Consider the following 55,690-nt stretch of genomic DNA (forward strand, 5'->3'; position numbering starts at 1 on the left):
TCCTGCCGAGCCATTCGTTCTGGAGCGTGCTGCGCCAGACCGAGGTCGACCGCATCCTGTCGCAGACGGGCGACCGCTGGCATGCGGTGACCGGCGCTTTTACGGCGAGCCGGACGGTGGCTGCGATCCTCGACGATGGCCACGATCCCCTCGATGACCTCGCCGATCTGCGCCTTCGCATCGACGGCTTCGACGCGGACGCGGTGGCGACGGGGCTCTACCAGCACTTTGCGGTGCAGGCGGGACCCTTCCAGCCCATGCCGGAGGAAGGGAAGGAGAGCAGCGATGGCAATGGCGAGAATGCTGGTCCACGCTCTGCGGGCCGCATCCCGATCGATGATCCGTTGTACCAGCAGGCAACGGGTATCGCGAAGCGCCTGGCCACGATCGGGCTGTCGGCCCTGACACCGGACCTTCTGGATCTCGCATGCACCAAGGCGGGCCGCATCGAGGTCGCCGAGGCCATTCTCGCTCGCAGCCTGTGGTCGGCGTCGCGGCGTGGAACGCCGGCGGGAGGGAATGGGGGCACTGTTCAAAACCTCGCGCTGGACGAGCTGCCGGGATACGAGGCGGTACGGGTTTGGGCGCAGGCGCTCGCCAACGACATCCGTTCCTTTGCCGCGGGCACCTTGGCCTGGCAGGACGTCGACCCCGGTGCACTTCTCACCGGGCCGCCGGGGACGGGTAAAACGCTCCTGGCGGCGGCGATCGCCAAGAGCGCCGGTGCACGCTTCATCGCGACATCGTTCGCCGACTGGCAGGCCACTGGCGACGGGCATCTCGGCTCGACGCTTCAGGGCATCCGGCGCGCGTTCGAGGACGCGCGCAGCCAGGCGCCGACGGTTCTGTTCATCGACGAGATCGACTCCGTTCCAGCGCGCGACAGCAGCCGGCGTCACGACAGCTATTGGCGGGCGATCGTCAACGCCTTGTTGGAGGAGTTGGACGGGACCGGCCACCGTGAGGGTTTGATTGTCCTGGCCGCCTGTAACGATGCCGGTCACCTCGATCCGGCTCTGGTCCGATCCGGCCGCCTCGATCGCGTTGTCCTCATCGATCTCCCGACGGCTCAGGACCTTTGCGAGATCGTGCGCCATTACCTGCCGATGGTTGGCGAAGCGGAAGCCATGCAGATCGGACACGCGCTGGCGGGACGGACGACCGGCGCGGACATCGCTCGCATGGCGCGCGAGGCGCGGCAGCTGGCGAGGCGCGACAGGCGCCCGGTCACGTCCCATGACGTCCTGCAGGTCGCCATGCCGCCGGACACCCGCTCTCCAGCCCTGCGGCGGCGCATTGCCGTGCACGAGGCGGGTCACGCCGTGGCGCTGTTGTCGATGGGGCTCTGTCCGTCCATTGTGTCGATCCTGCCAGGGCCCGAAGGATCCGGGGGGCAGGTCAGGATCGGCTCGATCGGCTCAGGGGAGGGGCTTCTTCGAGACGTCGAGGCCGCCGTCATCGTCGCGCTGGCTGGCCGGGCTGCGGAAGAGCTTATCCTCGGCGAAGCTTCGGCAGGCGCTGGTGGGGGGGGCCTGTCCGATCTTGCGCAGGCAACGCAGCGTCTGGCCCATCTGGAAGGCCAGATGGGGTTGGGTCGCTCCCTTGTTCATCAACAGCAGGTCGATGTGCGGGACATCGATCGGCGTCTCCAGCGCCTCTACGGCGAAGCACAGATGATTGTGCTGCAATACCAAAAAGCCGTTCGCAGGATCGCCGACGAGCTTGTTGCAAAGCGGATCCTAAACGATGCATCTTTGAAAGCTATTTTGCACGCGCAAGAAGTGGGTTCAAAAGGTTGCCCGCATAAAAAAATGAGGTATGAATGATAATTCGTCGCAATAATGAAGCGATTAAAAGGAATTATCGAATGTACCTTTGCTGCAATCGCTGAGTCGAGAGAAATAAATACTATATATTAATTGAATCGTCATCCGGAGAATACCAAAATCGAAGATTTTATTCCAATCAATGGTGATTAACCAGGTGTAGCGTTGCCGAAAAATCGCCAAGGCATTCGCGAATGGATGGACACCCACCTTGGCGTCACGTTTGGCGCCTAACCTCTCAACGCTGAACACCTTCTGGCTCGCCGCTGTCGCGCTTGGGGTTCACGGATCTGATCGAGGTGACAGCACGGGGACGGAGGCGCGTCAAAAATCCTGCGCTGAGTGCAACGACGAACATTTGTGCGCCGGTGACATCTCTTGTTCGTCTCAATGGGTGAGCCGCAGGCGCCGATGCGATCCTCGCATTCGACTGTAAAAAACCCTAAGTGTTGGCGCGCGATGCGTTAGGCCGCATGGGGTACCGCGCGCATCTATGCTAGGGCATCGCGAAAGCGCCGCCGTTCAAAGAGGTCGTTGACTTGCAGTCGCACTCCATTCCGCCACAGCTCGAAACCTATTTCGAGCGGGCCAGCGTGGCCATTGCGCTGGCGGCCTGCGGCGACGACAATCCGCTTCTTCGCGTGAACGCCGCCTTCGAGGAACTGACAGGCTACACGTCGGCCGATGTCGTGGGGCGCAACTGCCGTATGCTCCAGCGGGACGCCGACAATGGCGAGGCGCGCGAGCGGATCCACGCGTTCCTCGCCTCCGACACGCAGGACAGCGTCCGCACGCCGATCGTGAACTTCCACAAGGACGGCCATCCCTTCGTCAATCTTCTCTTCATGTCGAAGCTGCGCAATCAGTCCGGCCGCTGCGAATTCATCTTCGCCTCGCAGTTCGACGTCAGCCGCTCGCAGCCGGAGCTCCTGGCCGCCTACGACCGCGAACTCGCACGCACGCTTCTCGATCTGAAGCCGAAGCTTGCCGACACGGGAATCGTCATCGAAGGCACCCTGATGACGATTGCCAACACGGCCTCCACGGTCGCCCAGGCCAAGCTGAGGCTCGCCGAACTCGATGGTTGAGCTGCCGCAGGATATGGATCGCGGGCCGTCCGAAAGCGTGACCGAGATCGAGGGGCAGGAGGGCATTCCCTTTCTGCCGATCATCGGGGTCGGGGCGTCCGCCGGCGGTCTTGAGGCGCTGCGCGAGATGCTGGGCGCGGCGAAGGTGCCGACCGGCATGGCCTTCGTCGTGGTGCAGCACCTCGACCCCTATCACGAGAGTATGCTGGCGCAGCTTCTCGACCGGCACACGCCGCTGACCGTCGTGCAGAGCGAGGGCGGCGAGCGCCTGCAGGCCGAAACCGTCTACATCATTCCGCCGGGCCATGGTCTTATCGTCAGCGACGGGGTGCTGGAGCTGACCGAGTTCGCCCAGCCGCGGGGCCTGCGGCGTCCGATCGACGATTTCTTCGTCTCGCTAGCCGGCGACCAGCAGACCCGCGCGGCCTGCGTGATCCTGTCGGGCACAGGGGGGGACGGCACGACGGGCCTGCGCGCCGTCAAGGAGCACGGCGGCCTCTGCGTCGTGCAGGATCCCTCGACCGCGAAATACGACGGCATGCCGGTCTCGGCGGTCGGCACGGGCCTTGTCGACTTCATCAAGGCGCCAGGCGAGATCCTCGCGTGCCTCTCCTCGTTCTTCCGCCGGCGCGAGAGCGAGGCGACGGAGACGGAGGCCGGCTTCAGCGCCGATCTCGTGGACGATCTGACGCGCGTCCTGCGCACCACGGTGGGCCACGACTTTTCCGGCTACAAGCGCTCGACCCTTGTGCGACGGGTGGAGCGGCGCATGCACGTTCTCGGCCTCGACACGGGCCGCAGCTACGTCGCGCGCCTTCGCGCCGACGGCGCCGAATGCGAGGCGCTGTTTCGTGACCTCCTGATCAACGTCACGCGCTTCTTCCGCGACGCCGAGCATTTCAAGGTCCTGCGCGAGAAGGCGATCGAGCCCCTGATGCGCGAGCATGCGGGCGAGGAGGACCTGCGCGTCTGGGTGCCGGGCTGCTCGAGCGGCGAGGAGGCCTATTCGATCGCGATGATCTTTGCGGAAGTCGCGCGCGAGACCGGCCAGCCGCTCGGTGTCCAGATCTTCGCCACCGACATCGACGAGCGCATGCTGCGCATCGCCCGCGACGGGGTCTATCCCGCCTCGGCGCTGGCCGACATTCCGAACGACTGGCGCGAGCGCTACGTCGTGCCCCACGCGGAAAGCTTCTCGATCGCCCCGGCGATCCGCGACCTGATCCGCTTCTCGCCGCACAGCCTCGTCAAGGATCCGCCGTTCTCGCGCATCGACCTCCTGTCGTGCCGGAACCTCCTGATCTACTTCGACGACCGCCTGCAGCAGTCGGTGATCCCGCTGATGCACTATGCCGTACGGCCAGGCGGCTACTTGTTTCTCGGGCCCTCGGAGAGCGTCAGCCGCTTCGAATACCTGTTTCCGACGATCGACCATCAGGCGCGCCTCTTCGAGCGCTCGCCGGGCGCCCCGCAATATCCGATTGACCTGCCGGGCAGCGGCGTGCGCCGTCCGGTGCGTCACGCGGATGGGGGCGGGCGGCGGCTCGGAAGCTCGGAAAGCGACGAGATGGCGCTCCTGCGCCGCATCGTCGACCGCTACGCCCCGGCGACCCTCGTCCTCGACCAGGACGGCAACATCGACGCCGCGCACGGGCCGCTCAGCCGCTTCTTCGACTTCCCCGTCTCGCGCGCGGGCGGCTCCAGCGCGACCTCGCTCGCCAAGCCGGGTCTGCGCAGCGTCGTCGGCCCGCTGCTGCGCCAGGTCCGCGACAACGGCAAGCGCCTCGTCGTGAACTCGGTCGAGGTGAAGTCGGAATACGGGGCGCAGGAGGTGCAGGTCGTCTGCGATCCGCTGCCCGACGGCACGTTCCTCTTCGTGTTCCGCGAGACCGCGCCCTTCCGCCCGATCTCGGACCCCGATCTCGTGGCGATGAGCGACGGCGACGATCACCTGGAAACGCTGGAGCACGAGCTGCGCGTGACGCGCCACCGGCTCCGTTCGACCGTGGAGGAACTGGAGACGGCGAACGAGGAGCTGAAGAGCTCCAACGAAGAAATGATGTCGATGAACGAGGAGCTCCAGTCCACCAACGAGGAGCTCTCCACCGTCAACGACGAGCTGAAGGGCAAGGTCGACCAGATCACGGTCGCCAATTCGGACCTTCGCAACTTCTTCGAATCGACCGACCTCGCCGTCGTCGTCCTCGACCGCAACCTGTGCCTTCGCTCGTTCACGGCCGCGGCCCTGAAGCTCTTTCCGTTCCAGCCGTCCGATCGCGGCCGCCCGCTCGGCGACATGACGAGCCGGCTCGACGACGACGCCTATCTCGGCGACGCCGAAGCCGTGCTGCAGGGCCACGCGCCGATGCAGAGGCGCGTCACGCTGCGCAAGGCCGACCGGACGCTCTCCTTGCGCATCATGCCCTATCGCACGCAGACCGACAGCGTCGACGGCGTGACGCTGGTCTTCACCGACATCACCGACGCCCTGTCGCTGGAGCGCGAGCTGACTGCCGAGCGCGAGCGCCTGGACCTTGCGGTGAAGGCGGGCGGCATCGGCATCTGGGAGTATTTTCCCGACAGCGGCGAGGTCGTCCTCGATCCTACAGAGCGCGATCTCTTCGGCGTGGACGACACCGAGACGCACGAGATCGAAGGTCTGATGGCGACGATCGAGCCGGACGACCGCCAGCGCATCGAGGAGGAGCTTCGCCGCGCAGTCTCGGGCGAGGCCGACTTCGAGGCAAGCTTCCGCGTGATCGCGCAGGACGGTGCGACGCGTTACCTCAAGGGCTTCGGGCGTCTCGTCGCCGATTCCGCTCCCCGACGTCTCGTCGGCGTCTCGATCGACGTGACCACCGAACGGGAGGCCACCAACACGCGCGAGATCATGCTGCGCGAGATGAACCACCGGGTGAAGAACCTCTTCGCCATCATCGGCGGCATGATCACGGCGGGCTCGCGCACGCATTCGGACGTGAAGGCCTTCTCGCGCGGGATGCGCGAGCGAATCGCCGCCCTCGGGCAGGCGCATTCGCTGGCGGCCCCTTCGGGCGAGCAGTACGCGATCGATCTTCGGGAGCTTCTGGAGACGACGCTGGCCGCCTATCGCGGCCAGGCCGACATCGAACTCGAGGGCCCGAGCGCCACGATCGACGGGCGCTACCTGTCGCCGCTCGCCCTTCTTCTGCACGAATGGGCGACCAACTCCTACAAATACGGCGCGCTGGGAGCAGATAACGGACGGTTGCGCGTGTCGTGGGCGATGCGTGCGGACGGGTTGGACTTCTCCTGGCTGGAGCGCTCGGACCGGACCAAGGCCGACGATGGCGAACCTGGGTTCGGAACGCTTCTGGTGGAGACGTCTTCCCGTCAGCTGGACACGCAGATCCACCGTTCGACCGGGGAGGGGCGTTTCCAGATCGAGATGCGTTTGCCCGTGGAGGTCCTGGCTGGTGTCTAGCGTCGTGATGGTGGTGGAAGACGAGTTCTTCGTGGCGCTGGATATCGAGGATGTGCTCACCGGCCTCGGCTACGAGATGGACGGCCCCTATCCGACGGTCCGCGAGGCCGGCGACGGGTTATCGGCCAAGACCCCCGACTGCGCCATCCTCGACGTCCGCCTGAAGGACGGCGACGTGTTTCCGGTGGCCGATGCGCTGCACGCCGCCGCGGTTCCGATCATCTTCCATTCCGGCCATGCCGACGACCAGCAGCTTCGCAAGCGCTACCCCTCGGCCCGCATTTGCTCCAAACCCTCCTCGCCGTCCTCGCTGCAGGCGGCGATCGAGGATGCGATGGCGGCAAGCCGCGCGGCGCGAGCGTCCGCCGGCTAAGACAGGTGGAGGCGAACGCTCGCCGCGCAATTCCGCCCGCAGCTCTATCGTTAATCACGCACGGCGCCGGACCGTGTCGCCGCGATGGCGGACCATCTTGTGCGGACGACCGATGCTCGGAACCTGTGCCGATCGACCGCCCCATCGATCCCACCGCATGACCCGACGCCCGGGTCGTCGCACCTCGCTGTCGCCGGTCGGATCGTCGCAGGACCGCAGTCGGTCGCCACGATCGGTCCGTCGCCCTTGCTCTGCCCGCCGGGCCGCCTCATCTTGAGCCAGATGAACCGACGACAGATCTTTCAGCTCCTGGGGCTCGGCGCCGCGGCGACCGCCACGGTCGCAGGCACGAGGACCGCAATGGCCGGCAACCACTATTACGACGGCCCACCGAGCGACCATTTCGACGGGACGCGCTTCTTCAATCCGGGCGGCATCGAGCCGCGCCCGTTCACCGACGTCCTGCGCTGGCGCTTCGGCGGGGGCGGCGAGCGCGCCGTCTGGCCGGAGCGGGTCGCAAGCCCGTTCCCGGCGGCCGTGCCCGACGCGCGGATCGAGGACCTCAGGCTGACCATGGTCGGGCATGCGACGCTTCTCGTGCAGGTCGCCGGTCTCAACATCCTGACGGACCCGGTCTGGTCGGAGCGCGTCTCGCCGGTCTCCTTCCTCGGGCCACGGCGCGTCGTTGAGCCGGGGATCGCCTTCGAGCGCCTGCCCAAGATCGACCTCGTCCTTCTCAGTCACAATCACTATGACCATCTCGACGTCGAGACGCTGGCGCGGCTGAAGGCCAAGCACGATCCGCTGGTGGTCATGCCGCTCGGCAACGACTGCATCGTGCTCGACGCGGTGCCGGGCATGCGGCTTCAGGTCGGCGACTGGGGCGACCGGATCGAGACGCCGGATGCGGTGATCCATGTCGAGCCCGCGCACCACTGGTCGGCGCGGGGCCTTCGCGACCGGCGCATGGCGCTGTGGGCGGCGTTCGTCGTGGAGACGGCAGCCGGCCGCATCTACCATATCGGCGACACCGGCTTTCACGAGGGCATCAACTACCGCGCGGCCGCCGCCAAGCACGGCGATTTCCGCCTCGCGATCCTGCCGATCGGCGCCTACGAGCCCCGATGGTTCATGGCCGGCCAGCACCAGGGGCCGGAAGACGCCGTGGCGGGCATGGTGCTGGCGAAGGCGCAATATGCGGCCGGCCACCACTGGTCGACCTTCCAGCTGACCGACGAGCCGATCGACGAGCCCGGCCGGCTCCTCGCCGAGACGCTGCGTCAACGCGGCATCGCGCGCGAGCGCTTTCGCCCGATGCTGCCGGGCGAGGTCTGGGACGTGCCAAAGGCCTGACGGTCAGCCGCGGTCCGGACCCCGCGCCCCGTCCTCGGCTCTCCCGTTGCGCCGGTCGCTTCGGGGGAGGAAGCGTTCGGACATGCGAACGACGGTGAGGATCACGGTCCCGAACGCCAGCCCGATGGCGACGAGCCGGAACTGACCGGCGCCCGATGCGATGCCGAGCGCGGCGGCGAGCCAGATGTTGGCGGCCGAGGTGAGGTTGTGGACGCTGCCGCGCGAGACGAAGATCGCGCCGGCCGCGACGAAGCCGACAGCCTGCGCCAGTCCCTAGATCACCCGCAAGGGGTCGAGCCCACTTCCGCCCGCTGCCGAAAGGCTGGCCTGGCGCTCGAGCGCCGAAACGGTGATGAGGGCGGAACTGAGGGCGACGAGGGCATGGGTGCGCACGCCGGCCGAGATGCCGCGCAGCTCGCGATCAAGACCAAGCGCCAGTCCCGAAAGAGACGCCAGTCCAAGCCGCCAGACGATGTCCCAGTCCGTCATGGGTCGCCCCCGTCCTCCCGTTGCATCCAGGATGCCAACGGGAGGCGGGGGCGGCTGTTCCCCGGCCGCTAGACGGCTAGCCGACGAGGTCGGCGAGGCCGATCGGGAAGCGGCGGATACGGCGACCGGTGGCATGGCGCACCGCGTTGGCAATGGCGCCGCCGGTGCCGGTGATGCCGATCTCGCCGACGCCCTTGATGCCGAGCGCGTTCACGTGCGGGTCGTCCTCGTGGACGAGGATCGCTTCCATCGGCGGCACGTCGGCGTTCACCGGGATGCGGTATTCGGCAAGGTCCGCGTTCATGACGCGGCCCGTCCGGCGATCCATCACCGCGTGTTCGTGCAGGGCGAAGGACAGGCCCCAGATCATGCCCCCGTAGAGCTGGCTCTGCACCATGCGCGGATTGATCACGCGGCCGGCGGCGAAGGCGCCGACGAGGCGCGTCACCCGGATCTGGCCGAGGTCGGGATCGACGCTGACCTCGGCGAACACCGCGCCGTGGGCGTGCATGGCGTAGGTCTCCTGGGCGGTGGGGTCCGCGGCCGCCTGGCCGTCGGCTTCGATCGTTTCCAGACCGGCACGGCTGAGGATCGCACCGAACGCCTCGCCCCGGCTTTCGTCGTCCCGGCGCACGAGGCGACCGTCGCGCGCGAGCGTGCCGATGTTGCCTGCCCCGAACAGCGGCGAGGCCTCGTCGGCGGTGGCGATCTCGGCAAGCTTGGCGATCACCGCCTGGCCGGCCGAATGGAGCGCCATGCCGGCGGTCGCCGTGTGGCCCGACCCGCCCGCGATGCCGGCGTCCGGCAGGTCCGACGTGCCGGCGCGGAACTCGACGCGCTCGATCGGCAGCCCGACGGCGTCGGCCGCGATCTGGGCCAGCGCCGTCCAGGCACCCTGGCCCATGTCGTGGGCGCCGGTTTCCAGAAGCCCCGAGCCGTCGGCGCGCAGGGTGGCGCGGGCCTTGGCCTGGAACATCAGCGCCGGAAAGGTCGCCGTGCCCATGCCCCAGCCGAGAAGCCGCCCCGACGTGTCGCGCATCGAACGAGGCTCCGACGGCCGCCCTGCCCAGCCGAAGCGGCGAGCGCCTTCCTCGTAGCAGGTGCGCAGCGCCTTCGAGGAGAAGGGCTTGCCGGAGATAGGCTCGCGCTCGGCGTAGTTCTTCAGTCGGAAGGCCAGCGGATCCATCCCCGCCGCCTCGGCCGCCTCGTCGATGGCGCATTCGAGCGCGATCGAGCCCGACGCTTCGCCCGGCGCGCGCATGAAGAGCGGCGTGCCGGTGTCGAGGCGCACGCCCTCGTGCGCGGTGCGGATCGCCGGTGCGGCGTAGAGCGTATGGGCGACGTCGGCAGCCGGCTCGAAGAAGTCGTCGAAGGTCGAGGATGCCGTTCGGGTGCGGTTCTCGATCGCCGTCAGTGCGCCGTCGGACTGGAGGCCGACGCGAATATGCTGGCGGGTCGGCCCGCGGTGGCCGACGGGGCCGTACATCTGGTCGCGGCGGAGCACCAGCTTGACCGGACGCCCGGTCATGCGCGCCGCCATGATGCCGAGCACCTGGGGACCGGCCGGAAAGCCCTTGGAGCCGAAACCGCCGCCGAGATACGGGCTGCGGATGTAGATGTCGGTCGGCGCGATGCCGAAGAGGCCGGCAAGGCGCTGCTGGGCCATGGCGAGCGCCTGCGTCGGCATGTCGAGGATGAGCTTGTCGCCCTCCCAGCGCGCCACGACCCCATGCGGCTCCATCGCATTGTGGTACTGGGCGGGCGTCTCGTAGGTCGTGTCCACCACGAGCGCGGCCTCGCCGATCCCCGCCTCGACGTCGCCGATCGCCGCCTCGGCCGGGTTTCCGGCGCCGACGACTTCGGGCACGAAGCTCTCGGCATCGTCGAGGGTCACGCGCGCCGCCTCGGCCTCGAAGCGCGGCTTCAGGAGCCGCGCCCCTTCCGTCGCGGCTTCCAGCGTCTCGGCAATCACCACCGCGATCGGCTGGCCGGCATAGCGCACATGCTCGTTCTGCAGGAGGTCGAGCCGGAACATGAACGGGTTGGTCTTGGCGTCCGGGTCCATCGCCAGCTTCGGCCGGTTGGCGGTGGTCATCACGTCGACGACGCCGGGATGGGCGCGCGCCGCCGCCTCGTCCATGGAGACGAGCCGCCCGCGCGCCACCGTGGCGGTGGCCGGCACGGCGTAGAGCATGCCGGGCGGATGGTTATCGGCGGCAAACGTCGCGGCGCCCGTCACCTTCAGGACGCCCTCGCGGCGCGTCATCGGCTGGCCGATGTTGGAGCCGTGGCGCATGCGCGCCGGATCGTTGGTGAGGCCGATCTCAGACATGGAGCATTCCTTCCGGAACCGGGGCGAAGGGGGAGCCGGGCAGGGCGGGCACGCGCTCGGGCGTGCCGGCCGCCGCCAGCTGCAGGGCCCGCGCGACGAGGCGGCGGGCGAGTTCGATCTTGTGCGCGTTGTCGCCGGACGGGCGGGCGCCCGCGAGCGCCGCTTCGGCGGCTTGCTCGAAGGCCGCCGTGCCGGGCTCGGCACCGTGGAGAAGCGTTTCCGCCTCGACTGCGCGCCAGGGCTTCAGGGCGACACCGCCGAGCGCGATCCGCGCCTCCGCGATCCGCCCGTTCTCGATCCGCAGCATGGCGGCGGTGGACACCACGGCAAAGGCGTAGGAGGTGCGCTCGCGCAGCTTGAGATAGCGGGCGTGCGCGGCAAAGCCGGCGGCGTCCGCCGGCAGGCGCAGCGCCGTGACGATCTCGCCCGCGCGCCGCTCGGTCTCGATCTCGGGCGTGTCGCCGGGCAGGCGGTGGAAGTCGACGAGCGGCACCTCGCGCCGGCCCTCCGGCCCTTCGAGTTCGACCACGGCACCGAGCGCTGCCAGCGGCACGCAGAAGTCCGACGGGTGGGTGGCGATGCAGCTGTCGCTCCATCCGAGGATGGCGTGCGAGCGGTTCTCGCCGCCGCGTGCATCGCAGCCGGAGCCCGGCTCGCGCTTGTTGCAGGCGCTTGCGGTGTCGGCGAAATAGGGGCAGCGCGTGCGTTGCAGGATGTTGCCGCCGGCGGTCGCCGCGTTGCGCAACTGTCCCGAGGCGCCCGACAGCAGCGCCTCGGCGATGGCCGGGAAGCGCGTGGCGAAGGCGCGGTCGTGCGCGAGATCTGCGTTGCGCACGAGGGCGCCGATCCGGACGCTGCCGTCGGTTTGGGTCTCGACCGTCGACAGGCCCGGCAGGCGGGTGAGGTCGACGATCCGTTCGGGAAGCGTGACGCCGCCCTTCATCAGGTCAAGGAGGTTGGTGCCGCCGGCAAGGCACGCCGAGCCCGGCCGCGCGGCAGCCGCCACCGCTTCGGCGACGGTCTCGGGGCGAATGTAGTCGAAGCGGTTCATGCCGCCTTCTCCTGGCGCGTGCCCGCGATCGTGGCCTCGGCCTCGATCACCGCCTCGGTGATGCCGGCATAGGCGCCACAACGGCAGAGGTTTCCGCTCATCCCTTCGCGGATGCGCTCGGGGTCGCCGTCGGTCTGCGCTTCCCCGATGAGGCCCACCGCGCTCATGATCTGGCCGGGCGTGCAGTAGCCGCACTGGAAGCCGTCATGGGCGATGAAGGCGGCCTGGACGGGATGCAGTTCGCCGTCCTTCGCCAGGCCCTCGATGGTGACGATGTCGGCGCCGTCGTGGGAGAGGGCGAGCGACAGGCACGACACGACGCGCCGCCCGTCGACGAGGATGGTGCAGGCGCCGCACTGGCCGCGATCGCAGCCCTTCTTGGTGCCGGTGAGGCCCTCGCGCTCGCGCAGGAGGTCGAGGAGGGTGACCCGGGGATCGTCGAAGATCACCTCGCGCCGTTCCCCGTTGATGGTCAGTTGAATCGAGTGGTTCATGCCGTCACCCTTTCGGTGATATGTCGAACCGGATGTGTCGGAACCGGGAGCCAAGGGGCTCGGCGCCGATCGGGCGGAGGCGGGCCGGCCTTTCTTCGAAGGCCAATGTACCGCAGGCCAATTATACGGAGGCGCCCTCCGTTTACAAGACTGGAGGCATTCCAATTCCGGAAATGGAAACTGACGCTCCGAAGGCAACGCGCAAGATCCGGGCAGACGCGGCGAAAAACCGCGATCGTCTGCTGACGGCGGCGGCGGAGGTCTTCCGCGTCGCCGACGGGAGCGCGAGCCTCGAGGCCGTGGCGCGCCGTGCGGGCGTCGGCATCGGGACGCTCTATCGCCATTTCCCGACGCGCGAAGCCCTGTTCGAGGCGGTCTACCGTCGCGAGGTCGAACAACTCGCGCAACTCGCCGAGACGCTGGCTCTGAGCGAGCCGCCGCTGCCCGCGCTCCGCCTGTGGCTGCGCGAGGAGGTTCGCCTCGTCGCCACCAAGCGCGGCATGCTGACGACGCTGGCGCTCGCCATCGACAGCGGTTCGGAGATCTACGCCTTTTCCTTCCGTCACCTGACGCGCGCCGTCGGCATGCTGCTCGAGCGCTGCGTCGAGGCGGGCGAGATCCGGGGCGACGTCGGAGCGGAAGACCTTCTTCAGACCCTGATCGGCCTCTGCCTGATGGCCAAGCAGGCGGACTGGGAGGACAACGTGATCCGCCTGATGGACGTCTTCGTCGACGGGATGCGGGCCGGCGGGCGGAAGGGGGAGGGGATTCATGACCAAGGGTGACGGCGCAATGCTGCGCGAGGTCTTCGAGGCGGCGCTGCGCCACGCGATGCCGGCCGGACGCTTCGAGGGGCGCCTGCCGGAGCGCCCGCGCGGGCGCACGCTGGTGCTGGGCGCCGGCAAGGCCGCGGCGTCGATGGCCGCCGCCTTTGAGGATGCCTGGGACAGCCCTTGCGAGGGGCTCGTCGTCACCCGCTACCATCATGCGGTTCCGACCCGTCGAATCGAGGTCGTGGAGGCCTCCCATCCCGTGCCGGACGCGGCCGGCGAGGCGGCCGCACGGCGCATCCTCGACCTTGCCGAAGGCGCGGGTCGCGACGATCTCGTGGTGGTCCTGATCTCGGGCGGCGCGTCGTCGCTTCTCGCCCTGCCGGCGCCCGGCGTGACGCTCGCCGACAAGCAGGCGATCAACCGCGCGCTGCTTCTCAGCGGCGCACCGATCGACGCGATGAACACCGTCCGGAAGGCGCTCTCGCGGATCAAGGGCGGGCGTCTCGCCCAGGCCGTCGCCCCAGCCCGCCTCGTCACCTATGCGATCTCGGATGTGCCGGGCGATGATCCCGGCACGATCGGTTCGGGACCGACCGTTGCGACAGCGAGCGGCCCAGATGAGGCCTTTGCGATCCTCGACCGATACAAGATCGCGGTGGGGGATCGCATCCGCGACGCCATCCTTGCCAATGCAGAGACTGCGCTGCGCGAGGACCGCGGCGATTTCCACATGCTGGCGACGCCGATGATGGCGCTGGAAGCGGCGGCCGAGGCGGCGCGCGGCCTCGGGCTCGAGCCGGTGATCTGGGGCGATGCGATCGAGGGGGAGGCGAGCGCGGTCGGCGCCGAGCACGCGGCCCGCATTCGCGCCGCGCCAGTCGACCGGCCGACCCTCTTCCTGTCGGGCGGCGAGACCACGGTGACGGTGGGAGCCAATGAACGGGGCGGGCGCGGCGGGCGCAACAGCGAGTATCTCCTGTCGCTGGCCCATGCCCTCGACGGGCAACCCGGCATGTCCGCGATCGCCTGCGACACCGACGGGATCGACGGGTCGGAGGACAATGCCGGCGCGTGGTTTGACGCTTCGCTGGTGGCGGACGCCGCACGGCGCGGGATCGATCTCGCGCGGCACCTTCGCGACCACGACGCCTACACGCCGTTCGCGGCGCTGGATCGGCTGGTGGTGACAGGTCCGACCTTCACCAACGTCAACGATTTCCGCGCGATCCTCGTGCGCTGAGCGGCGGCCTCAGGCCGCCGCCGGCTCGAGATGCTGGAGGAGCGGGACGGGACGCTGGGCCGGCTCGCGCCGCGTCGTCCAGCGCGCGCCGATGTCCTCGCTCGCCTGCACCGCGAGCGTGATCTCGTCGCCGTGCTGGAAGCCGTAAAGCGGCTTCGTCTGGCCGAACTCGGCCCATTCGCGCATCAGCATGTCCCAGACGGTCGGCGTCTCCAACACGCGGCCGAGCATCCAGAGGAGCTTCGACTTCTTGAGGCGCACCGAGCCATAGGCTTGAAGGTCGTGGAAAAGGGCATGGAGAAGGTCGGGTTTCATCAGGGGTTCCAAGGGTTCGTTTCGTCTCCCTGATATGGGTATCAAACCGTTGATACACAACGATTATGAGGCTTTCCGAGATGCCGTGTGGGCGATGAAATTGCGGATTTCGCGCATGCGTCGCTCGGGCTCCGTCACCTCCCGGTCGAGACCCAGCTGCCAGGCGAGATCGCGCCGCTCCGGCTCGGCATCGAGCGCCTCGATCCGCCGGGCGTGGGCTTCCAGCGCCGCCTCGTCGGCGACGAGCTTTTCCTCCAGAAGGTCGTCCTTCTGGCGGCGAAGCGCGGCGGCGATCTCGGCGAGCGAGAGTTCGGGGTGGTACTGGACGCCCCAGAACGTGCCGGCCCCGTGGCGGATCTCGACCGCCTGGACGGGCGTCGTGCGGGTGCCGGCAAGGATCCTCGCCCCGTCGGGCAGGACGGACACTTCGTCGGAATGCATGGCCGGCGCGTCCCAGGTCAGCGGGCGACCGGCGAGCAGCGGATGGACGCGCCCGGCATCGGTCGCGACGATCCCGCGCACGAACCCGGCTTCCATGCGCGGCGAGCGTGGCTGGCACCGTCCCCCGGCCGCGACGCTCGCGATCTGAAGACCCGCGCAGGAGCCGAAGGCGGGCACGCCTGCCTCGAAGACACGCGTCATGAACGCGGCCGCCGAGCGCGTTTCCACCGTGTCGGCATGCATCTGGATCGGCGATCCCGACAGGACGATGCCGTCGAACGCGCCGAGAGCCTCCGGCGAGGGCGGTGTCGCCCCGTCGACGCAGGAGACGGTCTCGCACTCGATCTCCGGTCGGATCGTCCGCAGCGTATCGGCATAGGTCTCGTCGGACGCGGCGCCGACGTCGTTTCGCCGGGCCTCCCGCTGGTCGGGGGTCTCGCTGGCGACGATCAGGAAGCGAAGGGGCAAGGCGGATCTCTTCGGGTCATGCGGAATTGGCTCATGAGGCAACGCGAGGGCGCCTGTATCGGGCACGGGCCGGAATGTCGCAGGGCCGCCCATGTTGGCAGACGGCTACGAAGACGGCGGGGAACGCGGGCGGCGGACGGCGGCTTCACCCGCCGACGATCCGGGCGACAACGCCCGGTCCGCAAACGACATCGAGGCGCCCCATGGCCGACAAGACGCTGCACGACCTCTTCCTCCACCAGCTGAAGGACACCTACTTCGCGGAGAACCAGATCCTGAAGGCGCTGCCAAAGATGATGGAGGCTGCCGTCTCCACCGATCTCAAGTCGGCGCTCGGCGTCCATCTCGACGAGACCAAGGGGCAGGTCGCGCGCCTCGACGAGGTGTTCGGGCTTCTGAACACCAAGCCCGAGGGCGTCGAGTGCCAGGCGATCCTCGGCATCATCGCGGAAGGGCAGGAGGTGATGGAGGAATTCGCCGGGTCCGAGGCGCTCGATGCCGGGATCATCGCCGCCGCACAGGCCGTCGAGCACTACGAGATCACGCGTTACGGCACGCTCTACGCCTGGGCTGGCCAACTCGGGCTCGACGAGGCCGCCGATCTCCTCAAGGAAACGCTGATCGAGGAGGAGAACACCGACGATATCCTGTCGGACCTTGCCGAAAGCTCGGTCAACGCGCAGGCGAGCGACGCCTGACGGCGCGCGCCGTCAGCCGAAGACGAGCGCCCAGAGGCCTTGGAAGACGCTGGTTCCCGCCAGCGGGCCGAAGAGCAGCATCGCGAAATTGACTGCAAGGACCCACATTAGCACCCGCTCCCCGCGCTTCGACAGGCGGGGGGTGGGCTTGATCGGCTCGGGCGGTCGCCAGTTTCGGTATTCGAGGAACATCGACGGTCTCCCCGGTGAAGGATCGAGAATGCGCCCGCTTCGTCCCGCCCGCAACCCGGTCCCGTCCCGTTGTGGCGATCAGCCCCAGGGCTGGTAGACGACCGCCAGGAGCGCGAGGACGAGCGCGGGCGGCATGACCACGAAACCGAGGCGCAGGAAGGCCATGGCGCCGAAGTCGAGGTTTGCGCGGCGCAGCGCCGTCAGCCAGAGGATCGTCGCCAGCGAACCGGTGACCGACAGGTTCGGCCCGATGTCGATGCCGACGAGGATCGCATCCACCACCTTCTGCGGCAGGTCCGCCGCCGTCGTGAAAGCGCCGGCCAGAAGGCCGAGCGGCAGGTTGTTGGTGAGGTTGGTGCCGAAGGCGAGCGCGGCGCCGGAGGCGAAGGCGCCGGCATCGGGCGCCGCGTTCAGCGGGCCCTGCAGCGTGTCGATCAGCGTCGCCTGCAATCCGCTGACCTCGAGCGCGCGCACGATCACGAAGAGGCCCGCCACCAGCGCCAATGTGTCCCAGGACACTTCCCGGATGAGCGGCAGCGGGCTCGAGCGCTCCCCGATCGTCACGGCGAGGGCGGTGAGAAGGCCCGCGACCAGCGTCGGCGGTCCGAGCTCCAGCCCGATCGCCGAGGACACGAGAAGAACCAGCGCAGCGGCGACGAGGCCGATCGCCGCGATCCGGCCGCCGAGCGAAAGGGTGGGAATGGCCACATTGGTGTCGGTGGTGCCGACAAGGTCGTTCCGCTGCGTCCAGCGCAGGAGCCAGAACGTCGCGAGGATCGACAGGACCGAGGGCAGCGTGAAGCGCGCCAGCCATTCGCCGAGCGCCGGCATGTCCGAGCCGAACACCACGAGGTTGGCGGGATTGGAGATCGGCAGCACGAACGAAGCGGCATTAGCGACGAAGGCGCAGATCAGGAGATAGGGCAGCGGCGAGGCGACCTTGGCAGCCCGCGCGACGGCGATCACCGCCGGGGTCAGCACGACGGCCGTCGCGTCGTTCGAGAGGAACACGGTGACGAGCGTGCCGATCAGGTAGACGAGAAGGAAGAGGCGCTGCGGCGAGCCCTTCGCCGAGCGTGCGGCAAAGGCCGCGAGGTAGTCGAAGAGGCCCTCGCGCCGCGCGGTGCCGGCCAGCAGCATCATGCCGGCGAGGAACAGGTAGACGTCGGTCCCCATCTCGACGCCGTGGGCGGCTTCCTGCCAGGGCAGGAGACCGAGCACGACGAGGATCACCGCGCCCGCCACCGCGAAGATCCACTCCGGCCAGTTTCCCGGCCGGAAGATGACGCCGAAGACGGTGAGGGCGCTGACGACCCAGATGGCGATGGGAAGGCTTTGGGTCATGGGCCGCAGGATCTTGAGGCTCGCGGGCGGCAGGCCCCGAGGCGGTGGTCGAAAACGGGTGCGGATCTGCCTTGAGGTGCCGTCAGTCGCCCGAACAGGCGGCCGCGACCTTGGGCGAGGACACGAGCCATAGCACCAGACCGCACATGGCGAAGGCCGCGAGCGAGAGATACGCTGTGGAATAGCCGAAATTGGTCACGATCACGCCTGCGATCGCGGGGCTCAGCGACGCGCCGACGCCCTGCACGGTCATTACCGCACCGAGACCCGCATTGATGTGGCCGGTGCCGCGCAGCATCCGCGCGACGAGGCCGGGCACCGCGACACCCAGGAGGCCGGCACCGACGCCATCCAGCATCTGCACGGGGATCAGCGCATAGGGGTTCGGCCAGAGGCCGGCGATGAGGCCGCGGACCGGAAGCGCCACGAGGGCGGCGACCAGCAGCAGGAAGTAGCCGCGCCGGCTGGCGAACCCGGCAGCGAGCAGCGCGATCGGGATCATGGTCAGCTGCGCGATAATGACGGTGGCCGCAGTGTACGACACCGGATCCGACAGGAGCGTCTGCAGCGTCGAGGGCTGGCGCACCGGCTCCGACGCCGGGCGCCCCGCAGTGGACTGACCCGGCGAGATGGCCGTGGTGGTGGTGCCAGCTGCCGAGGCGGACGCGGTGTCGGCGGTGCCGGTTACCGCTCCTGTGGTCGTATCCTGCTCGGCTTGGGCTGCCACCTGCTGGCCGAGAAGCGGCAGCATCGCACCGTTGCCGAAGTGGAAGAGCATGAGGGTCGCGGCGAGGATGAGGAGCGGGCGCGACTTCCACAGGACGCTGAAGCCCGACGGCGCCTCGCGCTCGGCGCCTTCCTTGCGGTCGAGACCGCGCGCCACGTCGTGGTCGATGTCGTCCGGTCGGATCATCAGGACGGCGACGATCGACCCGACCGCCATCATCGTCATCAGGATGAACACGGCTGGCAGGCCGAACTCGTAGCCGAAGAAGCCGGCGCCGGCCGCAGCGAAGACGTTGCCGCCGTGGTTCCAGGCTTCGTTACGCCCGAGCTGCGGGGCGAGGCCCTTCTGGCCGACGAGGCCGAGCGTCAGGCCGGCAAGCGCCGGGCCGATCGCGGCACCCGCGATGCCGGTCGCGATCTGCGATGCGGTCACGAAGGCGAAGGTCGGCACGAAGAGGATGGCGAGCGACGCGACGATCACGAGAGCGGCGCAGAAGCCGACCATGAAGCGCTTGGCGCGCGAGGCGTCGGCAAGCGCTCCGAGCGGCGTCGTCGCCAGCATGCCGGCGATGCCGCCGATCGTCATCACGAGGCCGATCTGCGCGGCGCTCCAGCCCTGACCGACCAGGAAGATCCCGAGAAACGGCCCGAGACCGTCGCGCACGTCGGCCAGAAAGAAGTTGACCGCCCCCAGCGCGCGGATCGAGCGCGAGGGCGTGGACTTGACCTGCGCACTCGGCGCGGCGGCGATCGTGCTCATGCGTTTTCGTCCCCGATGGCCGGGCGCGACAAGGCGCCACGGGCGTTCAGCCGGCTATCAAGTCTGCGTGAGGTCGTTTGGTTGCGTAGCGATCGCGCGATTTCCTCGCGTCGCATCCTCTGGCCTCTCGCATGAGCCACCGCTTGGGAAGCAACGCGGCCGATGATCCCGTCGATCGGCGACCGAAGCAGCCGCTTTCGCGCTTGCGATGCGCCGGCGAAAGGGCAACATCGGCGCCCGCGTCCCACATTCCGTTGTGAACAGACTTGGAAGGAAAGCCGGCATGCAGCTCCAGAGCCGCCTGAAAGACCCGTCCCTCCTGCGCACGCAGGCTCTCGTGGCCGGCGAATGGATCGACACGGCCGGAACGATCGACGTCATCGACCCGGCGACCGGCGAGGTGATCGCCACCATGCCGGACTGCGGCGCGGCCGAGACGCGAGCCGCGATCGAAGCGGCCGAGAAGGCGTTTCCGGAATGGCGCCGCACGCCGCCGGCCAAGCGCGCCGCGATCCTGGAGCGCTGGAACGATCTCATTCTGGAAAACGCCGACGACCTCGCCGCGATCATGACGGCCGAGCAGGGCAAGCCGCTCGCCGAGGCCAGGGGCGAGGTGGCCTATGGCGCGAGCTTCGCCAAATGGTTCGCCGAAGAGGCGCGGCGGATCTACGGCGACGCCTTCACCGGCCCGACGGGCGACCGGCGCATCCTCGTCCTGCGCGAGCCGGTGGGCGTGTGCGTCGCCATCACCCCGTGGAACTTTCCGATCGCGATGATCACCCGCAAGGCCGCTCCGGCCTTTGCCGCCGGCTGCCCGATCGTGCTCAAGCCCGCCGACCTCACGCCCTTCTGCGCTCTGGCTCTCGCTGTCCTTGCCGAGCGCGCCGGCATCCCGAAGGGTGTCTTCAGCGTCGTCACCGGCAAGGCCGCGCCGATTGGCGGCGAGATGACCGGCAACCAGACGGTGCGCAAGCTCTCCTTCACCGGTTCGACCCCGGTCGGCCGCCTGCTGATGGAGCAGTCCGCCAAGACGCTGAAGCGGCTCTCGCTCGAACTTGGCGGCAACGCGCCTTTCATCGTGTTCGACGATGCCGACCTCGACCAGGCGGTGGCCGGGGCGATGATGTCGAAGTTCCGCAATGCCGGCCAGACCTGCGTCTGCGCCAACCGCATCCTGGTGCAGGACGGGATCTACGACCGCTTCGCCGAACGCTTGGGCGCCGAGACCGCCAAGCTGAAGCTCGGCAACGGCTTCGACGACGGCGTGACCGTCGGCCCGCTGATCAACGATGCGGCGGCCGAGAAGGTGGTCCGCCACATGGAGGACGCGCTGTCGAAGGGGGCGAAGCTCGTGACCGGCGGCCGCGACGCGACGAAGGGCCGTTTCGTCGCGCCGACCGTTCTCACCGGCGCCGACACCTCGATGCTGATCGCCAACGAGGAGACGTTCGGACCGCTCGCCCCGCTCATCCGCTTCGGCGCCGAGGACGAGGCGGTGCGGATCGCCAACGACACGCCGTTCGGCCTCGCGTCGTACTTCTACACGCGCGACATCAGCCGCGCGTGGCGCGTCGGCGAGGCGCTGGAGTTCGGCATGGTCGGCCTCAACACGGGCACCGTGTCGATGGAATCGGCGCCGTTCGGCGGCGTGAAGCAGTCGGGTCTCGGGCGCGAGGGCTCGGCCTACGGCATCGACGAGTACCTGGAGCTGAAGTCGCTCCACATGGGCGGTCTGTAACGCCCGTCGTCAGAAGGTCGGCGGCGTGCAGGCGCTGACCACCTCGCAAGGGTGGGGGCCGACGCAGCGGAAGCGGTGCGGCCTGCGGCTCTCGAAATAGTAGGCGTCGCCGGGTCCGAGGATCCGGCGCTCCTCGCCGACCGTCACCTCCAGCCGCCCGGACAGGACGATGCCGCCTTCCTCGCCTTCGTGCACGAGCGGTACCTGCCCGGTGTCGGCGCCCGGCTGGTAGCATTCCTTCAGGATCTGCAGCGCCCGGCCGAACAGGCTCTCGCCGACCTGCCGGTAGGAGATCGGACCCTTGCCGATCTCGACGAGTTCGTCCGCACGGAAGAACACGCGCGCGTCCGGCGCCGGCTCGAAGGCGAAGAACTCCGCCAGACCCACCGGCAGCCCATCGAGAATACGCTTCAGCGCGCCGACCGACGGATTCGTGGCGTTCGCCTCAATCAGCGAGACAGTGGAGTTGGTCACCCCGGCGCGCTTGGCGAGTTGGCGCTGCGACAGGCCGTGGGCGAGGCGGAGTTGGCGCAGTCGGCCGCCGATATCGATTGCGTCCATGACCATCCTCCCCGTTGCAGCCGTTCGACATATCGAACACGCCGGCGGGCCGGGTCAACGCGATCAAGGGCTTGGCGACCGCCAGAAAAGGACTTGTTGCGGCGAGCGATCCGGGTTTCCCTTCGGCATCGTCAGGAGCCGATCCCATGAACCATCACGCCCGCCCGAACATGCCCGCCCTCGACAGCTACTGGATGCCGTTCACGGCCAACAGGCAGTTCAAGCAGGCGCCGCGGCTCCTCGCGAGCGCGAGCGGCATGTACTACGCCGACATGGACGGGCGATGCGTCCTTGACGGCACGGCCGGCCTCTGGTGCGTCAATGCCGGGCACGGGCGCCGCGAGATCGCGAGCGCGGTGGAGCGCCAGCTGATGACGCTCGACTACGCGCCGTCCTTCCAGATGGGGCACCCGATCGCCTTCGAGTTCGCCGAGCGCCTCGCGGCCATCGCGCCGGGACCGGAGGGGCAAAAGCTCGACCGCGTGTTCTTCACCGGCTCCGGCTCGGAGTCCGTTGACACCGCCCTGAAGATCGCGGTCGCCTACCAGCGCGCGATCGGGCAGGGCACGCGCACGCGGCTCATCGGGCGCGAGCGCGGCTACCACGGCGTCGGCTTCGGCGGCATCTCGGTCGGCGGTCTCGTCAACAACCGCCGCGTCTTTCCGACCCTGCCGGGCACCGATCACCTCCGCCACACGCACGACATCGCCCGCAACGCCTTCACGAAGGACGGCCTGCCAAAGCACGGCGCCGAACTTGCCGACGATCTGGAGCGCCTCGTCGCGCTGCACGGCACGGAGACGATCGCCGCAGTGATCGTCGAGCCGGTGGCCGGCTCGACCGGCGTCCTCCTGCCGCCGGAGGGCTACCTCCAGCGCCTGCGCGAGATTGCCACGCGCCACGGCATCCTTCTGATCTTCGACGAGGTGATCACCGGCTTCGGCCGTCTCGGCTCGCCCTTCGCGACCGACCATTTCGGCGTCGTGCCGGACCTCGTGACGACCGCGAAGGGCCTGACCAACGGCGTCATCCCGATGGGCGCGGTGTTTGCCGGGCGCCATGTCCACGACGCTCTGATGCACGGGCCGGAGAACGCGATCGAGCTCTTCCACGGCTACACCTATTCCGGGCATCCGGCCGCCTGTGCCGCAGGCCTTGCGACCCTCGACATCTACGAGAGCGAGGGCCTCCTGACCCGAGCGGGGGACCTCGCTGCTCACTGGGCCAAGGCGATGCACGCCCTAGCCGATGCGCCGCATGTCGTCGACGTGCGCACGATCGGACTCGTCGCCGGCATCGAACTTCAGCCCCGCGACGGCGCGCCGGGCACGCGCGCCTACGACGTCTTCACCGAGTGCCTGGCGCGCGGTCTCCTGATCCGCGTGACCGGCGACATCATCGCCCTGTCCCCGCCTCTGATCGTGGAGGCAGGGCAGATCGACGAGATGGCGGCGACGCTCGCTGACGTGATCGACGCCACCGCCTGATCAGGCCCGTGCGAGGAACCGCTCGGCGGTTCGCAGCGAAAGGGCCATGATGGTGAGGGCCGGGTTGGCGATCACCGCGCTCGGGAAGATCGAGTTGTCGCAGATCCAGAGATTGTCGATCTCGTGGCTGCGACCGTCCGGATCGACCACCGACGCGGACGGATCGGTGCCCATCCGGCAGGTGCCGATCGTGTGGGCGGTGCGCGGCAGGACGCGGATGTCGCGCCCGCCGGCCGCCTCCACGATGGCCTTCATCGTGCGCACGGCGTGCCGGTCGATCCGCTGCTCGTTGTCCTTGAGGCTGAAGGCGACCTTCGCCTTCGGCACGCCGAAGTCATCGACCTCGTCCGAGAGCTCCAAGCGATTGTCGTCGTACGGCAGGCACTCGGTGTTGATGCCGACGCCCGCCATGAAGCGGTACTGGTCCATCGCCTCGACGAGCTTCTTGCCCCAGAGGCCGGCGCCGCGCGTCATCGTCGTCGCGATCGTCAGCGGCATGACGCCGAGGCTCTGGATGAGATAGCCGCCGGCAAAGTCTGCGTCCGCGGGCCGGATCGTGTCTTCGGTCAGGAGCGAGGACGGATAGCCGCGCCAGCCGCGCATCTCGGTGTCGAAGCGGCCCCAGACCTGCGTCGCGCCGTGCGCCATGAAGTTGCGACCGACCTGGCCGCTGCCGTTGGCGATCCCCGTATGGAGGAGAAGGCGTGGCGTCTCGACGCCGCCGGCGGCGAGGATCAGATGCCGGCATCGCTGGCGCTCGTCGCGCCCGTTGCGGCGGTAGACGACCGCCGTGACACGGCCTGCGGCGTCGCGCTCGATCGTGTGGACGCGCGCTTCCGGCCGGATTTCGGCGCCCATCGAGACCGCGAGCGGCAGGTAGGTCGTGTCCATGCTCGCCTTGGAGCCGTTGCGGCATCCCTGGTGGCACGAGCCGCAGTTGACGCAGGCCTGCCGAAGGGGCGCTGCCTCCTGGGTCCAGTCGCGCGAGACGAGGGCAGCGGGCGCGTCGGTGGCGCGGATGCCGAGCGCCTCGCAGCCGCGCGCCATCATGTCGGCCGAGGCATTGCGCTTGGCCGGCGGGAGGGGATAGCGGCGTGCGGGATCCCACGGGTAGTCAGCGGGGCCGGACACGCCGATGAAGCGCTCGACCCGTTCGATGTAGCGGATCACCTCGGCATGGGCGATCGGCCAGTCGAGGCCCTCGCCGCTGCCCGAGCGCAGCGTCAGGTCGGCTTCGCTCGGTCGCGGCGTGAAGGCGCCCCAGTGCAGCGTCGAGCCGCCGACGCCCATGCCCGAATTGTTGGGGCCGAAGGCGGTCGGCGTGTCGCCGCCCGACAGGCGCTCCTCCATCCAGTTGATGTCGGAGCCTTCCATCTCGTCCGGCGTATGCTCGCCGGGCTCGAAGTTGCGGCCGGCTTCCAGCGCCACGACGCTGAGGCCCTTGGCTGCCAGCATGGCGAGAAGCGGCGCGCCGCCCGCACCCGTGCCGACGACCACGACGTCGACCGTGTCGTTGACGCCATGGGTGCGCATGTTGTCGAGTTTCATCGGGCCGTCTCCAGAACCGGTTCCCAGCCTTCGCGCTCGCCGGCGCCCAGGCGCTCGAAGCCCTGCTTGCGCGCGCCGTCGCCGCCGTTGGCAATTCCATCGAAGCCGATCCGCGCCATCGTGGCGGGATGGGCGAGCCAATGCCGCACGAGGTCGACCCGCGCGTCCTCGAACCAGGCCGACATCTGCTCGGCGCTCAAGCCCCCGGCGGGCGGAGCGAAGCGCCCCTCGGCGACGTCAGCGATGCGCGCGTCCTGTTCAGCTTCCGGCAGGGCGTCGAGCCCCTCCAGCGCGTCGAGCGCACGGGTGTAGGCCTCGCGGTCGTTCGGCAGAACGGCGGGGCGCCAGCCGTCGCCCTTGCCCTCGGCGACCTGCCCCTCGACAAGGGCCGCAAGGTCGATCGCCGGGCCGTCCTGCGGCACGACGCGCCTGGCCAACGCCCCCAGCGTCCGGCGCTGCGTGTCGCTCAGGAACCGCGGCGCGGCGCCCGCTGGCAGCAGCCGGTGGGCGAGGATGCCGCGAGTGCGGGCGCTGACGCGCGGCGAGGCGATGAGCTGCGTCATTTCCGGAGGCACCGCGGGGCCGAGGCCCGCGCGCTCGTTCCAGAAGCGGATGATGGCGTCCGCCACCGCATCCGTGCGCTCCAGCGGCAGGAGGTGCCCGGCACCATCCAGAACCTCCACCGTCGCCTGCGGATAGACGCGCGCATTGGTCTCGCGCTGCCCGTCCGGCCCGAGGTCGCCGTCCGCGCCGCCGGCCAGGATCAGGGCGGGCAGCGGCAGGGTGCCGACCATTTCCGACCAGTCCTCGCGGCTGCCGCGCTCGAGCCAGGCGGCCCAGGCTTCGCCCGTCGTGCGGCGAAGGTCCTGCATCATCCGCGCATCGTTCTCGGGCGCCAGCGGCGCGCCGACATTGGCATCGATGAACTGGCGGATGGCGTCGTCGCCGAGCCCCTGCCCGTCGCGGACCCAACGCAGCATGTCCTCACGCCGCGCCTCGTCCATCGGCTCAGGGCTCGGCGGCGAGCCCGCCAGGAGAACGATGCCGGCGAGGCCGAACAGAGGCTCGTCTCCGGCGAGCGTCCGCGCGGCCAGAACGGTGGCGATCTTGCCCCCCATCGAGTGGCCGGCGAGCAGCCAGCGGGAGGGCAGGCGTCCGGACAGTTCGCCCGCCACGTGACGAACCATGTCCTCGACGCTGGTGCCTTGGCTCAGAGGGGTTTCGCCGAAACCCGGCAGGTCGATGCCGATGACATCGAAACGATCAGCAAGACGCGCGGCGACGCCGTCGATGGCATGGCGGCTCGAGCCGAGGGCGTGGAGAAAGACCAGCGCCGGACGGTCGGCTGAAGATAATGGGGGCATGGGCTCCGCAGGACCGAATTGGAATCGTCGAGCCCGTCTAAAGTTTGGGCGGCCAACGGGTTCCGGCCGCGCCTGCTGCAAACTGTCGCCCCGCGCGGCTGTCACGCCCCTGTCGGCGCAATCGCGATATGACCCTTTGCGTGCGACCGGTCGAACCTATTTGCGCGCCCGCATCCATCAACGGAGAATTGCCCATGTTCCGCTGCGAAGGCTTTGCCACGGACTCCGCCGACAAGCCGCTGTCGCGCACGACGTTCGAGCGCCGCGACGTCGGCGAGCGGGACGTCAAGATCGACATCCTGTTCTGCGGCGTCTGCCATTCCGACCTGCACCAGGCCCGCAACGAGTGGCAGAACACGATCTACCCCTGCCTGCCCGGCCACGAGATCGTCGGCCGCGTGTCGGAGGTCGGCTCCGCCGTCACCAAGTTCAAGGTCGGCGACCTCGCCGGCGTCGGTTGCATGGTCGGCTCGTGCCAGAACTGCCCGAACTGCGCCGACGGTCTCGAGCAGTATTGCGACAACGGCTTCGTCGGCACCTATAACGGGATCGAGAAGGAGACTGGCAAGGTCACGATGGGCGGCTATTCCGACGCCATCGTGGTGGACGAAGGCTTCACGCTGCGGATCCCGGAGAACCTCGAGCTGGCCGCCGTCGCGCCGCTCCTGTGCGCGGGGATCACGACCTATTCGCCGCTGCGCCGCTGGAACGTCCAGCCGGGCCAGAAGGTCGGCATCGTGGGCCTTGGCGGTCTCGGCCACATGGGCGTGAAGCTCGCCCATGCGATGGGCGCGCATGTCGTCCTCTTCACGACCTCGCCGAAGAAGGCCGACGACGCCAGGCGCCTCGGCGCCGACGAGGTGATCGTCTCGACCGATCCGAAGCAGATGGAGGCGCACGCGACCTCCTTCGACTTCATCCTCGATTGCGTCGCCGCCGATCACGACGTCAACGCCTACCTCAACCTCCTGAAGCGCGACGGCACGATGTGCCAGGTCGGCGCGCCGGAGAAGCCGCTCTCGGTCGCCGCCTTCTCGGTGATCTGGAAGCGCCGTTCGTTCGCGGGATCCTTGATCGGCGGCATCGCGGAGACGCAGGAGATGCTCGACTTCTGCGCCGAACACAACATCACCTCGGACATCGAGATGATCGACATCAACGACATCGAGGCGGCCTACGCGCGGATGCTGAAGAGCGACGTGAAGTACCGCTTCGTGATCGACATGGCGACCCTGAAGAAGGCCGCCTGATCGCAGCAGCGCCGCCCGGCTTCAGGTCGGGCGGCGCTGCATCCAGATCTCGCGCAGCATCCGATCGACGATTTGCCGGTAGCGATCGTCCTCCGCCCGTTCCGCCAGGAAGCGCAGGTCGATCACCCGTTCGATGAACTCGTCCTCGATCGCCGTATGAATCCGGCTCTGCACCTCCGCGATGGAGGCGGTGAAGAGCGTCGGCTTGCCGGCGTCGCTCATCTTCCATTGGCTGAGACTGCGCACCCGGCGAATAGTGCCGTCCGCGAGGTGGATCCCGTAGACGTTGACCATCGGTTCGGCGCGCAGGAAGCTGCGCGACATGCGCTCGTAGACGAGGTCGAGATCCTCGCGAACGATGCGATCGCGAAAGCACGTGATCCCGATCGTATCCGCGCTCGCGCGGGGGAAACCCAGACGCTCGGCGAAGTCGGGGCTCAAGGACAGGGTGTTCTGCCCGAACTCCCACACCAGTTCCCCGGTCAGCATCCGTCCCGGTCCCCGGCCGCTCGGCTGATCTGTGGGAGGCGGCTCGACGGACACGGGAAGCTCCGGACAGGCGGGGATCGTTTCGGGTCTGATCAGATCGATCGGGCGTTCAGCCGTCAACCATCACGCGTATGAGAATCACGTTTTCAATTCAAGATCGATAGACGGCACGACATGCATGCGCCGGCCGCATGGCTGGGCTCAGAACAGGTCGCCCTGCGCCGTCGCCGGCAGCGTCGTCGCCTTGCGGCGTCCTGGCTTTGCAAGCCGCGGCGCCTCGCCTTCCACCTCGGTCGCGACCGCCGCACGGCGGTGGCCGTGTGCGAACTCGACCTCGAACGCGGTGCCCGGCTTCAGGTCCTCGGCCCTCGTGATCGGCGTATTGTCGGCGCCGCGCACGATGGCGTAGCCCCGCTCCAGGACCTGCCGCGGATCGAGGCTGGCGGCGACGCGCCACGCGCCCGAAAGCGCCACCTTGCGGCGCGAGACGAGATCGCCGAACGCCCGGTCCATGCGCTCGCCGGCCTGTGCGAGGCGTAGGCGCGCCTGGTCGGAGCGCGCGGCGACGACATGCGGGCGCAGCGATCCCTCCAGCCGTTCCAGCTGATGGCGACGCCGCGTGAGCGCATGGGTGAGGGCGTGGAAGATACCGGCCTCGGCGTGGCGCAGATCGGCGCGGCGGTCGCGGATCGCCGCCTCGAGCCGCGTGGGCGAGAGTTCGGCCGCCGCGTCGCCGAGCATGCGCCGCCGCTCGGCGGTGTAGAAGCGCAGGGCGCGTCCAAGCCCGGTCTCCGCCTCGTCCAGACGGCGGCGCGGCAGCGACAGAAGAAGGTCGGGCGAGGGCAGGGCGCGGGCGAGATGGGCAACGGCGCGGCGTTCGGCCTGCAGGGTGCGCGAGACGGCGGCCGATGCGCGCGCGTCCATCGCGGCGAGCGTCGCCACGAGATCGGCGCGCACCGGTACGGCCATCTCGGCGGCTCCGGTCGGCGTCGGCGCCCGGCGGTCGGCCGCATGGTCGATCAGCGTCCAGTCCGTCTCGTGGCCGACCGCCGAGATCAGCGGGATGGCGGAACGGGCAGCGGCGCGCACCACGCCCTCGTCGTTGAAGCCCCAGAGGTCCTCGAGGCTGCCTCCGCCGCGCGCGACGATCAGGACATCCGGCCGGGGAACCGGCCCGCCCGGCTCGATCGCGTTGAACCCGTCGATCGCGGCCGCGACCTCCTCGCCGCAGGTCTCGCCCTGGACGCGCACCGGCCAGACGAGGACATGGAGCGGGAAGCGGTCGGCGATGCGATGGCGGATGTCGCGGATCACGGCGCCGGTCGGCGAGGTCACGACGCCGATGACGCGCGGCATGAAGGGCAGCGGGCGCTTCCGCTCCGCCGCAAACAGCCCCTCGGCCTCCAGTTTCAATCGGCGCTCGTTGAGGAGCGCCATCAGCGCGCCGGCGCCCGCCGGCTGCATGGCTTCCACCACGATCTGATACTTCGAGGAGCCCGGGAACGTCGTCAGCTTGCCGGTGACGACGACCTCGAGCCCTTCCTCGGGCTTGAAGGCGAGCTTGGAGAAGGTCGTGCGCCAGACCACGGCCTCGAGCCGCGAGCGGTCGTCCTTCAAGGCGAAATAGGCGTGCCCCGAGGAATGCGGCCCGCGGTAGCCCGACACCTCGCCGCGCACCCGCACGTGTCCGTACGTGTCCTCCACCGTGCGCTTCAGGGCGCCGGAAATCTCGGAGACCGAATATTCGGCGACGTTGCTGCCGGCCTCGGTCTCCGCGACATCCTCGACCGGCGCGATCGCCGCGCGCGCGCGCTTCACCATCCGGCGAGCCCCACGCCCGGACGAAGGCGCTGCGAGCGGATCATCCGCGTTTCCGGCAGGCGTGTCGTGATGGTCTCGCGCGGCGTCACCGGCAGGTTCTGCAGGCTCTCGCGGATGTGCTGGACGAGCGCTGCGACCGCCGAGGACTGGCTGTTGCGTCCGCGCATGAGGGCGATCTGCGCGTCCGCGAGCCGCGGAAAGCCCTCGGCCTCGGTGAGGACGCGCATGCCCGGCCGCAGCGCGCATTCCGGCAGGACGCTGACCGCCAGCCCGGCGAGCACGGCGGAAGTGACGATCTGCGCCGACCATGAGGTGAAGAGGATGCGGTGCTCGCGCCCGACGCGTCGCAGCGCCTCGATGCCCTGCTGGCGCCAACCGCAGTCCGCCCGCCCGATCGCGAGCGGCAGCACGGGCTCCTCGTGCACCGAATGGGCGGCCGAGGTAACGAAGTGCAGCGGTTCGGTGCGCACGATTTCGGACCAGGCGTGAGTCTTCGTCGGGCAGACGAGGGCGACGTCGAGATGGTTCTTCTCGACGTGCTCGATGAGGCTCGATGTCGTCTCGCAGGCGATCTGCAACTCCACCCTCGGGTTGGATCGCACGAAGCGGGCCATGATCTCGGGCAGGAAGCGCTCGGCATAGTCGTCGGGCAGGCCGATGCGCACGTGACCCTCGATCGTCTCCTCGTCGAAGGCCGAGAGGGTTTCCTGGCTGAGGCAGAGCATCCGCCGTGCGTAGGTCAGGAGCCGCGCCCCGTCGTCGGTGAGCTTCACGGTCCGCCCGTTGCGCTCGAAGAGATCGGCACCGAGCCGCTCCTCCAGCCGGCGCACCTGCATGGAGACGGCGGACTGTGTCTTGAAGACCTCCTCCGCCGCGCGGGTGAAGCTGCCCGTGTCGACGATGGCGACGAAGGTGCGGAGCTGGTCGAGATCGAGCGGCGAGGCCATGGCGGCGACCCATCAGGATTGATGATGCTGTTCATAAGGAACATTCGTTGGCCTGATCCGTCAAGCCGATCTATTTCCATCCCCGTCAACACCGCGCCGATCGTTTCCGCCGCCGGACCCTCCGTCCGGCGGAACGGCCCCGCCTTGTCCCGACGCACCGTATGGCCCTCGAAAGGAGACCCCGCCATGACGCTCGCCACGAAGACGCCCCGCTCGTCCGTGATGGACATGCTCGCCCCGACCAAGGGTGCCCTGGCCTTTCCCGCCTTCCGCGCGATCGTCCGCACGCTCCTCAATCGCCGCGCGGCCTATCGCGTGTCCGAGCTTCCCGACTACCTCCTGAAGGACATCGGGCTGAAGCGGGACGACGTGCACGAGGCGCTGCACGCCGACTGGCGCGAGGATCCGACCTTCAAGCTGGCGCTCGCCGCCGCCCGTCGGCGCGGCCGCGTCAGCCCGCGCCGGGACTGAACTCCGCAAACCCCATCGAAAAAGGCCGCCGCGAGGGATCGCGGCGGCCTTTTTCGTGTTCCGACGTCAATCTACGTAGGAGCGGTCAGGCGTCCTCGCGTAGCGCGCCCACGAGCTCGCCGGTCTGCACGGCGAGGATCTTGTCGACACGCCGCCCGTCAAGGTCGACGACCTCGAAGCGCCAGGCGCCGTACTGGATCGATTCGCCGACCTCCGGGATGTGGCCGAACTGGTCGAGGATGAAGCCGGCCAGCGTCTCGTAGTCGCGCTCGCGCGGCAGTTGCGCCGAGCCGAGCGTCCGCTCGACGTCGTCGATCGGCATGCCGGCGTCGATGAGGTACGAGCCGTCGTCGCGGCGCACGGCCGCGTAGTCCTCCTCGGCGCCCTCGGGCAGCGAGCCCGCGATGGCGGCGAGGATGTCGGTCGGCGTCACTACGCCTTCGAACGAGCCGTACTCGTCAAGCACGATCGCCATGTGGATGTTGACGGCGCGGAACCGGTCGAGAAGCTTGAGGACCGGCATGGTCTCGTTGACATAGAGCGGCTCGCGCACGGCCGTTCGCACGTCGATCGAGCCGGTCTTGCGGTACTGCTCCAGAAGCTCCTTGGCCTGCACCACGCCGATCAGGTCGTCGACATCCTCGGAGGCGACGGGGAAGCGCGAGTGGCCGCTCGAATGGATCTCGTCCAGGATCGCGTCCGGCGAATCGGCCAGCGAGATCCAGGCGACGTCGGGGCGCGGCACCATGATGGAGCGCACGTTGCGATCGGCGATGCGCAGCACCCCCTCGATCATCTCGCGCTCCTTCTCCTCGAAGACGCCCGATTCGGTGCCTTCCGCGATCATCGCCTTGACCTCCTCCTCGGTCACGGCGTTCTCGTTCTTCTCGTTGGCGCCGACGAGCTTGCCGACCGTTTCGGTCGAGACGCGCAGGAACCAGACGATCGGCGCGCCGATCTTGGCGAGCGCTCGCATCGGCGAGGACACGAAACAGGCGATCGCTTCCGGATTGGCCAGCGCAAAGCGCTTGGGGACCAGTTCGCCGAGGATCAGCGAGAAATAGGTGATGAGGACGACCACGAGGCCGAAGGCGAAGCCTTCCGCATAGGCGCCGATCACGGGAAGCGGTGCCAGGAACTCGGCAAGCGGGCCGGAGAACACCGAGCCACCATAGGCGCCGGCGAAGATGCCGACGAGCGTGATGCCGATCTGGACGGTGGACAGGAAGCTCGTCGGGTCGTCGATCAGCTTGATCGCCCCTTCCGCCCCTCGCTTCCCGCTTTGTGCCATCTGCTGGAGACGGGCGCGGCGGGATGAGACCACCGCCAGTTCCGACATCGCAAAAAAGCCGTTGAGAAGAATCAGAAAGACGACGATCAGAAGGTTAGCGACTAGCATCCGGTATCCGTGAGGGAACTCGGGTCCCTCGATTGACGATGCACGGGATTATAGGCGGCAGGGCCCCACTCTTCCAATAGCGTTCGCGTGCAAACTTGCGTCGGGGCGGCTGAAGCCTTGCAGGCTCGGGCGTCTCCCGCCGGTTCAGCTTCCGGGCGCGCGAGGGCCGGCGCCGTACCGGTCGAACAGCCCCAGCATCTCGCGCATGTATTCGGCCTGCAGCGACTGGGCGTTGGCCAGCATCCCGGCGAACGCGAAGGGACCGGACGGCGCGGCGGCCGCGCGCTCCGGCGCCGGGGAGGGCTGGCGCGGCGGCGGGGGCGCGGCGGGGGCGGGCGGGCGCATCCAGCCGGTGGTCCAGGCCGTCATCAGTGCCATCGGGTCCATCGGCTGGGCGGCCGCCGCGTTCATCCAGGGCCAGCCGCGGAGCGCCCCGGCAAAGAGGTCGGTCATCGCCTGCTGCTGCGAGCGCGGCGCGTCGGCCGGGCGGCTGAAGGCTTCCAGCGCGTTGGCCGAGCGGCGCATGGCTTCCGCCATCGCCTGTCCCGCCGGGTCGGTCGGGTACGATCCCGGCGCCTGCCGACCGAACGCCGCCATGGTCTGCAGCATCGACTGGAACGACAGGAGCCCGAGGGACGGCATCATCTTCTCGATCACGTCCGGCGCCTGGCCGCTGAGGAGCGAGGCCTGGCGCGCCACCGCGCCCGCAAGCTCGGGCCCGAACAGGGTGCGCACGAAGGCTTCGCCGGCCTCCTGCGAGGGCAGGGCGGAGGTGGAGCTTGCGGGGAGCGAGGGCGCAAAGCCCCGCAGGAGCTTGCCCCAGGCGTCGGGGTCGAGCATCGAGCGCTGGAAGCCGAGCATGAAGGCCGGCACCAGCGCGTCCGTCGTGCGGCGCATCTCCTCCTGGCTGAGCCGGAACTGCGTCGCCAGCCGGTCGGCCAGGACGCCCGCGTCGGTCGCGGTGAGCCAGTCGAAGAAATCGGTCATTCCGGTCCCCGTATTCCCCGTGCAAAACGCCGCACGGCGCGGGGGACAGCATGACGCGGCCCGGCGGCGCTGCCAAGCCGTCGGGCAGCAACTCGCCGCCCGCGCGGGCCGTTTCAGTAGGCGAGATGCTGAAACAGGGGATCGATCCGGCCGCCCCAGGGGCCGCGGTGAAGGCGAAGAAGCTCCTCGGCCGCCGTCTCGCCGCGCGCCAGGATGTCGGCGAGCGGCTGGAGGAAGATCGTCTCGTCGTGGCCGTCCTCGTTGAGACGCGCGCGCGCGGCAAGGCCCTGCCGGGCGATCTCCAGCGTCTCGCGCGCGAGATCGAGGACGGTCCCGTCCCGGAACGGGGTCGCGAGGCCGAGGCGCGGCACCTCGGCCCGCAAACGCGAAGCCTCGTCGAAGTCGATGTCGCGCGTCAGCGCCATCACGGCGTCGAGCGCACCCTCGTCGTAGAGAAGGCCGGTCCAGTAGGCGGGCAGGGCGCAGATGCCGTGCCACGGTCCGCCGTCGGCGCCGCGCATCTCGATGAAACGCTTGAGCCGCACGTCCGGAAACAGTGTCGACAGGTGGTTTGCCCAGTCGCCCATGTTGGGCTCGGGCCGTGCGACCCGGCCTCCAAGCGCACCGTCGAGGAACTGGCGGAAGGTGATGTCGGTCGCGTCGTGATAGCGCCCCTCGCGCATCACGAAATACATCGGAACGTCGAGCGCCCATTCGACATAGTCGCGGTAGCCAAAGCCCTCCTCGAACACGAAGGGCAGGAGGCCGGACCGCTGGTTGTCGACGTCGGACCAGACGTCGGAGCGCCAGGACAGGAGGCCGTTCGGCTGCCCCTCGGTAAAGGGCGAATTGGCGAACAGCGCCGAGGCGACGGCCTGCAGGCGCATGCCGACCTGCATCTTGGCGCGCATGTCGGCTTCGGAGGCAAAGTCGAGGTTGACCTGGATCGTCGCCGTGCGGAACATCATGTCGAGGCCGCGTGTGCCGACCTTGGGCATGTAGCGTGCCATGATGGCGTAGCGCGACTTCGGCATGACGGGCGTCTCGTCGAGCCGCCAGAGCGGGCTCGATCCGATCCCGAGGAAGCGGATGCCGAGCGGATCGGCGATCTCCCTGACATCGGCGAGATGGCGCCCGGTCTCGACGCAGGTCTCGTGCAGCGTCTCCAGCGGGGCGCCCGACAGTTCGAACTGCCCGCCCGGCTCCAGCGAGATCGCGCCCTGGCCGCTGGCGCCCGCCAGCCCGATGATGCGACCCTCGTCGAGGATCGGCTCCCAGCCGGACAGCGCGGCCATGCCCTCGAGGACGCGGCGGATACCGCGATCGCCCTCGTAGGGCACGGGCCGCAGGTCGGCCGTGTAGAAGCCGAACTTCTCGTGCTCGGTGCCGATGCGGAAGTCCTCCCGCGGCTTCTCGCCCTCGGCGATATGGGCGACCAGTTCGTCGACGGAGCGGATCGGGGTCAGGTCGGTGGTGTCGCGCGCCATCAGGGGCTCCAGCCAGAAGTCGGGATCGCCGAGGTCTGGGGACCCCGGCGCGTTGGGGCGGTGTCTGTCCGCTTTCCGGGCGGCAGGCAAGGGGCATCCGGTGAACGGTGCGGCCGCGTCACGTGGCGATCCAGTCGCCCGCGCTCGCCTGGATGGCAGCAAGGGCGGCCACGGCCGCCGTATCGGCGCGCAGGATGCGGGGGCCAAGCGAGATGCGATGGACGTTCGGAAGGGCGAGGAGCGTCTCGCGCTCGCCCGCCGAGAACCCGCCTTCCGGGCCGATCAGGAGCGCGAGCGGATGCCCTTTCAGCGCCCCGAGCGTTTCGAGCGGGCTCGCCGCGTCCGCGCGCTCGTCGCAGAAAATCAGCGCCCGTGCAGCGTCCCGCTCCGCCAGGAACCGGTCGAAGCGCAGGGGCTCGCGGCATTCGGGCACGGACAGGATGCCGCACTGCTCGGCGGCCTCCACGGCGTTTGCCGCCATGCGTTCGACGTTGACGCGCGGCGCCTGGCAGTGCTGCGTCAGGACCGGCTGCAGGACGCCCGCGCCCATCTCCACCGCCTTCTGGACCATGTAGTCGAGGCGTGCGCTCTTCAGCGGCGCGAAGCAGTAATGAAGATCGGCGGCCTCGGTCTGCTCGCGCACGCGGCTTTCGGGAACGAGCGACAGGCGCTTCTTGCCCTCGCGCTTCAGCCGCGCGCGCCATTCCCCGTCGCGCCCGTTGAAGACGAGGACGCCCGCGCCGTCGTCGAGCCGCAGGACGTTGAGGAGGTAGTTGGTCTGGCCGGCGTCCGCCTCCACGGCGTCACCTGCGGCAAGCGGCGCGTCGAGGAACAGGCGCTGACCGGAAAAATCGTAGTCGGGCATCCAAATCCTCGAGGCGTCGGGCGGAGCCAAACGGGCTGCGAACGGTTAGCCGTGACCCCATCGGGCCGGCCAAGCTTCCTTCGTTGTAGCGAGCGCTCCCCCGATTTCCACCCGCGCGACCGTGCGCGCGCGGGAAACCCCCTCGAGGAACACGACATGGATCTTCAGATCGGCGGGCGCGTCGCCATCATCACCGGCGCCAGCGACGGCATGGGCTGGGCGACCGCCAGGCTCCTGGCGCAGGAGGGCGTGCGGCTCGTCCTCAGCGACGTCAAGACCGACACGCTGGAACGCGAGGTCGCCACGCTCGGCGGCGAGGCGATCGCGGTGAAGGCGGACGTCACGAGCCAGGCTGAGGTCGATGCGCTCGTCGCAGCGGCAGTCGAGCGGTTCGGAACGGTCGACATCGTGGTCCACACCGCCGGCATCACCGGCGCCAAGGGCGACCCGCTCGAGATGACCGACGCGGACTACGAGGAGGCCTACCGAACCGATTTCCTGTCGGCCGTGCGCATGGCGCGGGCTGCCGTGCCGGTGATGAAGCGGGGCGGCTGGGGGCGTTTCGTCTGCGTCGCGTCGGAGAACGTCGTCCAGCCCTACTGGGAGGAGGCGACCTACAACACGGCCAAGGCGGCGCTCGCCGTCTTCATGAAGGGCCTGTCCTACAAGCTCGCGGCCGACGGCGTCCTCGTCAACACGGTCGCGCCCGCCTTCATCGCGACGCCGATGACCGACGAGATGATGAAGAAGCGCGCGGAGGAGAAGGGCGTCTCCTTCGACGAGGCGATCGAGAGCTTCCTCGAGGAGGAGCGTCCCGGCATCGTCCAGAAGCGGCGCGGCGAGGCCGAGGAGGTCGCCGCCGTCATCGCGCTCCTCGTCTCGGAACGCGCGTCCTTCGTGAACGGCGCGAACATGCGCGTCGACGGCGGATCGGTGCAGGCCGTGCAGAACTGACGGGGGCGGGGCGCCATGCCGCAAGGCCCTGGGGCGGGTCGCCTGTGAGGCGGTCCCGCTCCGGGTTTTGAGGTTTTTCCCTGCGAGGCGAAAGGCGGTGTTCACCATTCTCGCATGAAGCGCCCCGCGTCTCATCCGTCAGGCAGGGTGAGAAGCGGTTTCTTCAGGGGCCGGCTCCATGGTTCCGCTCGGCTGAACGATCGGTCGCCCTTGAGGAAGCCCCATGTCCGTCATCGCCGACGCTTTTCCTGCCAGACGGCGTAGCACCGTCCTCGATCCTGCGCGTCTTCGTTTCGGGGTCCTGACCGAAGCGCCCGTGATCGCGCTGATCACTCTCTACGTCCTGTGCGCTCTGGCCATGACGCGCGAGAGCTTCTTCGATCTGGTGGTCAGGCTTCCCACGCCTTTCCTCGCCATGCTGGGCATGACGGTCGTGACTGCGATCGCGCTCGGCGCGGTCCGCTGCCTTGCCGTGACCCGGCCGAAGAGCCCGATCCGGCAGATGCTGGGAGAGGCGCGCGACGCGCTGAAAGATGGCTGGATCGAGCGATGGCTGCCCATGGCGCTCGCCGGCTCGCTGATGATGGTCGTCTTCGGCGACACCAAGACCGAAATCCCGGCGCTTGCCGGCGGCTTCCGGTGGGACGGGACGTTCGAGGCTCTCGACCGCACCCTCCATGGCGGCATCGCCCCTTGGGAACTGCTGCATCCCGTCCTCGGCTATCCCGTCGTCACCTATCTCCTCAGCCTGAACTACAGCCTGTGGTTCACGCTGATGTGGGGCATGTTCTTCTTCCATCAGACGATGCGACCGGGAACGCTCGGCCGCACCCGTTTCCTCGTCAGCTTCGTGCTGCTCTGGACGGTGGGCGGCACGCTTCTCGCGACGCTCTTCTCGTCGGCCGGGCCCTGCTATTTCGGCCTCGTGGCGGCGGGGCCGGACCCGTATCAGCCGCTGATGGCCTATCTCCGGCAAGCCGATGCCGTGCTTCCGCTGATGGCACTTGATATCCAGGACCTGCTTTGGGCGATGAAGTCCGCGGGAGTTCAAGGAGCCGGCATTTCGGCGATGCCGAGCCTCCACAACGCCGTGGCCCTTCTCATGTTTCTCGCCACCGCCAGGCTCGCGCCGTGGGTGCGCCTCGCCTTCGCCCTGCATTTTGGTCTCGTGTTCCTCGGATCGATCCATCTCGGCTGGCACTACGCCGTGGATGCCTATGCGTCTTTCGCCCTGACCCTTGTCGTCTGGTTCGGTCTTGGCCCGCTCGCGGACCGGTGGGATCGGTTCGTCGCCGAGCGTCGTCCGGCCATGCGGCGGCCTGTGGATCAGTTCGCGGCCACCTCCAGCGCTCGGCCGTAGGTCGCGGCGTCGCCCTCGGAAAAGCAGACGAGGGCGATGCGCCGGAAATGGCCGGTCGCGGCCGCCACCAGCGCCTCGTGCACCGCGATGTGGGCGGCCCGGCATTTCGGGAAGCCGTAGACGCCGGTGGAGATCGCCGGAAACGCGATCGAGCGGAGGCCGTTCTCGCGCGCCAGGACAAAGGACGAGCGGTACGCGCTCGCCAGCACCTCGTCCTCGCCTTGCGTTCCGCCATGCCAGACCGGGCCGACCGTATGGATCACGCGTGCCGCGGGCAGATGGTAGCCGAAGGTGATCCGGGCCTCGCCCGGCGGGCAGCCGCCGATCGTGCGGCATTCCTCCAGAAGTTTTGGGCCGGCCGCGCGATGGATCGCCCCGTCGACACCCCCGCCGCCCAGAAGGCTCGGGTTGGCCGCGTTGACGATCGCGTCGACCCTGCAGTCCGTGATGTCGCCGACCGTGACCTCGATCACCGTGCCGGCCCGCTCGATCCGCGCCATGACGTCCTCCTCGGCCGCCGATCCCCGCGCATTGCTCCACAAATTGCGGCGTCCGGGTTTCGTGGCGGCTCGGAATTGCTCTAATCTGCGTTCAAGACCGACAAGAAGCATACCGACGGGAGGCGCCGATGACCATCGCGATGCCAAAGCCGAACGCGAAGATCATGGCGCGGCGGGCCGCGATCGTGGCCGCCATGCGCGCCATCGTGCCGGGCGAGGGCGTGGTCGACGCTGGCGTCGAGATGCGCGTCTTCGAGACCGATGCCCTGACCGCCTATCGCCAGATGCCGCTCGTCGTGGTGCTGCCCGAAACGGTGAGCCAAGTGGCGGCCGTCTTGCGCTACTGCCACGAGAACGAGGTGCCCGTCGTGCCGCGTGGGGCGGGCACGTCGCTGTCCGGCGGCTCGCTGCCACTGGAAGACGGGGTGCTTCTCGTCCTCTCGCGCTTCAACCGCATCCTCGAGGTCGACTTCGACAACCGCTGCGCCGTGGTGCAGCCGGGCGTCACCAATCTCGGCATCACTAGGGAGGTCGAGCATGCCGGCTTCTACTACGCGCCCGACCCGTCCTCGCAGATCGCCTGCTCGATCGGCGGCAACGTCGCGGAGAACTCGGGCGGGGTGCACTGCCTGAAATACGGCCTCACGGCCAACAACCTTCTCGGCGTCGAGTTCGTCACCATCGAGGGCGAGGTGATCCGCCTCGGCGGCAAGCATCTCGACTCGGAAGGCTACGACCTCCTCGGCCTCCTCACAGGCTCGGAAGGGTTGCTCGGCGTCGTGACCGAGGTCACCGTGCGCATCCTGCAGAAGCCCGAGACGGCGCGCGCCGTCCTGATCGGCTTCCCGACCTCGGAACAGGCGGGCACCTGCGTCGCCGCGATCATCGCGCGCGGCATCATTCCCGGCGGCATGGAGATGATGGACGCGCCCGCGATCCGCGCGGCCGAGGACTTCGTCCATGCCGGCTATCCGCTCGACGTCGAGGCGCTCCTGATCGTCGAGCTCGACGGGCCGGGCGCCGAGGTCGACCACCTCCTAAGCGAGGTCGAGGGCATCGCGCGCGAGAACGGCGCCACCACCGCTCGCGTCTCGCAGTCGGATGCCGAGCGCATGACCTTCTGGGCGGGCCGCAAGGCCGCGTTCCCCGCGGTCGGGCGCATCTCGCCGGACTATCTCTGCATGGACGGCACGATCCCGCGCAAGGAGCTGCCGCGGGTGCTGGCCGGCATGCGGGCCCTGTCGCAGAAGCATCGGCTGGCGGTGGCCAACGTCTTCCATGCCGGCGACGGCAATCTCCATCCCCTGATCCTCTACGATGCCTCGAAGGACGACGAACTGCAGCGCGCCGAGGATTTCGGAGCCGACATCCTGCGCCTGTGCGTCGAGGTCGGCGGCGTTCTGACGGGCGAGCACGGCGTCGGCATCGAGAAGCGCGACCTGATGCCCGAGATGTTCGGCGAGGACGATCTCAAGCATCAGCAGCGGGTGAAGTGCGCCTTCGACCCGCGGCACCTCCTCAATCCCGGCAAAATGTTCCCCGTTCTGCACCGCTGTGCCGAACTCGGCCGGCTCCATGTCCACAAGGGGCAACTGCCCTTTCCCGAGCTTCCCCGGTTCTGATGTCCTCTGCATCCCTCGCGTCTCCGGCTGGCGACACGCTCCGTCCGCGCTCGCCGGAAGAGGTCCTCGAGATCGTGGCGGCGGCGCTCGCCGACGAGACGCCGCTCGCCGTCGAGGGCTCGGGCTCGAAGGCCGGGCTCGGGCGTCCGGTCCAGGCCGCCCGCACCCTGTCCCTGCAGAACCTCGCGGGCCTCCATTTCTACGAGCCGGAAGAGCTCGTCCTGTCGGCCCGCGCCGGCACGCCGATCGCCGAGGTCGAGGCGCTGGTCGAGGCGAAGGGGCAGCGCCTCGACTTCGAGCCGATGGACTACGGCCCGCTGCACGGCCTTCCCCGCGGCCTCGGCACTCTTGGCGGCGCGATCGCCTGCAACCTGTCCGGCTCGCGCCGTCTGAAACAGGGCGCTGCGCGCGACCACATCCTCGGCCTGTCCGCCGTCTCGGGCCGGGCCGAGGCCTTCAAGGCGGGCGGGCGCGTCGTCAAGAACGTGACGGGCTACGACCTGTCCAAGGGGATGACCGGCTCCTTCGGCACGCTCGCCGTCCTTACCGACCTCACGATCAAGGTGATGCCAAAGCCCCCCGCCGAGACGACACTGGTGGTGCGCGGGCTCGACGACGAGGCGGCGGCCGGCGCGATGGCCGCCGCAATGGGCTCCTCGGCGGAGGCGTCCGGCGCCGCGCACCTGCCCTACGGCATTCCCGCTCGCGTCGGCGAGGGCGTGCTCGGGCGCGAGGCGGCCACCGCGATCCGGCTCGACGGGTTCGGCCCGTCGGTCGAGGCGCGCGCCGCGCACCTCGGCGCGGGTCTCCAGCGCGTCGGGCCGCTCGAGCGGCTCGAGGGCGAGGCGTCGGCCGCCTTCTGGCGCGACGTGCGCGACGTCATGCCGTTTGCCGACGGCACCGAGCGACCGGTCTGGCGCATCTCGATGACGCCGACGCGGGCGCCGGGCTTCGTCATGGCGCTGCGGATGCGGCTCGCCGCCGACGCCTTCTACGACTGGCAGGGCGGCCTCGTCTGGCTGCGCCTCGACGGCGGACCGCAAGCCGAGACGGTCCGCACCGAGCTTGCCCGCCACGGCGGCGGCCACGCGACCCTCGTACGCGCCAGCCTCTCCGACCGGGCGGCGGTGCCGGTATTCCAGCCCCAGCCCGGCCCCCTCGCGGCCCTATCGCAGCGGCTGAAGGATCAGTTCGACCCGAAGGGCATCCTCAATCCGGGGCGGATGGGCTAACGTGGCCGAGCAATCGATGGAGACCGGCGTGACAGAAGAAGACCTGTTCGAAGAGAACCGCGAAGTCATGAGCGGTGCGCTTGTCTTCAAGGGGACGCGGATACCGGTCGATGTGCTGTTCGAGAGCCTTCTCGGTGGCTCTACCCTAGATGAAATCCTCGACGACTTCCCCTCGATCGGTCGAGACCGCGCCGAAGCGGCCGTGCGCCTCGCGGTGCGTTCGCTTCGCCTTAAAGCGGCTTGATGCGGATCGTTCTCGACGAGGGCATTCCGCGGAGTCTCGCAGGTCTTCTCATCGCGCGCGGCTTTGACACAACCGCCTTTCCAGATGCCTGGCAAGGCCTTTCCGACAAGCAGATGCTGGATGCTGCGGTCAGCAGTGGCTTCTCGATCCTGATAACTCAGGATCGCAACATGCCTTTTCAGCGCCCGCTGAAACAGGTCGAGATTTCAGTGCTGATCGTCCCGGAGTTGGATCGGAAGGCATCGCTCGCAAAGGCCGACGCCATTGCAGAGCGCATTCCAGAGCTGGAGATGAGACGTTACGCGCTTCTGGGACTGGACGGCAGTCTGCCCGAGCCGCCCGTCAAACCGTTCAAGGCCTGACAGGGGTCACCATGCAAACCGCCTTCACCCCCGAAGCCCTGCGCGATCCGGACACGGCCCATACGGAAGGGATCGTGCGCAAGTGCGTGCATTGCGGCTTCTGCACGGCAACCTGTCCTACCTATGTCACGCTCGGCAACGAGCTCGATTCCCCGCGCGGGCGCATCTACCTCGTCAAGGAGATGCTGGAGAACAACCGGCCGGCGGATGAGAAGACCGTCACCCACATCGATCGCTGCCTGTCCTGCCTCGCCTGCATGACGACCTGCCCGTCCGGCGTGAACTACATGCATCTCGTGGACCATGCCCGGGTGCATATCGAGCGGACCTACCGGCGCCCGGTCCCCGACCGTCTGATCCGGTGGTTACTCGCCAAGGTCCTGCCCTATCCCCGCCGCTTCCGCTTCGCGCTCCGGGCCGCGCGGCTCGGACGGCCGTTCGCGGGCGTGCTCGACGGGATCAAGCCGCTGAAGCCCCTGGCGGCGATGCTGCGGCTAGCGCCGACGCACCTGCCGGCCGCGCCGGTGCGGCCCCTCGCGCCTGCGTCCGCAGGGCGGCGCGTCGCGATCCTCGCCGGCTGTGCCCAGTCGGTGCTCGATCCCGGCATCAACGCGGCAACCGTCCGGCTCCTGGGGCGGCTCGGCATCGAGGTCGTCTCGCCGCCGGGCGAGGGATGCTGCGGGGCGCTCGTCCACCACATGGGGCGCGAGGACGAGGCGCTCGGCTTCGCGCGGCGCCTCGTCGACGCCTGGACCGCCGAGATCGAGGGGCGGGGGCTCGAGGCCATCGTGATCACGGCGTCGGGTTGCGGCACGACGATCAAGGACTACGGCCATATGCTGCGGCTCGATCCGGCCTATGCCGAGAAGGCCGCGCGCGTCTCGGCGCTGGCGAAGGACGTGACGGAGTATTTGGAGACGCTCGACCTGCCCCTGCCCGAGCGGCCGGTGGACGCCGTCGTCGCCTATCATTCCGCCTGCTCGATGCAGCACGGGCAGAAGATCGGTCAAGCGCCGAAGGTGCTGCTGGCGCAGGCCGGCTTCACGGTGCGCGACGTGCCGGAGGGACATCTGTGCTGCGGTTCGGCCGGGACCTACAACATCCTGCAGCCGGAGATTTCGGCCAGGCTTCGCGACCGGAAGGTCGCCAATATCGAACGCATCCGCCCCGACATCATCGCGACCGGCAACATCGGCTGCATGACGCAGATCGGCTCGGCCACCGCGATCCCGATCGTCCACACGGTCGAGCTTCTCGACTGGGCGTTCGGCGGCGAGAAGCCTGCCGCGCTCGAATCGTTCACACCCCGTCCGCTTGCGGTCGCGGCAGAGTAGAAACGGCAAACGACCCGCGCAGAGGCGGGCCGTTCGATATGTCTTGCCGGGTGGCGATCAGCCGAAGACGCCGGCGAACAGGCCGGGCTTCCGGCCGGCCGGGCGCACGGTGCCGGTCTCCTGCACGAGGCGGTTCGGCTGGCCCGGGCCGATGACGACGACCTTGGTACCGCGCTTGGCCCGCTCGTAGAGATGGGCGACGTCGTCGTTCATCATGCGGATGCAGCCCGACGACATGTTGAGGCCGATCGTCCAGGGTTGGTTGGTGCCGTGGATGCGAAACATCGAGTCGCCGCCGCCGCGATAGAGATACATGGCGCGCGCGCCGAGCGGGTTTTCCGGGCCGCCCGGCATGTAGGCCGGCAGGATGCGGCCCTTGGCCTTCTCGCGCACGCGCATGGCGGCCGGCGGCGTCCAGCCCGGCCATTCGGCCTTGCGGCCGATCGACATGGTGCCGCCCCAGGAGAAGCCCTCCTTGCCGACGCCCACGCCATAGCGCGTCGCCATGCCGTTGCCCTCGACGAAGTAGAGGAACTTCCGGTCGGTATCGATCACGATCGTGCCGGGCTTTTCCTTCGTCGCGATGCGCACCGACTGGCGGGCGAAGCGCGCGTCCGGCTTCTTCATCATCTGCGTCTTGCGCTGCACGGTCTCGGTGCGGATGCGGGCGCGGTCGCCCGAGATCCACTGGCCGCTGGCGTGATCGTAGACCCGCACCTGCGCCTGCGCGCTGGCGGCGGACGGGGCCGCGAAGGGCGCGAGGCCCACCATGAGGGCGAGGAGGAGAGGCGTCGTCTTCATGGGCGGGTTCCCTTGGCAGGAGAGCGGAGGACGGGTTCGATAAGGGTCACGGACAATGGTGGAGCGCGTCACCGCCCATGCCGAGTCCCCGGTCGCGGATTTGCAACTCTCTGTTGCAGTCAGAGCACGACGACGCGGGTGCCGACGTCGACGCGATCGAAGAGGTCGATGACGTCCTCGTTGCGCATGCGGATGCAGCCGGACGACACCGACTGGCCGATCGTCCAGGGCTGGTTGGTGCCGTGGATGCGGTAGAGCGTCGAGCCGAGATAGAGCGCGCGCGCGCCGAGCGGGTTCGCCTCGCCGCCCGGCATGTGGGCCGGCAGGATGCGGCCCTTGGCGCGTTCGCGGGCGATCATCTCGGCCGGCGGCGTCCAGCCGGGCCATTCGGCCTTGCGGGTGACCTTATGGCTGCCGGACCAGCCGAAGCCCTCCTTGCCGACGCCGACGCCGTAGCGCATCGCCCGACCGCCGGTCTCGACATGGTAGAGGTAGTGCGAGCGCGTATCGACGACGATCGTGCCGGGCGCGTAGCCGCCGGCATAGTCGACGCGCTGCGGCAGGAAGGCCGGGTCCATGCCCCGCGGTGCGACTTCGCGCCGGGCGGCCGTGCGCGGGGCCGCGAACGCCGAGGCGTAGACGGGCGCACTGGCGCGGCGCGCGCTCCCGAACACGGGCGCGGTGCGACGGGCGGGTTCCCCGAAGACGACCGGCGCGCGGCCTTCGCGATAGGCGCCCAGCGGCTGCATCGGACCGCCGCCCTCGGGGATCACGCCGACCGGGATGTTGCCCTCGAAGACCACGGTGCCCGGCGCGATCGGGGGCGCGAGATGGCGGCGGGCATAGCCCGGCACGACGCCCGAGCCCGGCGAGAGCTGGCGCACCCAGGGCTCGGCGACGCTGGGCGGCACGGCGAGCGGGCGGCGGTCGCGGGCTTCGGCCGCAAGCGTCAGGGAGCCGATCAGCGACAGGGCTGAGAACGCGAGGAGCAGGCGCATCCGGGAACCTCGTTCAAACGGCGCAGCGACCCTCGGGGAGGCGCGCGGAAACCTTGGGTCGAGGATGCCGGGCCAATCGCCAGCGAAAGGTGAATCGCGGAGCCCCGGAGGTGCGCTGTCCCGCGCTTCCGCCGGGCAGGGTGAACGGGCGGTAAAGCCTCCGGTGCCTCAGCCGCGCGCGCGGCGGCGCGCGTCCCGCAGGACGGCCGGCAGGAGCGGCGCGGCCTCGGCCTGGCTCATGCCGGGCTTCAGCCGGGGGTCGTAGAGCATGTTCATCAGCACCCGGTCGTAGGGGCCGAAGTTCGTCAGCTTCGAGGTGTCGTTGAAGACGCTGTCGGGGGCGTCGGCATTGTCGTTGAGGGGCCCGAGCCCCTGCAGCACCTCCTCGATCAGGCATCGGCGGAACAGCGCGTCGCCCTCGTTCGACACGATGATCGCGTCCGAGCGCGTGATGCCGGCGCGCCCGTAGGAGGCGCGCACCACGCAGTTGCCGGGCACGCGCATGAACGGGCTGCGATAGACCTCGCGGCCGACGCGCTGGTAGTCGCGGCGGTCGACGACGTGGACGACGAAGTTCGCGTCCTCGCCGGGTCTGGCTTCCAGGGTCTCAAGCCCGCCGATCTGCCGGCGAATTTGGCGCATGAAGGCGCGCACGGCCGCGCGGCGATCGGTCGCCGCGGTGTTGTCGATCCGGTAGCGCACCGGGCCGGCAAAGCGCTTGAGATAGCTCGAATCGCTGAAGGACCCGGTGATCTCCGCTCCGAACACCACCCGCTCGAACCCGTCGATCAGCGCGGCGTCGGGCGGCAGGCGCTGGGCCGCCGCCGGGCCGGCGGACAGGATAACGGCGACGAGCACGGCGCCGCCGAGGCGACCTGCCATTGCCCTTCTGCCTCGCTTGCCCCAAACCATCGCGCTCACATGCCCATGCTGCCGGCCTGCCGCCAGTTGGCGGGCGGGGAGGGCGACGCGCAAGCCGGGACCGGCGACAGTCCACGGCAAATGTGCCGCATCACGAATGGAGACGAGGGAGCGCGGGATGGAGACGACGGCGGAGGGCCTCCGGATCGGCGCCGACGGCGCGGCGCGCTGCGCCTGGGCGGGCGAGGGGGCGGACTACGTCGCCTATCACGACCGCGAATGGGGCCGGCCGAGCGCGGACGACGACCAGCTCTACGAGAAGATCTGCCTCGAAGGGTTCCAGTCGGGCCTGTCCTGGATCACCATCCTGCGCAAGCGCGAGGCCTTTCGCCGCCAGTTCGCGGGCTTCGCAATCGAGGCGGTGGCCGAGATGGGCGAGGCCGACGTCGAGCGCATCCTCGCCGACCCCGGCGTGGTGCGCCATCGCGGCAAGATCGCGTCCGCCATCAACAACGCGAGGGCGGCGCGGCGTCTGCGGGACGAGACCGGCGCCTCGCTCGCCGCCTTCCTCTGGCGCTTCGAGCCCCCGGCGGAGGAGCGGCCCGGCCATGTCACGCTCGACTGGGCGCGCGCCAACCCGCAGACGCCCGCCTCCCAACGGCTCGCCAAGGCGCTGAAGGCGAAAGGCTTCACCTTCTTCGGCCCGACCACGGCCTATGCCTTCATGCAGTCCATGGGCTTCGTGAACGATCATCTGGAAGGATGCTGCATCAGGGACGAGTGCGAGCAGGCGCGGGCGGCGTTCGTGCGGCCCGCATAAGTCCTGCAAACCTTGCCGCTCGGGGCGGGGATGGGCTAGGAGGCGTGCAATTCGCACATCGTCTCGCGGGGCCCCCGATGGGCTCCGCCCCGTCACGTCTGGAACGACCCATGGCCCCGAAGAAGCCCTCCCGCGTCAAGGCGCGCCAGCCGCGCGGCTTCGTGGATCGCAGCGCGAGCGACCTCTACGCGCAGGACCGGATGCTCGCCACCATCCGCCACGTCTACGAGACCTACGGGTTCGAGCCGGTCGAGACGCCCTTCTTCGAGTACACCGACGCGCTCGGCAAGTTCCTGCCTGACTCGGACCGCCCGAACGAGGGCGTCTTCTCTCTGCAGGACGACGACGAGGAGTGGCTGAGCCTGCGCTACGACCTGACCGCGCCGCTGGCGCGCCACGTCGCCGAGAACTTCGAGGACCTGCCGAAGCCCTACCGCTCCTACCGGGCGGGCTATGTCTTCCGCAACGAGAAGCCGGGTCCGGGCCGCTTCCGCCAGTTCATGCAGTTCGACGCCGACATCGTGGGCGCGCCGAACGTCTCGGCCGACGCCGAGATGGCGATGATGATGGCCGACACGATGGAAGCGCTGGGCATCGCGCGGGGCCAGTACGTGATCCGGGTCAACAACCGGAAGGTGCTGGACGGCATTCTCGACGCGATCGGCCTCGAGGGCGACCAGGGGCGGCGGCTGACGGTGCTGCGCGCGCTCGACAAGTTCGACAAGTTCGGCGCCGATGGGGTGAGGCTTCTGCTCGGGGCTGGTCGTCTCGACGAGAGCGGCGGCAAGGGCGACTTCACCAAGGGCGCAGAGCTCAATGGCGAGACGATCGCGCGCGTCCTCAGGATCTTCGACGCGGACGGGCTGTCGGGCGTGCGCCAGGCCTTCGGCGGCCATGCGGGCGTCGATGGCGGTCTCGACGAACTCTCTCAAATCGAGAGCTTCGCGCGCACCGCCGGCTACGAGGCCGATCGCGTCAGGATCGACCCGTCCGTCGTGCGCGGCCTCGAATACTACACCGGTCCCGTCTTCGAGGCCGAGCTCCTCTTCGACGTCGTCAACGAGAAGGGCCAGAAGGTGCAGTTCGGCTCGGTCGGCGGCGGCGGGCGCTACGATGGCCTCGTCTCGCGCTTCCTGGCGACGCCGGTGCCGGCGACCGGCTTCTCGATTGGCGTCTCGCGCCTCCAGACCGCGCTGAAGAACCTCGGGCGCCTCGAAGGCGAGCGGCGCACCGGCCCGGTGGTCGTCACCGTGATGGACCGCGACCGGATGGCCGACTACCAGGCGATGGCCACGCAGCTGCGCGCCGCGCTGAACGGCCCGGGCCAGCCCGTCGTGCCGGTCGAGGTCTTCCAGGGCAATCCGAAGCAGTTCGGCAAGCAGCTGCAATATGCCGACCGGCGCGGCGCGCCCGTCGTCGTCATCCAGGGCGGCGACGAGAAGGCGGCCGGCAAGGTGCAGGTCAAGGACCTCGCGCTCGGCAAGGAGCTCTCGGCCGGCGTCGAGGACAACGCCGAATGGCGCGAGATGCGCGCCGGCCAGGAACTCGTCGACGAGGCCGATCTGGTGGCCGCCGTCCGGGCGATCCTCGGGCGCGCCGGCGGGGCGGCCTGACGCGATGAGCCTTCTGACCGGATCGGGCGCCGCGCGGCCGGGCGGCAGCCCGGCGCCCTTCGACGCCGCGCTCGCCGCGCTGTTCGCCGATCTCGGCGCTGTGACGGTGGAGACGCCGCTCCTGCAGCGTGCCGAGCCCTATCTCGACACGGCCGGCGAGGACCTGCGCCGGCGCATCTTCCTGACGCGCGGCGAGGGGGGCGAGACCTTGTGCCTGCGCCCGGACTTCACGATCCCCGTCTGCCTGGCCCATATCGAGGGGGCCGCCGGCCTGCCTCGGCGGTATGCCTACAACGGACCGGTGTTCCGCCAGCGCCGGGGCGAGCCGGCCGAGTTCCGTCAGGCGGGCATCGAGAATCTCGGCGAAGAGAACCGCGCGGCCGCCGACTCGCAGGCGCTGGCTGAAGCGCTGGCCGCCTTGCGCGCCTGCGGGCTGCCGGAGCCGGCCGCCGTCACCGTCGGCGATCAGGCACTGTTCGAGGCGTTCCTGACCGCGCTCGACCTGCCGGCCGGCTGGCAGCGCAGGCTCGTGCGTTGCTTCGGCCGCGACGATCTTCTGGAGGCCGCGCTCGCCGCCCTGTCGCGCGAGGCGGACAGCGACCCGCTCGATCTCGATCCGGCGGTGCGCGCGCTTCTGCGCGGCGGCGACACGGTGGCGCTGGCCGAACACGTGCGGACCCTGATGGACGCGGGCGGCCTGCCGCCGAACCGCGGGCGCACCCCTGAGGAGATTGCCGAGCGGCTGGTCGAGAAGATGGCGCTCGCCAACACGCGGCTGCGCTCGACCTATCTCGACCGGCTGCGGGCGTTTCTCGCGCTGGACTGCCCGCTGGGCGAAGCGCCCGCACGGCTGGAGGCGATGGAGGCGCAGTCGGGCGTCGAGTTCGGACCGGCGCTGGATCTCTTCCGCGACCGCGCCGCGTCGCTGGGGGCGGCCGGTGTCGATCTCGGCCCCATCCGCTATCGCGCCGCCTTCGGGCGCACGCTCGACTACTACACCGGCCTCGTCTTCGAGATCGCCGCTGCGCCCGGCGCCGAACCGCTTGTCGGCGGCGGGCGCTACGACCGGCTCGTCTCCTATCTCGGCGCGCCGACGCCGATCCCGGCGGTCGGCTTCGCGCTCGATCTCGACCGGATCGCGGCCGCCATGGCCGCCGGGGGGGAGGGCCGGCCATGACCCTGACGCTTGCCATTCCGTCCAAGGGCCGCCTCAAGGATCAGTGCGTCGCGGCGCTCGGTGAAGCCGGCATCACGGTCCACCCGAGCGATGACGCGCGCTCCTACCGCACCCGCGTCGAGGGCGCCGAGGGGCTGGAGGTCCTGCTTCTCTCGGCGTCCGAGATCGCGCGCGAACTGCGCGACGGGGCGATCGACCTCGGCGTCACCGGCGAGGACCTCCTGCGCGAGACGATGCCCGACTTCGACCGGCGCGGGCGCATCGTCTCACGGCTCGGCTTCGGCCATGCCGACGTGGTGGTGGCCGTACCCGACAGCTGGATCGACGTCGAGACGATGGAAGATCTCGGCGACGTCGCCGCCTCGTTCCGCCAGCGCCACGGCCGGCGCCTTCGCATCGCGACCAAATACTGGCGGCTGACGCAAGGGTTCTTCACGAGGAGCCACGGCATCCAGAGCTACCGGATCGTCGAGAGCCTCGGCGCCACCGAAGGGGCGCCCGCAGCGGGTTCGGCCGACATCATCGTGGACATCACCTCCACTGGATCGACGCTGACCGCCAACCGGCTGCGCGTCCTGAAGGACGGCGTGATCCTGCGCTCCGAGGCCTGCCTGGCGCTCGCCCATCGCTCTGAAGGGGATGCGGGCCGTGCGGCCGCGCTGGACGCGCTCATCGCGCGGTTCTGACCCACGCAAAACGGCCGCCCCTAAGGGCGGCCGCTCACGAACGGCCGATGACGTCGGGCGATCAGACGCGGGCGAGCGTCGGGGTGCCGCGGCGTGCGTCCACCGAGTAGGCGCCGGCGCCGACCGCGCCGAGCACCAGGAAGCCGCCGACGATCGACAGGTTCTTCATCGCCTGCGTGGCGTCGCCCATGTGGGCGGTCAGGATCGTGCCGACCGTGAAGACGGCGAGCACATAGGCGACGATGCGGGTCTGAAAGCCGACGAGGATCGCAAGGCCGCCGAAGAACTCCACCGCGCCGACGAGATAGGCCATGGCGATGCCGCCGGGCACACCGAGGCTGGCGAGATAACCGGCAAAGCCGGCTGCGCCCGTCAGCTTGCCGAAGCCGGACACGATGAAGAGGATCGAGAGGAGGACGCGTCCGGCGAGAAGGGCGGCGGAATTCATGAGGCTGGCTCCGTGGGTGCGTTGAGGAAATCCGTGAGCGAACTTCTGACGCAGCGCGCGAGCGCGGCATAGGCTCGCGAAACGCGACTGATCGTCAACGCCGGGAAGACCAATCGACGCGATTGGCTGCCGGATGCACGACAATCTCGGCGGACGCGTCGAAGAGCGGCCACAATCGCTGGGTTCGCGCGGGTTATGCCCTAGCTGAATCTTAGGCGGGAAAGTCGGACGCGCGTTCGGCGCTGCATCCGCAGCCATCCGCCGTTTCTTTGTGTACCGAGTTCCAGCCTGTCATGACATCCAAGATCCGTCCGCCCGTGTTCTTTCCCGCCAGCGCGATCATCGCGGCGCTGGTGCTCGTCGGCGTCCTCTTCCCACGCGACGCGGAGCGTCTCTTCGGCGCGGCTCAGGCTTTCGTGCTCGACACGTTCGGCTGGTTCTACCTCCTGACGGTCGGCATTCTCCTGTTCTCGGTCCTGTTCTTTGCGCTGAGCCGCTTCGGCCGGCTGAAGCTCGGGCCGGACGATGCCGAGCCGGACTACCCCTATGCGTCATGGCTGGCGATGCTGTTTGCCGCCGGCATGGGCATCGGCCTCATGTTCTATGCGGTCGCCGAGCCTGTCCTGCACTATTCCGTGCCGCCCGAGGCGGAGCCGCGCACCCTCGAGGCCGCGCGCCAGGCGATGGAGTTCACCTTCTTCCACTGGGGGCTTCATGCCTGGGCAATCTATGCCGTCGTAGGCCTGTCGCTCGCCTATTTCTCGTTCCGCTACAACCTGCCGCTGACGATCCGCTCCGGCTTCTATCCGCTGATCCGCGAGCGCATCGACGGCCCCGTCGGCCATGCGGTAGACGTCTTCGCTATCTGCGGCACGGTGTTCGGCATCGCGACCTCGCTCGGCCTTGGCGTCCTTCAGATGAACGCCGGCCTCAACCATCTCCTCGGCGTGCCCAACACGGTCTGGGTGCAGATCCTGCTGATTGCCGTGGTGATGGGCGCAGCGACGGTGTCGGTCGTCTCCGGCCTCGACACCGGGGTGAGGCGCCTGTCGGAGGGCAACCTCGTCGTCGCCATCGTCCTGATGCTCTTCGTGCTCGTGGTCGGGCCGACGACCTTCATCTTCAAGGCCTTCGTCCAGAACATCGGGGCCTATCTCGACGATCTCTTGCCGCGCACGTTCACGCTCTACGCCTACGAGCCGCGCGCCTGGATCAGCGACTGGACGCTGTTCTACTGGGCCTGGTGGATCTCCTGGTCGCCGTTCGTCGGCATGTTCATCGCGCGCATCTCGCGCGGGCGCACGGTGCGCGAGTTCGTTCTCGGCGTCCTGTTCGTGCCCTCGACCTTCACGTTCTTCTGGATGACCGTCTTCGGCAACTCGGCCATTTCCCTCGACCTCGGCCCGGCGGCGGGTGCCCTTGCGCGCGAGGTGCAGGAGAACCTGCCGGTCGCCCTGTTCCAGTTTTTCGAGTACCTGCCGCTGAGCGGCATCACATCGACGCTGGCTGTCATCCTCGTCGGTATCTTCTTCGTCACCTCGGCCGATTCCGGCTCGCTCGTCGTCGATGCCCTCGCTTCGGGCGGCCGTGACGACACGCCCGTCTGGCAGCGCATCTACTGGTGCGTCGTGCAAGGGACGGTCGCGGCGCTGCTTCTGCTCGCCGGTGGGCTTGTCGGTCTGCAGACGATGACACTGATCGCCGCGCTGCCCTTCGCCGTCATTCTCCTGCTTCTGGCTTTCGGCCTTCTGCGCGGCATGCAGGCCGACGTCGCGCGGGCGATGGAGCACCGGCAGGCCCAGCCGGCGGTTCTCGTGCGCGGGGCGAGCTGGCAGGCGCGGCTCGGCGCGATCCTGCACGAGCCAAACAAGCGAGACGTGCGCCGCTTCATCGACAGCACCGCCCGACCCGCCCTGTCGGACGTGCGCGACGAACTCGTGCGGCGCGGGCTCGATGCGCGGCTCGACGGGGAGGGCGATGGCCCGGTGGTCCTGACCGTTCCGGCCGAGAGCGCGCGGGACTTCGTCTACGGGGTCGAGCCGGTGGCGCAGCCGGCGATGGTCTTCTCGGCGGCCGACACGCGCACCTCGTTGGACGGACGGCGGATGATCTGGGCGGCCCGGACGATCTTTTCCGACGGCAGTCGCGGCTACGACGTGACCGGTTTCACCAAGGCCGATCTTCTGTCCGACGTCCTGGCCCAGTTCGAACGCTACCAGATCCTGACGCAGGCCGAGAGCACGCAGCTCTACACCGGCTCGCCCGCCGCACGGGCCTGAAACCGGAAAGGGCCGCACGAGGCGGCCCCTTCGTCATGTCTGCCGCGCCTCTCAACTCGGACGCGTCATCGCCGCCGGGTCGACGATCCGGTCGTAGTCCTCGCCCGACACGAGGCCGGACGCGAGGGCCTCCTCGCGCAGGGTCGTGCCCTTCTTGTGGGCGGTCTTGGCGATCGTCGCGGCGTTGTCGTAGCCGATCGTCGGGGCGAGCGCCGTCACCAGCATCAGCGACTGTTCCATCAGCGACCGGATGCGGTCCTCGTTGGCCTTGATGCCATCGACGCAGTGCTCGCGGAAGCTATCCATGCCGTCCGCGAGGAGCCGGATCGAGGAGAGGACCGCGTTGGCGATCACCGGCTTGAAGACGTTGAGCTCGAAGTGGCCCTGGGATGAGGCGACCGTCACCGTGGTCTCGTGGCCGAACACCTCGGCACAGAGCATGGTGAGGGCCTCGGCCTGCGTCGGGTTCACCTTGCCCGGCATGATCGAGGAGCCGGGCTCGTTCTCGGGCAACGAGAGTTCGCCGAGGCCCGAGCGCGGGCCGCTCCCCAGGAAGCGGATGTCGTTGGCGATCTTGAAGAGATCGGTCGCCAGCGCGTTGAGGCTCCCGTGGAAGAAGGTCAGCGCGCCATGTGAGGCGAGCGCCTCGAACTTGTTTTCGGCCGTGCGGAAGGGCAGGCCCGTGAGCTTGGCGATCTCGTCGGCGATCTTCACGTCGAAGCCGACCGGGGCGTTCAGGCCCGTGCCGACGGCCGTGCCCCCTTGCGCCAGCGCGTAGACGTCCTCGATCGCCTGCTCGATGCGGCGCTTGCCGAGCTTGAGCGCGGCGGCGTAGCCCGAGAATTCCTGGCCGAGCGTGATCGGCGTCGCATCCTGCGTGTGGGTGCGGCCGATCTTGATGATGTGGTCGAACGCCTTCGCCTTCGCGTCGAGCGCGGCATGGAGCTTGTCGATCGCCGGCAGGACGCGGTTCGTGGCCTCGATCGCGACGGCGACGTGGATCGCGGTCGGGAACACGTCGTTGGACGACTGGCCCATGTTGACGTGATCGTTCGGATGGACCGGCTTCTTGGAGCCCATCTCGCCGCCCAGCGCCTCAATGGCGCGGTTCGAGATGACCTCGTTGACGTTCATGTTGGTCTGGGTGCCCGAGCCCGTCTGGTATACGACGAGCGGGAAATGGTCGTCGAGCCGGCCCGAGATCACCTCGTCGGCCGCATTGACGATCGCATCGGCGAGCGTCGCGTCGAGCTTGCCGTAGCCCTGGTTGACGCGTGCGGCCGCCTTCTTGACGGTGGCGAGCGCGTGGATCACGGCGATCGGCTGCCGGTCGGTGCCGATGCGGAAGTTGTTCAGCGAACGCTCGGTCTGGGCGCCCCAGTAGCGATCGGTGGCCACGTCGATCGCGCCGATGGAATCGGTCTCGCGGCGGGTCTTGGTCATCGCATTCCCCTCGGAAAGCCGCCCGCGGAACGCCGGGCCGTCGGGGCGGCGTTACCATGCCGTACGTCGTCGAGAAACCCGTCGCGCGCACGAAAAAGCCGGCCTTTCGGTCGGCTTTTCCCACTCAAACGATTCGTACGCGGGTCAGTGCTTCTTCAGGCCGACTTGGTCCTTCATGGCGTCCTTGACCTTGCCGTAGTTCTTCTGGGTCTTGCCCTCGGCCTGGTCCGCCATGCCGTCGGCCTGGAGGCGGTCGTTGCCGACCAGCTTGCCAGCGGCTTCCTTGATCTTGCCGCCGATTTCCTTCGCGCCGCCCTGGACCTGATTCTTGTCGACCATGGAATTGCTCCGTTTCGTTGGGCCAGCTCATGCTGGCGTCGGGGAAAAAAACGGGAGTCGAGAAATTAGGTTCCTGGCCAAGGATTACATTTATGTAAGGAGTGTGACGATCTGCTGGAGGCAGAGGACGCAGATCAGGATGCCGACAATGCGCAGGAGCAGGCGTTCGGGGATCTTCCGGACGGCGTAGCCCGCGAGCGGTGCGGCGAGGATGCCGCCGGCGATCAGCCCCAGCACCGAAAGGGCATGGGTCGAGAGGTCTCCGGCTTCCTCCCAATGGCCGGTCACGAGGGCGAGGAGGAACGACAGCGAGACGGCGAGGGTGACGAGGAATTCCGCCGCGTTCACCGTGCCGATGACGTAGCGCGGCTGGCCGCCGGCCCCCAGAAGCCCCGAGGTGACGATCGGTCCCCAGCCACCGCCTCCGACCGAATCGAGGAAGCCGCCGGCGGCGCCCAGCGGCGGCACGAGGCCCATCGGCGTCTGCGCCCGCGGCATCTTGCGGAACGAGCGCAGGGTCAGCATCACGCCGATGATGCCGAGGTAGGCGGCGACGAAGGGGCGGATCGTCGATCCGTCCACCGAGGTCAGGACATAGGTCCCCAGCACGCCGCCGAGGATGCCGAAGGGCACGAGCCGCCAGAACAGCTTCCAGTCGATGTTGCGGTTGGCGATGTGGGCGGTGCCCGACGCTGCCGTGGTGAAGAGCTCGGCCGTATGCACCGAGGCCGAGGCGACGGAGGGCGGGACGCCGAAACCGAGGAGCACGGTCGAGGA

50 protein-coding genes and 1 pseudogene (1 of these 51 cut by a window edge) are annotated in these 55,690 nt (G+C 69.0%); 24 read left to right on the forward strand and 27 right to left on the reverse strand.

Features of this window, described 5'->3' with window-relative positions; all coding sequences use genetic code 11:
• The 5 genes from BM175_RS09430 to BM175_RS09450 all read left to right on the forward strand — a co-directional run.
• Positions 1-1,826 (forward strand): AAA family ATPase (locus tag BM175_RS09430; RefSeq protein WP_090962384.1); only part of this gene is annotated, 1,826 nt, incomplete at its 5' end.
• A gap of 539 nt (positions 1,827-2,365) precedes the next feature.
• The gene (locus tag BM175_RS09435; protein ID WP_090962386.1) at positions 2,366-2,914 is read left to right on the forward strand and encodes a PAS domain-containing protein; all 549 of its coding nucleotides are present in this window, start codon (positions 2,366-2,368) and stop codon (positions 2,912-2,914) included.
• Positions 2,907-6,377: a CheR family methyltransferase gene (locus BM175_RS09440; RefSeq protein WP_210185779.1), complete on the forward strand. Its 3,471-nt coding sequence runs from the start codon at positions 2,907-2,909 to the stop codon at positions 6,375-6,377. Before BM175_RS09435 ends, BM175_RS09440 begins: the two co-directional genes overlap by 8 nt.
• Positions 6,370-6,750: a response regulator gene (locus BM175_RS09445; RefSeq protein ID WP_244545944.1), complete on the forward strand. Its 381-nt coding sequence runs from the start codon at positions 6,370-6,372 to the stop codon at positions 6,748-6,750. Before BM175_RS09440 ends, BM175_RS09445 begins: the two co-directional genes overlap by 8 nt.
• 360 nt (positions 6,751-7,110) lie before the next feature.
• Complete coding sequence (locus BM175_RS09450; RefSeq protein WP_090962754.1) at positions 7,111-8,103, forward strand: MBL fold metallo-hydrolase; 993 nt, start codon at positions 7,111-7,113, stop codon at positions 8,101-8,103.
• A 3-nt stretch (positions 8,104-8,106) separates the two neighbouring features.
• Here BM175_RS09450 and BM175_RS09455 read toward each other — a convergent pair.
• From BM175_RS09455 to BM175_RS09470, 4 genes and pseudogenes are all read right to left on the reverse strand, one after another.
• Positions 8,107-8,727: pseudogene (locus BM175_RS09455) on the reverse strand (MgtC/SapB family protein).
• Positions 8,669-10,924 (reverse strand): xanthine dehydrogenase family protein molybdopterin-binding subunit, encoded by a 2,256-nt coding sequence (locus BM175_RS09460; RefSeq protein WP_090962391.1) that lies wholly within the window; start codon positions 10,922-10,924, stop codon positions 8,669-8,671. The pseudogene BM175_RS09455 and the gene BM175_RS09460 overlap by 59 nt, the downstream one beginning before the upstream one ends.
• Complete coding sequence (locus BM175_RS09465) at positions 10,917-11,975, reverse strand: FAD binding domain-containing protein (protein WP_090962394.1); 1,059 nt, start codon at positions 11,973-11,975, stop codon at positions 10,917-10,919. The genes BM175_RS09460 and BM175_RS09465 overlap by 8 nt, the downstream gene beginning before the upstream one ends.
• Entirely contained in the window at positions 11,972-12,469 is a 498-nt protein-coding gene (locus BM175_RS09470) for a (2Fe-2S)-binding protein (protein ID WP_090962395.1), read from the reverse strand. Before BM175_RS09470 ends, BM175_RS09465 begins: the two co-directional genes overlap by 4 nt.
• 173 nt (positions 12,470-12,642) lie before the next feature.
• On the opposite strand from BM175_RS09470, the gene BM175_RS09475 reads away from it, so the two are divergent.
• Both BM175_RS09475 and BM175_RS09480 read left to right on the forward strand, forming a co-directional pair.
• On the forward strand, positions 12,643-13,254 hold the full coding sequence (locus BM175_RS09475; RefSeq protein ID WP_090962397.1) for a TetR/AcrR family transcriptional regulator: 612 nt from the start codon (positions 12,643-12,645) through the stop codon (positions 13,252-13,254).
• The gene (locus tag BM175_RS09480; protein WP_090962399.1) at positions 13,241-14,482 is read left to right on the forward strand and encodes a glycerate kinase type-2 family protein; all 1,242 of its coding nucleotides are present in this window, start codon (positions 13,241-13,243) and stop codon (positions 14,480-14,482) included. The genes BM175_RS09475 and BM175_RS09480 overlap by 14 nt, the downstream gene beginning before the upstream one ends.
• A 9-nt stretch (positions 14,483-14,491) precedes the next feature.
• Here the strand turns inward: BM175_RS09480 and BM175_RS09485 are convergent, their stop codons facing one another.
• Together BM175_RS09485 and BM175_RS09490 are read right to left on the reverse strand one after the other, a co-directional pair.
• Complete coding sequence (locus tag BM175_RS09485; protein WP_090962401.1) at positions 14,492-14,797, reverse strand: hypothetical protein; 306 nt, start codon at positions 14,795-14,797, stop codon at positions 14,492-14,494.
• A gap of 63 nt (positions 14,798-14,860) precedes the next feature.
• On the reverse strand, positions 14,861-15,706 hold the full coding sequence (locus tag BM175_RS09490; protein WP_244545945.1) for a type 1 glutamine amidotransferase: 846 nt from the start codon (positions 15,704-15,706) through the stop codon (positions 14,861-14,863).
• A 203-nt stretch (positions 15,707-15,909) separates the two neighbouring features.
• Between BM175_RS09490 and BM175_RS09495 the strand changes: the two genes are divergently transcribed.
• Positions 15,910-16,404: a YciE/YciF ferroxidase family protein gene (locus tag BM175_RS09495; protein WP_090962405.1), complete on the forward strand. Its 495-nt coding sequence runs from the start codon at positions 15,910-15,912 to the stop codon at positions 16,402-16,404.
• A gap of 12 nt (positions 16,405-16,416) precedes the next feature.
• Here BM175_RS09495 and BM175_RS09500 read toward each other — a convergent pair whose 3' ends face one another.
• The 3 genes from BM175_RS09500 to BM175_RS09510 form a co-directional block, all read right to left on the reverse strand.
• Positions 16,417-16,596, reverse strand: coding sequence for a hypothetical protein (locus tag BM175_RS09500; RefSeq protein ID WP_090962407.1), 180 nt, complete (start codon positions 16,594-16,596; stop codon positions 16,417-16,419).
• Between the two features lie 78 nt (positions 16,597-16,674).
• Complete coding sequence (locus BM175_RS09505) at positions 16,675-18,006, reverse strand: arsenic transporter (protein ID WP_425285269.1); 1,332 nt, start codon at positions 18,004-18,006, stop codon at positions 16,675-16,677.
• A 16-nt stretch (positions 18,007-18,022) separates the two neighbouring features.
• Positions 18,023-19,426, reverse strand: a complete 1,404-nt coding sequence (locus BM175_RS09510) for an MFS transporter (protein ID WP_090962410.1) — start codon at positions 19,424-19,426, stop codon at positions 18,023-18,025.
• Between the two features lie 283 nt (positions 19,427-19,709).
• On the opposite strand from BM175_RS09510, the gene BM175_RS09515 reads away from it, so the two are divergent.
• A complete protein-coding gene (locus BM175_RS09515) occupies positions 19,710-21,164 on the forward strand; it encodes an NAD-dependent succinate-semialdehyde dehydrogenase (RefSeq protein WP_090962412.1) in 1,455 nt (484 codons plus the stop codon).
• 9 nt (positions 21,165-21,173) lie between these two features.
• Here the strand turns inward: BM175_RS09515 and BM175_RS09520 are convergent, their stop codons facing one another.
• Positions 21,174-21,725 carry a cupin domain-containing protein gene (locus BM175_RS09520; RefSeq protein ID WP_090962414.1) on the reverse strand — a complete coding sequence of 184 codons (552 nt, stop codon included), beginning with the start codon at positions 21,723-21,725 and terminating at the stop codon, positions 21,174-21,176.
• Between the two features lie 146 nt (positions 21,726-21,871).
• Here BM175_RS09520 and aptA point away from each other — a divergent pair, with 146 nt between their 5' ends.
• A complete protein-coding gene (gene aptA / locus BM175_RS09525) occupies positions 21,872-23,212 on the forward strand; it encodes an omega-aminotransferase AptA (RefSeq protein ID WP_090962415.1) in 1,341 nt (446 codons plus the stop codon).
• On the opposite strand, the gene BM175_RS09530 is transcribed toward aptA, so the two are convergent.
• Positions 23,213-24,760, reverse strand: a complete 1,548-nt coding sequence (locus tag BM175_RS09530) for a GMC family oxidoreductase (RefSeq protein WP_090962417.1) — start codon at positions 24,758-24,760, stop codon at positions 23,213-23,215. It lies immediately after the preceding gene.
• Positions 24,757-26,124, reverse strand: a complete 1,368-nt coding sequence (locus BM175_RS09535; RefSeq protein WP_090962419.1) for an alpha/beta hydrolase — start codon at positions 26,122-26,124, stop codon at positions 24,757-24,759. The genes BM175_RS09530 and BM175_RS09535 overlap by 4 nt, the downstream gene beginning before the upstream one ends.
• A 194-nt stretch (positions 26,125-26,318) precedes the next feature.
• Here BM175_RS09535 and BM175_RS09540 point away from each other — a divergent pair, with 194 nt between their 5' ends.
• Complete coding sequence (locus tag BM175_RS09540; protein ID WP_090962421.1) at positions 26,319-27,374, forward strand: NAD(P)-dependent alcohol dehydrogenase; 1,056 nt, start codon at positions 26,319-26,321, stop codon at positions 27,372-27,374.
• Between the two features lie 21 nt (positions 27,375-27,395).
• On the opposite strand, the gene BM175_RS09545 is transcribed toward BM175_RS09540, so the two are convergent.
• The 3 genes from BM175_RS09545 to BM175_RS09555 form a co-directional block, all read right to left on the reverse strand.
• Positions 27,396-27,863 carry a hypothetical protein gene (locus tag BM175_RS09545; RefSeq protein WP_090962423.1) on the reverse strand — a complete coding sequence of 156 codons (468 nt, stop codon included), beginning with the start codon at positions 27,861-27,863 and terminating at the stop codon, positions 27,396-27,398.
• Between the two features lie 201 nt (positions 27,864-28,064).
• Positions 28,065-29,684 carry an exodeoxyribonuclease VII large subunit gene (gene xseA, locus BM175_RS09550; protein WP_090962425.1) on the reverse strand — a complete coding sequence of 540 codons (1,620 nt, stop codon included), beginning with the start codon at positions 29,682-29,684 and terminating at the stop codon, positions 28,065-28,067.
• Positions 29,678-30,631, reverse strand: a complete 954-nt coding sequence (locus BM175_RS09555; RefSeq protein ID WP_090962427.1) for a LysR family transcriptional regulator — start codon at positions 30,629-30,631, stop codon at positions 29,678-29,680. The genes xseA and BM175_RS09555 overlap by 7 nt, the downstream gene beginning before the upstream one ends.
• Positions 30,632-30,817: 186 nt before the next feature.
• Between BM175_RS09555 and BM175_RS09560 the strand changes: the two genes are divergently transcribed.
• A complete protein-coding gene (locus BM175_RS09560) occupies positions 30,818-31,102 on the forward strand; it encodes a DUF1127 domain-containing protein (protein WP_090962429.1) in 285 nt (94 codons plus the stop codon).
• 85 nt (positions 31,103-31,187) lie between these two features.
• Here BM175_RS09560 and BM175_RS09565 read toward each other — a convergent pair whose 3' ends face one another.
• From BM175_RS09565 to BM175_RS09580, 4 genes are all read right to left on the reverse strand, one after another.
• Positions 31,188-32,501, reverse strand: a complete 1,314-nt coding sequence (locus BM175_RS09565) for a hemolysin family protein (protein ID WP_090962431.1) — start codon at positions 32,499-32,501, stop codon at positions 31,188-31,190.
• Positions 32,502-32,645: 144 nt separating this feature from the next.
• Positions 32,646-33,488 carry a hypothetical protein gene (locus BM175_RS09570; RefSeq protein WP_090962433.1) on the reverse strand — a complete coding sequence of 281 codons (843 nt, stop codon included), beginning with the start codon at positions 33,486-33,488 and terminating at the stop codon, positions 32,646-32,648.
• A 113-nt stretch (positions 33,489-33,601) separates the two neighbouring features.
• On the reverse strand, positions 33,602-34,975 hold the full coding sequence (locus tag BM175_RS09575) for a glutamate--cysteine ligase (protein ID WP_090962435.1): 1,374 nt from the start codon (positions 34,973-34,975) through the stop codon (positions 33,602-33,604).
• Between the two features lie 118 nt (positions 34,976-35,093).
• Positions 35,094-35,840, reverse strand: a complete 747-nt coding sequence (locus tag BM175_RS09580) for a 16S rRNA (uracil(1498)-N(3))-methyltransferase (RefSeq protein ID WP_090962437.1) — start codon at positions 35,838-35,840, stop codon at positions 35,094-35,096.
• Positions 35,841-35,996: 156 nt separating this feature from the next.
• On the opposite strand from BM175_RS09580, the gene BM175_RS09585 reads away from it, so the two are divergent.
• Both BM175_RS09585 and BM175_RS09590 read left to right on the forward strand, forming a co-directional pair.
• On the forward strand, positions 35,997-36,794 hold the full coding sequence (locus tag BM175_RS09585) for an SDR family NAD(P)-dependent oxidoreductase (protein WP_090962439.1): 798 nt from the start codon (positions 35,997-35,999) through the stop codon (positions 36,792-36,794).
• A gap of 223 nt (positions 36,795-37,017) precedes the next feature.
• Positions 37,018-38,154, forward strand: coding sequence for a phosphatase PAP2 family protein (locus BM175_RS09590; protein WP_090962441.1), 1,137 nt, complete (start codon positions 37,018-37,020; stop codon positions 38,152-38,154).
• Here the strand turns inward: BM175_RS09590 and BM175_RS09595 are convergent.
• The gene (locus BM175_RS09595; protein ID WP_210185780.1) at positions 38,121-38,654 is read right to left on the reverse strand and encodes an O-acetyl-ADP-ribose deacetylase; all 534 of its coding nucleotides are present in this window, start codon (positions 38,652-38,654) and stop codon (positions 38,121-38,123) included. The genes BM175_RS09590 and BM175_RS09595 overlap by 34 nt on opposite strands.
• A 128-nt stretch (positions 38,655-38,782) precedes the next feature.
• Between BM175_RS09595 and BM175_RS09600 the strand changes: the two genes are divergently transcribed.
• From BM175_RS09600 to glcF, 5 genes are read left to right on the forward strand one after another with little or no spacing between them, the layout of a single operon-like run.
• Positions 38,783-40,276, forward strand: coding sequence for an FAD-linked oxidase C-terminal domain-containing protein (locus BM175_RS09600; RefSeq protein ID WP_090962446.1), 1,494 nt, complete (start codon positions 38,783-38,785; stop codon positions 40,274-40,276).
• A complete protein-coding gene (gene glcE, locus BM175_RS09605; RefSeq protein ID WP_090962447.1) occupies positions 40,276-41,508 on the forward strand; it encodes a glycolate oxidase subunit GlcE in 1,233 nt (410 codons plus the stop codon). Before BM175_RS09600 ends, glcE begins: the two co-directional genes overlap by 1 nt.
• 1 nt (position 41,509) lies before the next feature.
• Positions 41,510-41,752, forward strand: coding sequence for a DUF433 domain-containing protein (locus BM175_RS09610; protein ID WP_244545947.1), 243 nt, complete (start codon positions 41,510-41,512; stop codon positions 41,750-41,752).
• Positions 41,752-42,114 (forward strand): DUF5615 family PIN-like protein, encoded by a 363-nt coding sequence (locus BM175_RS09615; RefSeq protein ID WP_090962448.1) that lies wholly within the window; start codon positions 41,752-41,754, stop codon positions 42,112-42,114. Before BM175_RS09610 ends, BM175_RS09615 begins: the two co-directional genes overlap by 1 nt.
• Before the next feature lie 11 nt (positions 42,115-42,125).
• A complete protein-coding gene (gene glcF, locus BM175_RS09620; RefSeq protein WP_090962450.1) occupies positions 42,126-43,448 on the forward strand; it encodes a glycolate oxidase subunit GlcF in 1,323 nt (440 codons plus the stop codon).
• Positions 43,449-43,505: 57 nt separating this feature from the next.
• Here the strand turns inward: glcF and BM175_RS09625 are convergent, their stop codons facing one another.
• The 3 genes from BM175_RS09625 to BM175_RS09635 all read right to left on the reverse strand — a co-directional run bounded on the left by BM175_RS09625 (position 43,506) and on the right by BM175_RS09635 (position 46,129).
• The gene (locus BM175_RS09625; RefSeq protein ID WP_090962451.1) at positions 43,506-44,249 is read right to left on the reverse strand and encodes a L,D-transpeptidase; all 744 of its coding nucleotides are present in this window, start codon (positions 44,247-44,249) and stop codon (positions 43,506-43,508) included.
• Positions 44,250-44,368: 119 nt separating this feature from the next.
• Positions 44,369-45,247 carry a L,D-transpeptidase gene (locus tag BM175_RS09630; RefSeq protein WP_090962453.1) on the reverse strand — a complete coding sequence of 293 codons (879 nt, stop codon included), beginning with the start codon at positions 45,245-45,247 and terminating at the stop codon, positions 44,369-44,371.
• Positions 45,248-45,415: 168 nt separating this feature from the next.
• On the reverse strand, positions 45,416-46,129 hold the full coding sequence (locus BM175_RS09635) for a DUF2927 domain-containing protein (protein WP_175526815.1): 714 nt from the start codon (positions 46,127-46,129) through the stop codon (positions 45,416-45,418).
• Positions 46,130-46,286: 157 nt separating this feature from the next.
• Between BM175_RS09635 and BM175_RS09640 the strand changes: the two genes are divergently transcribed.
• The 4 genes from BM175_RS09640 (at position 46,287) to hisG (ending at position 50,404) form a co-directional block, all read left to right on the forward strand.
• A complete protein-coding gene (locus tag BM175_RS09640) occupies positions 46,287-46,928 on the forward strand; it encodes a DNA-3-methyladenine glycosylase I (RefSeq protein ID WP_090962458.1) in 642 nt (213 codons plus the stop codon).
• Positions 46,929-47,038: 110 nt separating this feature from the next.
• Positions 47,039-48,541 (forward strand): histidine--tRNA ligase, encoded by a 1,503-nt coding sequence (hisS, locus tag BM175_RS09645; protein WP_090962461.1) that lies wholly within the window; start codon positions 47,039-47,041, stop codon positions 48,539-48,541.
• Positions 48,542-48,545: 4 nt separating this feature from the next.
• Positions 48,546-49,718, forward strand: coding sequence for an ATP phosphoribosyltransferase regulatory subunit (locus BM175_RS09650; RefSeq protein WP_090962464.1), 1,173 nt, complete (start codon positions 48,546-48,548; stop codon positions 49,716-49,718).
• Positions 49,715-50,404 (forward strand): ATP phosphoribosyltransferase, encoded by a 690-nt coding sequence (gene hisG / locus BM175_RS09655; RefSeq protein ID WP_090962466.1) that lies wholly within the window; start codon positions 49,715-49,717, stop codon positions 50,402-50,404. The genes BM175_RS09650 and hisG overlap by 4 nt, the downstream gene beginning before the upstream one ends.
• A gap of 61 nt (positions 50,405-50,465) precedes the next feature.
• Here the strand turns inward: hisG and BM175_RS09660 are convergent, their stop codons facing one another.
• Complete coding sequence (locus BM175_RS09660) at positions 50,466-50,852, reverse strand: DoxX family protein (RefSeq protein WP_055890599.1); 387 nt, start codon at positions 50,850-50,852, stop codon at positions 50,466-50,468.
• A 293-nt stretch (positions 50,853-51,145) separates the two neighbouring features.
• On the opposite strand from BM175_RS09660, the gene BM175_RS09665 reads away from it, so the two are divergent.
• Entirely contained in the window at positions 51,146-53,131 is a 1,986-nt protein-coding gene (locus BM175_RS09665) for a BCCT family transporter (protein ID WP_090962468.1), read from the forward strand.
• Between the two features lie 51 nt (positions 53,132-53,182).
• Here the strand turns inward: BM175_RS09665 and fumC are convergent, their stop codons facing one another.
• From fumC to BM175_RS09680, 3 genes are all read right to left on the reverse strand, one after another.
• Entirely contained in the window at positions 53,183-54,574 is a 1,392-nt protein-coding gene (gene fumC, locus BM175_RS09670; RefSeq protein WP_090962471.1) for a class II fumarate hydratase, read from the reverse strand.
• A 144-nt stretch (positions 54,575-54,718) separates the two neighbouring features.
• Positions 54,719-54,913: a CsbD family protein gene (locus BM175_RS09675; RefSeq protein ID WP_055890594.1), complete on the reverse strand. Its 195-nt coding sequence runs from the start codon at positions 54,911-54,913 to the stop codon at positions 54,719-54,721.
• A 90-nt stretch (positions 54,914-55,003) separates the two neighbouring features.
• A protein-coding gene (locus BM175_RS09680; protein WP_090962474.1) for a sulfite exporter TauE/SafE family protein crosses the window boundary here: on the reverse strand, positions 55,004-55,690 show its 3' portion. It continues 84 nt past the right edge of the window; the window shows 687 of its 771 coding nt (coding positions 85-771); the start codon falls outside the window, past its right edge; it ends in the stop codon at positions 55,004-55,006.

Source organism: Aureimonas phyllosphaerae (assembly GCF_900113065.1).
GTDB lineage: Bacteria > Pseudomonadota > Alphaproteobacteria > Rhizobiales > Rhizobiaceae > Aureimonas > Aureimonas phyllosphaerae.

Excerpts from the sequence above, each read along its gene's own strand:
- BM175_RS09465 (WP_090962394.1), bottom strand. The coding sequence starts at position 11,975 with ATGAACCGCTTCGACTACATTCGCCCCGAGACCGTCGCCGAAGCGGTG.
- BM175_RS09440 (WP_210185779.1), top strand. The coding sequence starts at position 2,907 with ATGGTTGAGCTGCCGCAGGATATGGATCGCGGGCCGTCCGAAAGCGTG.
- BM175_RS09545 (WP_090962423.1), bottom strand. The coding sequence starts at position 27,863 with ATGCTGACCGGGGAACTGGTGTGGGAGTTCGGGCAGAACACCCTGTCC.
- hisG (WP_090962466.1), top strand. The coding sequence starts at position 49,715 with ATGACCCTGACGCTTGCCATTCCGTCCAAGGGCCGCCTCAAGGATCAG.
- BM175_RS09475 (WP_090962397.1), top strand. The coding sequence starts at position 12,643 with ATGGAAACTGACGCTCCGAAGGCAACGCGCAAGATCCGGGCAGACGCG.
- glcF (WP_090962450.1), top strand. The coding sequence starts at position 42,126 with ATGCAAACCGCCTTCACCCCCGAAGCCCTGCGCGATCCGGACACGGCC.
- BM175_RS09635 (WP_175526815.1), bottom strand. The coding sequence starts at position 46,129 with ATGGCAGGTCGCCTCGGCGGCGCCGTGCTCGTCGCCGTTATCCTGTCC.
- BM175_RS09530 (WP_090962417.1), bottom strand. The coding sequence starts at position 24,760 with ATGAAACTCGACAACATGCGCACCCATGGCGTCAACGACACGGTCGAC.
- BM175_RS09675 (WP_055890594.1), bottom strand. The coding sequence starts at position 54,913 with ATGGTCGACAAGAATCAGGTCCAGGGCGGCGCGAAGGAAATCGGCGGC.
- BM175_RS09665 (WP_090962468.1), top strand. The coding sequence starts at position 51,146 with ATGACATCCAAGATCCGTCCGCCCGTGTTCTTTCCCGCCAGCGCGATC.
- BM175_RS09565 (WP_090962431.1), bottom strand. The coding sequence starts at position 32,501 with ATGCTAGTCGCTAACCTTCTGATCGTCGTCTTTCTGATTCTTCTCAAC.
- BM175_RS09650 (WP_090962464.1), top strand. The coding sequence starts at position 48,546 with ATGAGCCTTCTGACCGGATCGGGCGCCGCGCGGCCGGGCGGCAGCCCG.
- BM175_RS09515 (WP_090962412.1), top strand. The coding sequence starts at position 19,710 with ATGCAGCTCCAGAGCCGCCTGAAAGACCCGTCCCTCCTGCGCACGCAG.
- fumC (WP_090962471.1), bottom strand. The coding sequence starts at position 54,574 with ATGACCAAGACCCGCCGCGAGACCGATTCCATCGGCGCGATCGACGTG.
- BM175_RS09485 (WP_090962401.1), bottom strand. The coding sequence starts at position 14,797 with ATGAAACCCGACCTTCTCCATGCCCTTTTCCACGACCTTCAAGCCTAT.
- BM175_RS09560 (WP_090962429.1), top strand. The coding sequence starts at position 30,818 with ATGACGCTCGCCACGAAGACGCCCCGCTCGTCCGTGATGGACATGCTC.
- BM175_RS09460 (WP_090962391.1), bottom strand. The coding sequence starts at position 10,924 with ATGTCTGAGATCGGCCTCACCAACGATCCGGCGCGCATGCGCCACGGC.
- BM175_RS09500 (WP_090962407.1), bottom strand. The coding sequence starts at position 16,596 with ATGTTCCTCGAATACCGAAACTGGCGACCGCCCGAGCCGATCAAGCCC.
- BM175_RS09630 (WP_090962453.1), bottom strand. The coding sequence starts at position 45,247 with ATGCGCCTGCTCCTCGCGTTCTCAGCCCTGTCGCTGATCGGCTCCCTG.
- hisS (WP_090962461.1), top strand. The coding sequence starts at position 47,039 with ATGGCCCCGAAGAAGCCCTCCCGCGTCAAGGCGCGCCAGCCGCGCGGC.
- aptA (WP_090962415.1), top strand. The coding sequence starts at position 21,872 with ATGAACCATCACGCCCGCCCGAACATGCCCGCCCTCGACAGCTACTGG.
- BM175_RS09595 (WP_210185780.1), bottom strand. The coding sequence starts at position 38,654 with ATGGCGCGGATCGAGCGGGCCGGCACGGTGATCGAGGTCACGGTCGGC.
- BM175_RS09555 (WP_090962427.1), bottom strand. The coding sequence starts at position 30,631 with ATGGCCTCGCCGCTCGATCTCGACCAGCTCCGCACCTTCGTCGCCATC.
- BM175_RS09615 (WP_090962448.1), top strand. The coding sequence starts at position 41,752 with ATGCGGATCGTTCTCGACGAGGGCATTCCGCGGAGTCTCGCAGGTCTT.
- BM175_RS09470 (WP_090962395.1), bottom strand. The coding sequence starts at position 12,469 with ATGAACCACTCGATTCAACTGACCATCAACGGGGAACGGCGCGAGGTG.
- BM175_RS09570 (WP_090962433.1), bottom strand. The coding sequence starts at position 33,488 with ATGACCGATTTCTTCGACTGGCTCACCGCGACCGACGCGGGCGTCCTG.
- BM175_RS09520 (WP_090962414.1), bottom strand. The coding sequence starts at position 21,725 with ATGGACGCAATCGATATCGGCGGCCGACTGCGCCAACTCCGCCTCGCC.
- BM175_RS09480 (WP_090962399.1), top strand. The coding sequence starts at position 13,241 with ATGACCAAGGGTGACGGCGCAATGCTGCGCGAGGTCTTCGAGGCGGCG.
- BM175_RS09590 (WP_090962441.1), top strand. The coding sequence starts at position 37,018 with ATGTCCGTCATCGCCGACGCTTTTCCTGCCAGACGGCGTAGCACCGTC.
- BM175_RS09540 (WP_090962421.1), top strand. The coding sequence starts at position 26,319 with ATGTTCCGCTGCGAAGGCTTTGCCACGGACTCCGCCGACAAGCCGCTG.
- xseA (WP_090962425.1), bottom strand. The coding sequence starts at position 29,684 with ATGGTGAAGCGCGCGCGCGCGGCGATCGCGCCGGTCGAGGATGTCGCG.
- glcE (WP_090962447.1), top strand. The coding sequence starts at position 40,276 with ATGTCCTCTGCATCCCTCGCGTCTCCGGCTGGCGACACGCTCCGTCCG.
- BM175_RS09600 (WP_090962446.1), top strand. The coding sequence starts at position 38,783 with ATGACCATCGCGATGCCAAAGCCGAACGCGAAGATCATGGCGCGGCGG.
- BM175_RS09510 (WP_090962410.1), bottom strand. The coding sequence starts at position 19,426 with ATGAGCACGATCGCCGCCGCGCCGAGTGCGCAGGTCAAGTCCACGCCC.
- BM175_RS09660 (WP_055890599.1), bottom strand. The coding sequence starts at position 50,852 with ATGAATTCCGCCGCCCTTCTCGCCGGACGCGTCCTCCTCTCGATCCTC.
- BM175_RS09535 (WP_090962419.1), bottom strand. The coding sequence starts at position 26,124 with ATGCCCCCATTATCTTCAGCCGACCGTCCGGCGCTGGTCTTTCTCCAC.
- BM175_RS09580 (WP_090962437.1), bottom strand. The coding sequence starts at position 35,840 with ATGCCCGACTACGATTTTTCCGGTCAGCGCCTGTTCCTCGACGCGCCG.
- BM175_RS09640 (WP_090962458.1), top strand. The coding sequence starts at position 46,287 with ATGGAGACGACGGCGGAGGGCCTCCGGATCGGCGCCGACGGCGCGGCG.
- BM175_RS09575 (WP_090962435.1), bottom strand. The coding sequence starts at position 34,975 with ATGGCGCGCGACACCACCGACCTGACCCCGATCCGCTCCGTCGACGAA.
- BM175_RS09585 (WP_090962439.1), top strand. The coding sequence starts at position 35,997 with ATGGATCTTCAGATCGGCGGGCGCGTCGCCATCATCACCGGCGCCAGC.
- BM175_RS09495 (WP_090962405.1), top strand. The coding sequence starts at position 15,910 with ATGGCCGACAAGACGCTGCACGACCTCTTCCTCCACCAGCTGAAGGAC.
- BM175_RS09450 (WP_090962754.1), top strand. The coding sequence starts at position 7,111 with ATGGCCGGCAACCACTATTACGACGGCCCACCGAGCGACCATTTCGAC.
- BM175_RS09625 (WP_090962451.1), bottom strand. The coding sequence starts at position 44,249 with ATGAAGACGACGCCTCTCCTCCTCGCCCTCATGGTGGGCCTCGCGCCC.